A 57,671-nucleotide genomic window follows, 5' to 3' on the forward strand; every position below is an offset into this window, starting at 1 on the left:
AGCGCCTGAAATTTTGTGTCCTGGCTACCACAGAGGTAACCGAATGGAACCTGTAACTGATGCAATGCGTCAACCAGACAAGGCTGACGAGATAAGGATGTCGCCTCCAGCATATCGGCGACGGCAGGCCCGTGGTTGTTGCTGCGCAGTGCTATCAACGTTGCACGCTGCACCGGTGATAACCGGGCGAAAACCGGCTGTTGATACCAGTCCGCCAGCACGCTATCGAGCGGTTCAGCGCGAAAACGCCGCGCCCAGTTGGCATCATGCTGCTGTCGTGCCTCACGTTCGTCTGGCAATGCCAGTCCCGGATGCCCGCCTTCCACCAACAGCCCCTGCAACCCATCCGCAGACCCCTGACAGGCGTGGTACATGGCGATACGACCGCCCAGCGAATACCCTAACAACCAATACCCGGCAACACCCTGTTGCGCCAACAACGTGGTCAACTGCCGACTGACATCGGCGAAATCTATCGCCTTTAGCAACCGGGACTCACCGTGCCCCGGCAAATCCACCAGCAGCAACGGCCAGTCGGTTAAATACGGCAGCACCGGTTGCCAGTCCTCGCCGCTGCCGAGCAGTCCGTGCAGCACCACCAGCCAGGGTTTTCCCGGCTCTGGCTGCCCCAGACGACGGCAATGCATTACCACGCCGACACCTCGGCCAGCAGTTGTTGCAATGTTTCAGCTCCCGCTTTGGGTTCTACTACCACTTCAAGCAGTGTCGTGCCACCCAACCGCCACCCATTGCTGACAGCGTCCTGTACGTCTGACCATTGCTGCGCTCTGGCATAACGTAGCCCGAACAGCGCCGCCGCATGGCGGAAATCCACCTGCTGTGGCATGCAATAGAAGGTTTCGCGTTGAGCTTCTGGGGTCGGCAATAACGAGAAAATCTGCCCGCCATTATTGTTTACCACCACCAGCACCAGTGGCGCAGGTGGCTGGCGCAATAATGCCAGCCCATTAAGGTCATACAGCGCCGACAAGTCACCGACAATCGCCAGCATCGACCGGGCGTTAGCACGCTGTACGCCAGCCAGCGTCGACAGCAGTCCATCAATACCGCTGGCACCACGGTTGGCGTACACCGGATACCCAGCAGGTAAACGAGCAAACGCATCCACCAGTCTGACCGTCAGGCTGTTACCGACAAAAAATTGCCCTTCTGGCGGCAGCAGTTCCGTTACGCGATGGGCCAGTTGCGCCTCACCGAAACCACTGGATAAACGGACGGCAACCTGGCGAGCGACCCGTGCCGCGCAAGACTCCACATCAGGAGCCCAGGCAGGCTGCACTGCCACCGGATGCGCGGCCAGCCAGCCGGAAATATCGGCAACCAGACGACGCCCACGATGGTGGGCAGGGTCGAGCCGACCCGGCAGTGCATCGACCAACCAGTACTGTTCAGGCGCTATCGTCGCCTGCCACTGCAACAGCCGTTTACCGGTCAGGCTGGCGCCAAACTGCACCACAATCTCAGCCTGACGTAGCGCATCCGCTTGCGGGTGTTTTAGCCACACATCGGCGCAGGCCAGCGGTTGGCCCGTCTGCGATAAGACATCACCGATAAGCGGCCAGCCGAGCTGACGCGCCCAATCGGCTATCTGCACGCCAGCCTGTGGCGGCACACGCCCAACCAGCACGACGCCACGCCGTTGTCGCCATTGCGGCCAGTCTGGCTGCATCGATGCCATCGGCAATGCCTGCTCACGCTGCAACCACGGCTGGGGCTGATGCCACCAGTCGCCCAGCGCCCGTAACCAGTCCTGAAACGCGGCCGGATCGTCATCACCGTATAACGGCTCAGCGAAGGGACAGTTAATATGCAATGCACCGTGGCGCAACTCCCCCAACGCATTATCGAGCGCAGACACCAGCCAGCGAGCGGGAATGTCTGGGGTAGGACGCGGCAATTCCAGCGTCACCGTCGGGTGCGAAGCAAACATACCGGGTTGCCGAATCGCCTGATTCGCGCCGCAATCGATAAGCTCCGGTGGACGATCCGCCGTCAGTATAACCAGCCGTTCGCCGGTCAATCCCGCTTCAATGATCGCAGGATAAAGATTGGCGGCCGCCGTACCGGACGTCACCACCACCGCTACTGCTTCACCTGAGGCCTTAGCCAGCCCCAGAGCCAGATGACCAAGACCACGCTCGTCAAAATGGGTATGGCATACCAGCGCCGGATGCGAGGCCGCCGCCAGCGTTAAAGGGGTAGAACGTGATCCGGGCGCAATACAGACATGGCGCACGCCTTGATGACTCAGCGCCTCGAAAACCACCGTTGCCCAGCGACGGTTAAAAATATGTGTGGACATGATCGACTCAACAACTCCGGTTGCGGGTTGTGGCAATAATTATATTTTTTTTCATCCGGCCAACTTTGATATAAGCCAGTAACAGGCAATAAATCGCGCTATGAAATAGCCTCATCCAGCAACGATTTTAACCCGGCAGCCTTATTCTCCAGCTCCTGCCATTCTTGCTCAGGATCAGATCCCGCCACGATTCCCGCGCCAGCGTACAGCGTCAGTTGACTCTCAGCCACACTGGCCGAACGCAACGCCACGCTGAATTCAGACTGCTGGCGCGACAAATACCCTGCCGAACCGGCATACCAGCCTCGCTGAAACGGCTCATGTTGAGCCAGAAACGTTCGTGCTACAGCACGCGGTAACCCAGCCACAGCGGCGGTCGGTTGCAGTAAATACAAACACTCGCTATCCCTGCTACTGCGCAGCGTCGCCTGAATTGTCCGCCGTAAATGTTGCACCTTGCGTAAACGCACAATCTCTGGCGGCATCACATCCAGTGTCAATGCGACCTGATGCAACCGCTGGCAGATATCGTCCACCACCAACATATTTTCACACTGGTTTTTGACATCGTTCATCAGCCAGTCTGCCAATTCGGCGGCTTTTTCATCGTTCTGGTGGCTGGCTACCGTTCCAGCCAGCGCCTCGGTTTCCAGACGGGTATGCCGTCGGCGATAGAGACGCTCAGGGCTGGATCCAAGAAAGGCCTGATGCGGTGCAAATGCCAGCATAAAATGGTAGCAGTGGTGATTAACGGCACGACTGGCCGCCATTAATGTTGTTGCCCGCAAAGGCTTATCAAGCGATAAAACCGTCGCTCGTGCAGGCACGACTTTTTCCATTTTACCAGCAGCGATATCCGCCAGAGCCTGATGCAATAACGCAATCCACTGCTGGCGATCCGGACAATGCTGGGTGGCTTCGATGCGGGAATGCAGTTGCGGCAAGGGGTGATGAGCTTGTAGCTGACGCAGAAAGTCTTGTGCGTCACGAGCCTCGGCGCGCAGCGATAGATCGCTGAATAAATTCACCCGCAAACGAAGACGCCGTCCTTGCCGTAATAAGGCGATACGCGGCAGGAACAGAAATGAAGACGTGTTGGCTCCTGATGGGCGCTGTTCAAAGGCGTTCAACCCCCACAAGCGCACGCTGTCATCCACATCATCACGTTGCAGAAATGCCTCGGCGTGCGCGATATCCTCAAACACACGCACCTGACCACACACCGCCGCTTCTTCATCATCCTGCCGGTGCTGCCAGTAAAACTGCGGATAAATAGGTTGCGAGGCCAGCCACGCCAGCAATTGCGAACTGTCCTGCAATGACATGGTCAGCGTAATCGCATGAAAACCTGCCTGCTCCGGCAAGGGTTCGTTGAGTGCCTGATGCATCTGGCGCAGCAGGTCGGAGAATTGCAGCACATTCACCCCATAGCCTAACTGAAAGTAGGGAATTATACGGGCCTATCCCCACAAAAAAAAAGTCATTAGCTTGATATCTACCCCGTAATAACCCGCATATTCACCCATTATTTCTGCATTGAGCTCACGGTCTGGCAAGATGCGCTAAACACATCCGATGTGAAGGACGTATCTATAAGCTGCCTAAACGTATTGTATAACCAGCCTGCCTGCGATTTCCGTTTGCCTACCGACATATTAGCCACACAATCGCCTAAAATGTTTTCTCAATAATTCTGCGTCAATAACGCAAATTGCCACAAAATGAAATACCTCTATTACCCTTATAAAAAAAGGGATTATTGTGTTTTTCTTCATCCTGACTGTTTATACCCGTCATACTTCAAGTTGCAGGTGTGTTGGCTGCGTTCATTCACCCGAATCACTTACCTGAGTAAGCTCATCGGGATTCACTCACTTGCCGCCTTCCTGCAACTCGAATTATTTGGGGTATATGCCTTTTTTCTATTTATTCCTGCGATAAATCAATCGATAAAAGCGCTGATCGTTCGTCTGGCATATAAAAATGGGGAGTATTTATTTTACCTGTAGCGGCTCGCGTGAATACCGCAAGCAGCACTAAGCGCCTTATCGCTTAAAAACGTATGGTATAAATCACTACCGCACAAAATGAAAAACAATCCGGTGCAGTTAGCATTAAGTGACAAATTTCTTATTACTGACGGCTCTAGAATTTCGTTGCTATCATCAAATTCCACTCCGTTTTATCATAAATTACCTTCTCCTTGCCGGGTTTTTCCCGGCATTTTTTATCTGTACCCAAAATAATTCGAGTTGCGGGAAGGCGGCAATCGAGCGAATCCCCAGGAGCTTACACAAGTAAGTGACTGGGGTGAGTGAGGGCAGCCAACGCACCTGCAACTTGAAGTATGAAGGGTATATACATGCAGTGTAGAATTCGTGGCATATTTTCTGCTGAGCGACACATCCGTCGCCATACTCTCTCTGTGGTCGTAACACTTCCCCTTTCGATAAAACGCCACAATTGTGGTAAAAATACCCTTCTGTCAGGTTCAGCGACGATAGTTATTTAGCAATGGATACAATGTTAGGTTCCCTTTTAGGTGCTTTCGCGCGTACTCAGTTGCCGCGATTGGGTGATAACGCGGCACGCATCGCCATACCGGCAGCCAGTTTTATTACCGGTCGTTTTATCGCCAGAAAAGCATTCGCAGCGCAGAAGCTGCCAGCACCAGGCCTCGTCCTGCCACGACTGACAGATAGCGTCAGCCCTTCTCTTTTTGTCTGTTCATCAGGAGCCTGATGTCATGCCTGCGGTTATCGTGCGTTTTTTTCTGCTGTTTATCCTGTTGTTGCTGCTGATGACCGGCACCTATAGCTATAACTATGTTACTAGCTGGATGACGGAGAAAAAATCTACCCTGACAGACATTGCGGAAGGCATGCAAAAGCGTATTGACGCCTATCGCTTTTTTACCGACCAGATTTACAAAAACCTCATCAATGACGCCAGCGCGCCGACTCCTCCTAACGTCAATCTGATTACGCTGATGCCGAACGTGTTTTATGTCGAGAAAAGTGGTCATAAAACCGACGCATTGGTATTCGGCCCCTATGACAAGAGCACCCTCGGCACCATGCAACGGATGTCGCAATATCTGGATGTATTATGGGGCGCGAAGACGAATATCTACTCGATGTACTACCTCAACGGGCAGGACAATAGCCTGACGATGATATCCACCCAGCCGCTGAAAGATATCTCGTCACAATTCCGTGGTAGTTATTTGTCATCAATGGTGGAGTCACGCAAAGCCGAGATGCTACAGCAGGCGAATACGCTGGATGAACGTGAAAGCTTTTCCCCTTTGCGTAAGCTGCGTTTTTACAACGATTACTATTTTACGCTGCGTACTACCTTCAATCAGCCCGGACATCTGGCGACTGTCATTGCATTTGATTTATCAATCAATGATTTAATTCCGCACGCGCTATCTCAAGACAGCTTCATCCTTCGCCAGCAGACACCACCGGTCAACGCCGACGCCAGCGCTGATACCGACATTCCTACCGACATTCGTCGCCAGGGTTCTCTGCTGGAAATCTCCGCCCAGTTAATGAACGCGCCGATTAAGCTGGTGTATGCCATTCCGTTGAGCCGACTGGTGGCGGATATGCTACGCAATAATATCTGGCTGATTGCGATCAATCTGGCGTTACTGTTTATCTCACTGGCGTGGTTTTATGCGTTACGACGCTACTATGCCCGCCCCAAAGATGACCTGTCACATCACCTGCAAGAACAGCAGCGGATGTACAGTGAAATTGTCAGCCGTATCCCGATAGGCGTACTGTTTTACGATTTCAGCAACAATAAAGTGATGGTGGCAAACGCACTGGCCGAAAGGCTGTATCCTCACCTTAGCCTGAAGAAAATATCCACGCTGGCAGAAGAACATCAGGGGGTCATCCAGGCTACCGTGGATAATGAAATGTACGAAGTCCGCGTTTTTCACAGCCAGCACACGCCTTCACTGTGCCTGTTCCTGTTACGCGAACAGGATCAGGAAATACTGATTACCAAAAAGCTGCAGTTGGCACAGCGGGAGTTCGACAAGAATGTGTCGGTTCGAAAACGCCTGTTCCGCAACCTGAGTCAGGAGTTCCGACAACCGTTGTCCGCCGTACACCAATTGGCGCTGGCATTACGTCACATCGACACGCCGTCGGAACAGCAGAAAGCGCTCCAGACACTGATAGCCGAAACCAGCAGTGCTATCCGCCTGATGGAAAACATCGCCCTGCAGGCACGGCTGGAAACCGCAGAATGGCACATGGTGCATGGTTCGTTTTCACCGCTGACGTTATTCGACGATTTGATTCTGGAACTGCTGCCGCGTATCCAGCAAAAAGGTCTGAAGCTGTTCAATCACTACAAACTGGATCCACGCCAGACCTATCTGGGCGACAGCGAATTGCTGAAGAAAACCCTGTCGTTATTGTTGGATTACTCCATCACCAATACCGATTACGGCAAAATTACCCTATCGTGCGAGCTGTCAACCCATGCGGCTGATCAGTTGCTGATCCGAATCAGCGACACCGGCACGGATATCTCCGGCATGGAGCGAGATAATCTGGTGCATCCGTTCGCCACAACCCCACTTTCTGATCGCTTCCGCCACAATTCCGGATTAACCCTATTTTTATGCAATCAACTGTGCAACAAACTGGGCGGTCAACTGCAAATCAATAGTCGGCCAGGGCTTGGCACCCAGTATGTACTGACATTGAAAATGCAGCCGGAACCATTGCCTGCGCAGGAAGATGAGAAATTATTGGACGATATCACACTGCTTCTGAATATCACCTCGGACGAAGTGCGTACCATTGTGAGCCGTATGGCAGGCAATTGGGGCGCAGATGTCGTGGTTTATGACGAGCGGCTGGTGAATCAGGATGCAGATATCACGATTACCGATGACCCCAACCGGGTGAACAGCGATACGTTACTGGTCACCAGTGACGATACGCAGTTGATACCGCTGGGACACCGCCGTCTGCGTACCAACTACAACGTCAGCCAACTGCTGCAGGATGGTCTGCTGAAACTGATCGAACAGCAACTGGAGACAGGCAACGATGATGGCCTGTCTGAAGAACAGGATGATATCGGCTTCTATGTCCGTCAGTTACACAACAGTGACTACTATTCCTTGTTTGTTGATACAGTACCGGAGGACATAAAGAGACTATATACTGAAGCCCAAAATGGCGATTTTTTGTCACTCGCGCAAACCGCACACCGCCTGAAGGGTGTCTTTGCCATGTTGAATCTTCATCCCGGCAAGCAGTTATGTGAAGCGCTGGAAAAGCTTATTACCACCCAGGATCGTGCGCAGATAGAAGACCATCTTCAGCAGATAAACAGTTTTGTCACAGCACTGTTGCAGCCTGGTGGCCAACAATACGAGTAAAAAACAATGAGCAATCTAAACGTAATTATCGCAGACGACCATCCTATTGTTTTGTTCGGCATTAAAAAATCGCTGGAGCAAATCGAATGGATTAACGTCGTGGGTGAATTCGAAGACTCGACAGCCCTGATTAATAATCTTCCCAAACTGGACGCAAGCGTCCTGATCACCGATTTATCCATGCCTGGCGATAAGTACGGTGATGGCATTACCTTAATTAAATATATCAAGCGCCACTTTCCTCATCTGTCCATCATCGTACTGACCATGAACAACAACCCGGCTATTCTCAGTGCCGTTTTGGAATTAGACATTGAAGGGATAGTGTTGAAGCAAGGGGCACCGACTGACCTGCCCAAGGCACTGGCCGCGTTACAGAAAGGCAAAAAATTCACGCCGGAAAGCGTCAGCAAGGTGCTGGAAAAAATCAGCGCCAGCGGCTATGGCGATAAACGCCTGTCGCCGAAAGAAAGTGAAGTGTTGCGTCTGTTTGCCGAAGGCTTCCTGGTGACTGAAATCGCCAGAAAGCTCAACCGCAGCATTAAGACTATCAGCAGCCAGAAGAAATCGGCCATGACCAAACTGGGCGTGGACAACGATATTGCGTTGTTAAACTACCTCTCCTCCGTCGGCGTATCGCCGTCTGACAAAGAGTAATCATCTTGTCGGCAAACAGGCTTGTTTGCCGACCCCTTCTTTCCTTGTGACTTTGTGACGGGATCGTCAAAGACCGCGTGACAGTTATACCGTATTCCCCTGCCTGACCAGATTACTGTAATACGACAGTGACTGTTGCAATGTATCCAGCGTCACCGGTTTAGACAGGCAATTATCCATCCCGGCCTGCAGACAGCGTTGCCGCTCTTCGGCTAACGCGTTAGCCGTTACACCAATCACCGGCAGTGTCTGCCCCATTTCACGCAACCGCTGGGTGAAACGGTAGCCGTCCATATTCGGCATGTTGACATCAGTAAGAACGATGTCTACCGGGTTTTTCGCCAGCACATCCAACGCATCCAACCCGTCATTGGCCGTAATCACCTGATACCCGAGCGAACCGAGCTGGTCAGCCAGCAAACGACGGTTAATCGGATGATCATCCACCACCAGCAGGCGAATATCGCCATTTTCAGTACGACTGTAACTGACCGTCGACAGGGAAGTCGTTGCCGTCGACAGCGCTTCTTCGCCCCGATAAATACGCTGCAACAGCGTCGGCAGTTCATGTAATACGGCGGTACTGTAGAGCCAGTACCCAGACCGGATCTCCTGAGCAGAGCCAGCATGCGTTCCACTGATTTCGACACAGGCGTGCGCATTCGATTCAACCGCTGGTGGATTGTCTACTATCATGATGTCATCGTGGTTTACCGTGAGCCCCTCTTCGTAGCGCTGAACGTCCAGAGCGCAGGACTGGAGTAACTCCAGCAGATAGCGCTCCATCAACGCATTACGAATCTGTAGCCAGCAGGTTTTTCCCTGCACATCCGGTAATTCGACGGTCTGCGGATAGCTCGCACGGTAAAGCGGAATACGAATGCCGAATTCGCTGCCCAGCCCCGGTTCGGATTCAATCGTAATGTCGCCATCCATCAGGCTGACCAGTTTTTCACAAATCGCCAGCCCCAACCCGGTTCCCTGAAAATGGCGCTGCACACCGGTTCCAGCCTGGAAGAACGGGTCAAACAACTTCATCACCGCACGGGTATCGATTCCCATCCCGGTATCCCGTACTTTAAACACCAGATACCCTTCATCGCTGCACACCACCTGAAACACGATACAACCGGTATCGGTGAACTTGATGGCATTACTGAGCAGATTACTCAACACCTGTTGTAGCCGCACCGCATCCCCCATTAATCGTAACGGAACGTCAGGGGCGATATAGCAATACAATTCAAGGCGCTTTTTCACCACCAGCGGCAGATAGTTACTCACGATGTGATTGATCATCTCACGCGGTGCAAACTCGCTGGGCTCAATCTTCAACTGTTCCGATTCAATCTTTGAGAAATCAAGGATATCGCTGATGATCTTCAGCAGTAGCGATGAAGAGTTTTGCATTGCCTCCACCAGCCGGTTGGCATCCGAGGGCAGCGATTTAGTCTGCAGCAAGTCCAGGTTACCGATAATCCCATACAACGGCGTGCGTAGTTCATGGCTGACTGTCGCCAAAAACATGGATTTGGACTGGCTGGCCTGCTCGGCGGCATTCGCCATCTCCTGCAATGACTCTTCCATTCGCACCCGGGCGCTGACGTCAAGCAAGACACAAATGGCCACATTCTCGTTGCGATAGCGTGAGTGTACGAAACTGATTTGCAAATGGTGATTGCGCCCGGTCACCACATCCAGCGATTTGGACTGCTGCTCGCAAATGATACGAATAATGCGTACCCGGTCCTCATACGTCAGGAGACTGAGATAATTGTGCGCCAGCTCATTACTGAGGATATTGGTGCCGTCGCTAATCCTTAAAATACAAATCCCGACGGGTGCCGAGGCCACGATTTTACGGTTAAATTGCTCATTTTCTTCCAGTTGGGACGCGTTACGCTCTGCTGGCAAAAAGATCTTACGTTCAAAAAGACGCGTCAATAAAAACAAGCAAATAGCCGAGATCAGGTTCAACAACGCAATATTGATCATCAGCGTATTGAGCGACATCAGCAACACTTCCAACGGCAGTGAATACACCACCGCCATTGATGTCGGCGGTAACGCCTTTTTCATCAACAGTGCGCTATACCCTTCGCTATAGCCAAAGTAATTGTTCGAGTCGGGATAGTGGCCAGGAATATTACTGCCAGACTGGTTATTGGTCAGTTGCAATAAGACGCGGTCATTCTGGTCTAACAATCTGACGCTAAACGGCAGGTCGCCATTGAGCATGAAATCATCCAGCCTGATGGTCTGCTCGATCCCCATCATGGTGACCAGATGATTATCGACATACACTGGCGTCAGCGCGTACAGATACCCCACTTCCGGCGTCGGCCCTGGCGTCACCCAAAACAGGCTCTCTTCGCGGCGATTACCGGTCAGGTTGGACTTCTGGTTCTGTAACCGCTCCTGCACACTTTTCAACAGGCTATCGCTATCCAGCGATTGATTGCGGATACTAAAATCAACGAGACATTGCTGGCTGCCATCAACAAAAAAGATACGGTTAAGGTCATAAACCGACGAAAAGTCATCATGCCATTGATCAAAGAAACCGCTCAGTGACTGCAACTGAGCGGGATTCTTTGCATACTGCTCGGCGCAGTTAAACGTGGGTGATAACGGGTAAAGAGAAAACGGCGTCTTTTTGGCCGCTGACAGACGCTCACGGGATAACGTCGGGGTACTAAAGCGGTTGGCGGCGATATACCGCAATTCACGTGCCACATCCGTGGTATGGCGGATATACCCCAGCGACTGTTCAAAATTGAGTGAGAAAATCTGGCGCAGGTGCGATTCCCGTTGATTCAGTTCTTTGTTCACGTAAAAAACTGAAATCAGTGCGCCAAGAATCCACAGCGTGGTCGCCAGCACCCGGAACATATACCGGGAGACTTTGAGGGTAGTCTGAAAAGAAGCGATAACTTTCAAAGGGATACCGTAGAGGTTGTCAGCACGGGAAAACACGGTCAGAACCAGCCGATACAGTACCGATCCTGCATAAAAAAAGCCAGCGCATCAGGCGCTGGCTCTTGCGGGGTTACCGGCAGGACAATTTACCTGCAGGACTATTTACCTGCACGACAAAGCATTACTCATCGTCTGCGGGGATATCATCATCGCTGTCCGGCTCGTCGATATCCTCTTGCGGTAGTTCACCGTCAACCGGCACTACGCTATCGAGTTCATCGTCTTCCACCGGCTCAGCCACACGCTGCAGACCGACCACGCGTTCTTCCTCAGCGGTACGGATCAAGGTGACCCCCTGAGTATTACGGCCAACAATGCTGACCTCGGATACGCGGGTGCGCACCAGCGTACCAGCATCGGTGATCATCATGATCTGATCGGCGGTATCAACCTGCACCGCACCGACCACTTTACCGTTACGCTCGCTGACCTTGATGGAAATAACGCCCTTAGTAGCGCGCGATTTCACCGGGTACTCGGTCACGGCGGTACGCTTACCGAAGCCGTTCTGCGTCACGGTCAGAATATCGCCTTCACCGCGTGGAACAATCAGCGACACGACGCGATCGTCATCCTGCAGATTGATGCCTCGCACCCCGGTCGCGGTACGTCCCATCGTGCGCACTGCGGACTCAGAGAAACGTACCACCTTGCCTTCGGCGGAGAACAACATCACTTCGTTGCTGCCGTCGGTCAGATCGACGCCAATCAGCTCATCACCGTCATTCAGATTGACCGCGATAATACCCGCGCTACGCGGACGACTGAACTCAGTCAGTGCGGTCTTCTTGACCGTACCGCTGGCCGTCGCCATGAACACATTCATCCCTTCTTCGTACTCACGTACCGGCAGAATGGCGGTAATACGTTCATCCTGTTCCAACGGCAACAGGTTAATAATCGGACGACCACGCGCACCGCGGCTGGCTTCCGGCAACTGATAGACCTTCAGCCAATAGAGGCGACCACGGCTGGAGAAACACAGGATAGTATCGTGAGTATTCGCCACCAACAGACGGTCAATAAAGTCCTCTTCTTTGATGCGAGCGGCAGATTTACCCTTACCACCACGACGCTGGGCTTCATAATCCGTCAACGGCTGATACTTGACGTAACCCTGATGCGACAAGGTCACCACCACGTTCTCTTGGGAGATCAGGTCTTCAATGTTGATGTCAGCGCTGTTGTGGGTGATCTCGGTGCGGCGCGCATCATTATACTGCTCGCGAATCGCCACCAACTCCTCACGGATAACTTCCATCAGGCGCTCAGGGCTACGCAGGATAAACAGCAACTCGGCTATTTGCGTCAGCAGCTCTTTGTATTCATCCAGCAGTTTTTCATGTTCCAGACCGGTCAGTTTCTGCAAACGCAGATCCAGAATCGCCTGAGCCTGCTGTTCGGTCAGGTGATATTTGCCGTCATGGATACCGAATTCCGGCTCCAGCCATTCCGGACGCGCGGCGTCATCACCGGCACGTTCCAGCATCGCGGCCACGCTGCCCAGTTCCCACGCCTGAGCCACCAACGCAGTTTTTGCATCAGCCGGGGTCGAGGCATGACGAATCAGTTCGATAATGGGGTCGATATTAACCAGCGCAATCGCCAGACCTTCCAGGATGTGGGCGCGTTCACGCGCTTTGCGCAGCTCGAAAATGGTACGGCGCGTCACCACTTCACGGCGGTGACGAACAAACGCCGCCAGAATGTCCTTCAGGGTCATCAGCTTCGGCTGTCCCTGATGCAACGCCACCATGTTGATGCCGAACGACACCTGCATCTGGGTCTGGGAATACAGGTGGTTGAGCACCACCTCGCCCACGGCATCACGTTTGATCTCAATGACGATACGCATGCCGTCCTTGTCGGACTCATCACGCAACGCGCTGATACCGTCGATGCGCTTGTCTTTTACCAGTTCGGCTATCTTTTCAATCAAACGTGCTTTGTTCACCTGATAAGGGATTTCATGCACGATGATGGTTTCGCGACCGGTCTTGGCATCCGCTTCGACTTCGGCGCGCGCGCGGATATACACCTTGCCACGGCCAGTACGGTAGGCTTCTTCAATACCGCGTTTGCCGTTGATGATAGCGGCAGTCGGGAAGTCCGGCCCTGGGATGTGAGCCATCAGCCCTTCAACGCTAATGTTCTCATCATCGATATAGGCCAGGCAGCCGTTAATCACTTCAGACAGGTTATGGGGCGGAATGTTGGTCGCCATCCCCACCGCAATCCCGGAAGAGCCGTTAACCAGCAGGTTGGGGATACGAGTGGGCATCACGTCCGGGATCTGTTCTGTGCCGTCATAGTTGGGCACAAAATCCACGGTTTCTTTGTCCAGATCGGAAAGCAGTTCGTGGGCAATCTTCGACATGCGCACTTCGGTATAACGCATCGCCGCGGCGGAGTCGCCGTCGATGGAACCGAAGTTACCCTGCCCGTCTACCAGCATGTAGCGTAACGAGAACGGCTGGGCCATACGCACAATGGTGTCGTAAACCGCGCTATCACCATGTGGGTGATATTTACCGATAACGTCCCCGACCACACGGGCCGATTTTTTATAAGGCTTGTTCCAGTCGTTACCCAGCACACTCATCGCGTACAGCACGCGGCGGTGTACCGGCTTAAGACCATCGCGAACGTCCGGTAACGCACGCCCGACGATGACGGACATGGCGTAATCCAGATATGAACTTTTCAGCTCTTCCTCGATGTTGACCGGTGTAATTTCTCTGGCTAGGTCGCTCATGGAGCCGCTATCCCTCTATTCACATCTACCCGATTTTAAAAGGTGGAAAATGATATCATAAACCGGGGTTTCAGGGGAAACTTCGCGCCGGTTTGCTGGCGCTTCTTTACCAGATGCAACGCATTTCATTGCCGCGGTGTTACCCTCATCACAAGACGCCGCGAGTTATCAAACCTGTGCGAGCGACTACACCCCGCGCCTTTCGCTCGTTATACTCGGCCCCAGTCAATATTGATGAAAGGTGATCACGCACCATGAATACAGACACCACGAACCCCGCAGAAGCCGATGTTCTGAAATCCTCGGCCACAACACCGAATGTTGACCTTGATGAAATCGCCAAATTTGAGGCTGTCGCCTCGCGCTGGTGGGATCTGGAAGGGGAATTTAAACCGCTGCACCGTATTAACCCGCTGCGCCTGAACTACATCATCGAACGTGCCGACGGCATTTTCGGCAAACAGGTACTGGATGTGGGCTGTGGCGGCGGTATTCTGGCCGAAAGCATGGCACGAGAAGGTGCCCGTGTGACCGGCCTGGATATGGGGGCAGACCCCTTGCAGGTCGCCCGGCTGCACGCGCTGGAAAGCGGCATTGAGGTCAGTTACGTGCAAGAAACGGTGGAAGCGCACGCCGACGCCCATACCGGTGCTTATGACGTCGTCACCTGTATGGAGATGCTCGAACATGTGCCGGACCCACGATCCGTGGTGCTGGCTTGCGCCAGACTGGTGAAACCCGGCGGTCACGTCTTTTTTTCTACCATCAACCGCAACGCCAAAGCCTGGCTGATGCTGATTGTCGGCGCCGAATACCTGACCAACATGGTGCCGCGCGGCACACATGACATCAAAAAATTCATCCGTCCGGCAGAACTGCTGACCTGGGTAGACCAGACGCCGCTACAGGAACGTCACATGACCGGGTTGCACTATAACCCGTTACTAGACCGTTTCCGGCTTGGCGCGAATGTCGACGTCAATTATATGATTCATACCGCGCACGCAGACTGATCACACAGAGCAGTCAGGCGTAACCGTTAGCGGTATATGTCCTTGTTAATGGTATATGTTTTTATTAACGGTATATCGCTTTCATGACGCAAGCCGGTGGTCACTCCACCGGCTTTTTTATCAATGGAGAATAAGTTTCCCGACATAAATTGCGCCCTATCAACAATTGGGCAACAGATCAAACTCAGATTATTCCTAACAACTTGTCTGAAACACGGTTTTAGCCATAACGCGAGTGCGGCAACAGGACAAGAAACCGGCGGTTGATCAATTTTTTTATTTTTTATCCCCTGCGGTTGACAAAATAAGGAAGCCGCACAGTGGCTGGGATTTAGCGCGCTTGTAACATTTATTCCCTATGTTATCCACAAGAGAGCCCCATTTTGCTCACTTGCAATACGCCACTTTTCACATTATCTTGTTATCAAAAGCTGGCCCACCCCCTATATATAGTGTTTACTTCTGACAGAAAACACTATTTTTTTGTTTGCGTTTTTTGTAAATGAAGCTGCGGGGGGGGCCGATAAAAACAAAACTCGTGTCAAAAAACAGGTGCTACGCCACATGAACCAGAGTCTGCTTGTTACCAAACGCGATGGCAGTAAAGAACGCATCAATCTGGACAAAATCCACCGGGTAATCACCTGGGCAGCAGAAGGGTTACACAATGTCTCTGTTTCTCAGGTAGAACTGCGTTCCCACATCCAATTCTACGACGGCATCAAAACTGCCGATATCCACGAGACGATCATCAAGGCTGCGGCTGACCTGATCTCTCGCGAAAGCCCCGACTATCAGTATCTGGCTGCTCGTCTGGCTATCTTTCATCTTCGCAAAAAAGCCTACGGTCAGTTCGAGCCACCGAAGTTGTATGATCACGTGGTAAAAATGGTCGAGATGGGTAAGTACGATCGCCATTTGCTGGAAGATTACACGGAAGAAGAATTCGCTCACATGGACGCTTTCATCGATCACTGGCGTGACATGAATTTCTCCTATGCAGCTGTAAAACAGCTGGAAGGGAAATATCTGGTCCAAAACCGCGTGACCGGTGACATCTACGAAAGCGCCCAGTTCCTGTACATTCTGGTCGCCGCTTGCCTGTTTTCCAGCTACCCGCGTGAAACCCGGCTGGACTACGTCAAGCGTTTCTATGACGCCGTATCGACGTTCAAAATCTCGCTGCCAACGCCGATTATGTCCGGCGTGCGTACGCCAACCCGCCAGTTCAGCTCTTGCGTGCTGATCGAATGCGGTGACAGCCTGGATTCCATCAATGCGACATCCAGCGCTATCGTGAAATACGTGTCCCAGCGCGCCGGTATCGGCATCAACGCAGGCCGTATTCGTGCACTGGGCAGCCCGATCCGTGGTGGCGAAGCCTTCCACACTGGCTGTATCCCATTCTATAAGCACTTCCAGACCGCGGTGAAATCCTGCTCTCAGGGCGGGGTACGTGGCGGCGCTGCCACACTGTTCTACCCGCTGTGGCATCTGGAAGTGGAAAGCCTGCTGGTGTTGAAAAACAACCGTGGCGTGGAAGGCAACCGCGTGCGTCACCTTGATTACGGTGTACAGCTCAACAAGCTGATGTACCAGCGTCTGGTGAAAGGCGAAGACATTACGCTGTTTAGCCCGTCCGATGTCCCGGGACTGTACGACGCCTTCTTCAACAATCAGGATGAATTTGAACGCCTGTACGTGAAATACGAGCAGGACGACAGCATTCGCAAAAAACAGCTCAAAGCCGCCGAACTGTTCTCGCTGATGATGCAGGAGCGTGCCTCCACAGGTCGAATTTATATTCAGAACGTCGACCACTGCAACACGCACAGCCCGTTTGATCCGCAGGTTGCACCGGTACGCCAGTCCAACCTGTGTCTGGAAATCGCGTTGCCGACCAAACCGCTGGAAGACGTCAACGATGAAAACGGCGAAATCGCACTGTGCACCCTGTCGGCCTTTAACCTGGGCGCCATCAGTTCGCTGCATGAACTGGAAGAGCTGGCGATATTAGCAGTACGCGCGCTGGATGCCCTGCTCGACTATCAGGACTACCCGATTCCGGCTGCGAAACGCGGCGCGATGGGCCGCCGTACGCTGGGCATTGGTGTTATCAACTTCGCCTATTATCTGGCGAAGCACGGTGTGCGTTACTCCGACGGTAGCGCCAATAACCTGACGCACCGCACCTTCGAAGCTATTCAGTACTATCTGCTGAAAGCCTCGAATCAGCTGGCTCGCGAACAGGGTGCCTGCCCGTGGTTCAACGAAACCACCTATTCGCAGGGTATTTTGCCAATCGACAGCTACAAGCGTGATCTGGACAATATTTGCAGTGAACCACTGCACTATGACTGGGAAACACTGCGTAAGGATATCCAGACCTATGGTCTGCGTAACTCTACGTTGTCGGCACTGATGCCGTCGGAAACGTCGTCGCAGATATCCAATGCCACCAACGGTATCGAGCCTCCGCGCGGTCATATCAGCGTCAAGGCATCCAAAGACGGTATCCTGCGTCAGGTAGTGCCGGAATACGAAACGCTGAAAGACGCCTACGAGCTGCTGTGGGATATGCCGTCTAACGATGGTTACCTGCAATTGGTCGGTCTGATGCAGAAATTCGTCGATCAGGCGATTTCAGCCAACACCAACTATGACCCGGCGCGTTTCCCGTCAGGCAAAGTGCCGATGACGCAGTTACTCAAAGATCTGCTCACGGCGTATAAATTCGGGTTGAAAACCCTCTACTATCAAAACACCCGCGACGGTGCCGAAGATGCGCAGGACGACCTGCTGGACTCTGCACCGCAGGATGACGGCTGCGAAAGCGGCGCGTGTAAAATCTAAGCACGGCGCAGGGGGAGCTGCGCAGGCGGCTCCCCTGAAATGACGATGTCCTCATCTCGTCGCGGTTAGTCTGACAAGGTAGCGGCGACATAGCCCGCTCGGGTTACAGAGGTTTAACAGCGCCGCCCTCGGGCCGCGCTGTTGGCTTGTTTGGAGAGACCATGGCTTATACCACTTTTTCACAGAATAAAAACGATCAGTTGCTGGAGCCGATGTTTTTCGGCCAGCCGGTTAACGTGGCGCGCTACGATCAGCAGAAATATGACATTTTCGAAAAGCTGATCGAAAAACAGCTGTCCTTCTTCTGGCGTCCGGAAGAAGTGGACGTTTCCCGCGACCGTATCGACTATCAGGGCTTGCCGGAACACGAGAAACACATTTTCATCAGCAACCTGAAATACCAGACCTTGCTGGATTCCATTCAGGGTCGTAGCCCTAACGTCGCCCTGCTGCCGCTCATTTCCATCCCGGAACTGGAAACCTGGGTGGAAACCTGGGCTTTCTCGGAAACGATTCACTCCCGTTCCTATACCCACATTATTCGTAATATCGTCAACGATCCGTCGGTAGTGTTCGATGACATCGTCACCAATGAGGAAATCCTCAAACGGGCCAAAGACATCTCCGGTTTTTATGATGAGCTGATTGAACTGACCAGCTACTACCATCTGCTGGGGGAAGGTACCCATCAGGTCAACGGCAAGACTGTGACCATCAACCTCTACGAGTTGAAGAAAAAACTCTACCTGTGCCTGATGAGCGTTAACGCGCTGGAAGCCATTCGCTTCTACGTCAGTTTCGCCTGCTCTTTCGCTTTCGCCGAGCGCGAACTGATGGAAGGCAACGCCAAAATCATCAAACTGATCGCCCGTGATGAAGCGTTGCACCTCACTGGCACCCAGCACATGCTCAACCTGATGCGCGCAGGCCAGGACGACCCGGAAATGGCCAAGGTCGCGGAAGAGTGCCAGCAGCAATGCTACGATCTGTTCGTGCTGGCGGCACAACAGGAAAAAGAGTGGGCGGAATACCTGTTCCGCGACGGCTCGATGATCGGTCTGAACAAAGACATCCTGTGCCAGTATGTTGAATACATCACCAACATCCGCATGCAGGCGGTAGGGCTACCGTTGCCGTTTGAAACCCGTACCAACCCCATTCCATGGATCAATGCCTGGCTGGTATCGGATAACGTGCAGGTGGCACCGCAGGAAGTGGAAGTCAGCTCCTATTTGGTCGGCCAGATTGACTCAGAAATCAACACTGACGATCTTAGCGGCTTCCAACTGTAATCACGATGACAGCTCCCACCATTACACTGCGCCTGTCAGGGGCGCAGTTACTTTGCTCTGACGAACACACCACCTTGTTGGAAGCGCTTGAATCCCAACGGGTGCCGGTCGAGTATCAGTGCCGTTCCGGTTATTGCGGCTCCTGCCGCCTGCGCCTCATCAAAGGTAAGGTCGCCTACCGGGAAACACCGCTTGCCTGCCTGCAACGAGACGAAATTCTGCCCTGCTGTTGTATGCCAGTAGATGACATCGAACTGGATATGTAATCGGTGCTGTGCTCTTGCAGCCTGCTTTACAGGCAGGCTCGCATAATCCCTTGTTCACCCGTAACTTTACTACGCCAGTTAGGCTATCCTGCGTTACACTTTCCACAGGAGAAACCCACGGAGAACAGAGCACATGCTGACATTTATCCCGGTTCTGATCGTCGTTGCGCTGGTGATTGTCTGGTCTGGTATCAAAATCGTACCTCAAGGCTATCAGTGGACAGTGGAGCGCTTTGGCCGCTATACCCGCACGCTGATGCCCGGCCTGAACCTGATGGTGCCGTTTATGGACAGAATCGGCCGCAAAATTAATATGATGGAGCAGGTGCTGGACATCCCGTCGCAGGAAATTATCTCCAAGGATAACGCCAACGTTACCATCGACGCCGTCTGCTTTATTCAGGTGGTGGATGCTGCCCGTGCCGCGTATGAAGTCAGCAATCTGGAACTGGCCATCATCAACCTGACCATGACTAACATTCGTACTGTGCTCGGTTCGATGGAGCTCGATGAAATGCTATCGCAGCGCGACAGTATCAACACCCGGTTGTTGCACATCGTTGACGAAGCCACCAATCCCTGGGGTATCAAAGTCACCCGCATCGAAATTCGTGACGTGCGCCCGCCAGCCGAGTTGATTGCCTCGATGAATGCTCAGATGAAAGCGGAGCGAACCAAACGCGCCGAGATTCTGGAAGCGGAAGGGGTGCGACAGGCGGCGATACTGAAAGCCGAAGGGGAAAAACAGGCGCAAATTCTCAAAGCCGAGGGGGAGCGTCAATCCGCCTTCCTCGAAGCCGAAGCGCGCGAACGTGCAGCAGAAGCGGAAGCCCGCGCCACCCAAATGGTGTCTGAAGCCATTGCCGCAGGCAACATCCAGGCAATCAATTACTTTGTGGCGCAGAAATATACCGCTGCACTGCAAACCATCGGGTCGGCCAACAACAGCAAAGTCATTATGATGCCACTAGACGCCAGTAACCTGATGGGCGCCATTGGCGGCATCAGTGAACTTATCAAAGAGAGTCAGGCAGACCGGAGAAAATAGTCATGATGGCGCAGGTGTTGGAAAACGCCCACTGGTTCTGGTTATCGCTCGGCGGGTTGCTGCTGGCGGCTGAAATGCTGGGGGCTGCCGGTTATCTGCTGTGGAGCGGTGTCGCCGCCCTACTTACCGGCATTCTTGCCTGGCTATTGCCGCTGGATTGGGCCTGGCAATGTATCGCCTTTGCCGTACTGACAGTCATTGCCGCGTTATTGTGGTGGCAGTGGTTACGTCGCCGCCTTGAGAAACAGCCGTCTCCGATGCTCAATCAACGTGGCCAGCAGTTAATTGGCCTGCATACCACGTTGAGCGAACCGCTGGTTAACGGCTTTGGTCGCGTTAACATTGGCGACAGCAGTTGGCGCATCCAGGCAGAGCAAGACCTGCCTGCTGGCACCGTAGTGGAAATCACCGCCGTGGAAGGCATTACGCTACAGGTCAAGCCGCGTGCGTAATATCATGGGATAGGTTCTAAGGCTGTGGGTGCTTACCTTGCCCACCTGCGCCAGTATGGCAGCACCCTGCCAGTTGGGTAATGATCGGACATTCTGCGCTACTGTCGCCGGGACAGGACTCTGCCAACGTCAGTAAACGCTGACGCATCGACTTAAGCTCTTCTATCTGCTGCTCGATATCCTGCACTTTCTGTAATGTGCGGGCTTTCACATCGGCACTGTGCCGCATCGGATCATTGAACAAGGTCACCAATTCACGGCATTCCTCCAGCGTGAACCCCACCTGACGCGCCTGACGCAACAGCGTTAGCTCTTCGATATGGTGAAGATCGTAACTGCGGTAACCATTTTCGCATCGCAGCGGTGCCGTCATCAGCCCCTTTTCTTCATAGAAACGGATAGTCTTGCTGGTCAGTCCGGTTTTTTTCGCCACATCACTGATATTCATGATTCCCCCTTGACCCTTCCCTTGCTGGAAGGTTTACGCTTCAGGTAGTGCTTAGAACTAATCAAAATCACGACGGCGGTCAATGCCTTTGACAGTCTGCTGTGATCACCGAGGAATATTATTATGTCGCAAACCATACGCCTTTCATTGCAGGGTTTATCCTGTGAACACTGCGTCGGCAGGGTAAAGAAAGCCCTGGAGTCCCGACCGGATGTGGAACAGGTTGATGTATCACTGAAACACGCCAACGTTACCGGTGATGCGGATCCCCAAACACTGATAACCACCATTGAAGAAGCCGGTTATGAGGCAAGCCCTGCCATCCCGAATGTCACCTTGCAGCTCTCCGGCCTCAATTGCCAGCATTGCGTGGCATCAACCCGTAAAGCGCTGGAAGCCGTACCGGGTGTCAACGCAGCGGATATTACCCTGCAACAGGCGGCAGTTTATGGTGATGCAGACCCGCAAACGCTGGTCGCCGCCGTTGAGCAGGCCGGTTTTCATGCCACGCTGGCAGCGGAGATCCACCACCCAAAATCTGAGCCGCTGACAACACCCCACGCCTTCACGCCGGACAGGCTGTCAGCGGCGCTTACCTCTGTTCCGGCAAACACCAACGCTGTCGATACAAGCGCCGTTGTCGACATGAGCACGGCCCACTCGCTACCGGCTGGCGTCACGCCAGCCGATAATCTCGCCGCGAGTGATGACGATACGGTCCAGCTGTTATTAAGCGGCATGAGCTGTGCCAGTTGCGTTAGCCGGGTGCAGTCAGCGCTGCAACGTGTTCCCGGCGTAACACAGGCACACGTCAATCTGGCCGAACGTAGTGCGCTGGTCAGCGGCAGCGTAGCGCACCAGGCGCTGATCGATGCGGTAGAGAACGCCGGCTACGGTGCGGAAATCATCCTTGATGAAGCCGAACGACGCGCCCGACAAGAGCACACATCGCGTCAGGCGGTGCGGCGTTTTCGCTGGCAGGCTGCTCTCGGCCTGGCACTCGGTATTCCACTGATGGTTTGGGGCATGATCGGCGATAACATGATGCTCACCGACCACAATCGTACTGGGTGGTTACTGGTTGGCGTGTTGACGCTGGCGGTCATGATCGCTGCTGGCGGTCATTTCTATCGCAATGCCTGGCGTAGCCTGATGAACGGCGGCGCTACCATGGATACCCTGGTCGCACTCGGTACCGGCGCAGCCTGGCTTTACTCCATTACTGTCAACCTGTGGCCGACCGCCTTCCCAATGGAAGCGCGTCATCTTTACTACGAAGCCAGCGCCATGATCATCGGTTTGATCAATCTTGGTCACGCGCTGGAACAACGGGCCCGTCAACGCTCATCGCAGGCACTGGAGCGATTGCTGGATTTGACGCCGCCAACCGCCCGTTTGGTCACCGCACAAGGTGACAGCATTATTCCGCTTTCGCAGGTGCAAACCGGTATGACGCTGCGCCTGACCACCGGCGACCGTATTCCGGTAGATGGTGAACTGGAGCAAGGCGAGTTGTGGGTTGACGAAGCCATGCTCACCGGCGAACCATTGCCGCAACAGAAATCGGCGGGTGATAAAGTACACGCGGGAACACAGGTACAGGATGGAAGTGCAACGTTGCGCGCTGGCGCTATCGGCAACCAGACCACGCTGGCCCGTATTATTCATCTGGTGCGTCAGGCACAGAGCAGTAAACCCGCTATAGGCCAGTTGGCTGACCGGATTTCCGCCGTTTTCGTACCGGTTGTGGTGGTGATAGCCTTGTTGAGCGGCGCTATCTGGTATGTTGTCGGCCCGGCCCCCCACCTCGTGTACACGCTGGTGATCGTGACAACCGTGCTTATCATCGCCTGCCCTTGCGCATTGGGGTTGGCAACACCGATGTCGATAATCTCCGGCGTCGGGCGAGCCGCCGAGTTGGGCATACTGGTGCGAAACGCGCAGGCACTACAGCAGGCCAGCCAGCTTGATGTACTGGTATTCGATAAAACCGGCACCCTGACAGAAGGTAAGCCACGTGTGGTGGCCCTGCATACATTCGGTGATATCAGCGAATCTCAGGCACTGAGCTGGGCGGCATCGCTGGAGCAAGGCGCTCATCACCCACTGGCACAGGCAATAGTTCAGCGTGCTGATGGCATCCCGCTCAGTACCATGACGCAATTTCGCACCCTACCGGGGTTAGGCGTTAGCGGTCAGGCAGGCGACACGTCACTGTTGCTCGGCAACCCGGCGTTGCTGGAACAGCATCAGGTCGCACTGGCTGACGGTGAAAACTCGCCGCGTTACTGGCTGGAGAAACAGTCTGCAACCGGCATGACCCCGGTGTTGCTGGCGGCTAACGGCCAGATAGTGGCGCTATTTTCCGTGCAGGACACCCTGCGTCAGGATAGCGTGAGTGCGCTGCAACGGTTACATCGGCAGGGCTATCAGTTGGTGATGCTCACGGGCGATAATGCGGCGACAGCCCAGACCATTGCCCGTGAAGCGGGTATTGATCAGGTCATCGCCGGGGTATTACCGGACGGAAAAGTTGACGCCATTCGTCAGTTGCAATCGCAAGGCAAACGGGTCGCGATGATTGGTGATGGTATCAACGATGCACCAGCACTGGCACAGGCCGACGTCGGCATCGCCATGGGCAGTGGCAGCGATATCGCCGTAGAAACCGCTGCCATGACGCTGATGCGCCATAGTCTGCACGGTGTTGCCGATGCGCTGGCGCTTTCCCGGGCGACACTGGGCAACATGAAGCAGAACCTGCTGGGTGCGTTTATCTACAATACGCTTGGTATTCCCATTGCCGCCGGTGTGCTTTACCCCTTAACAGGCACCTTGCTAAGCCCGGTCGTCGCTGGTGCAGCGATGGCGCTCTCGTCGATTACCGTGGTGAGCAACGCCAACCGGCTGCTGCGCTTTACCCCACCGGACGCGCCCACCGGACATAGCTGAATCGGGGCACCTCTCTGGGTGCGATGTGCTATCGAACCGCGCTCGATATGCCGCATCGCACCGCTTTCATACCGCTTTTTCTTACCACGACCGTAGCTGACATGCCGAATTAGCGATACAACTTGCCGGGCGAACCGTTTAGCATAGGGAACCTGACGGCACCAAAGGTCTGCATTGCGACGGCATGATATCTGTTCGCAAGGTTACGCCCGAAACCGCCACTACCGGAGATGTCGATATGAAACGGCTGATACGCCAGATTGCGACGTTTCTCGGCCTTCTCGCGCCCGCGGGTTACCGTTACCCGGCGCTGGATGTCGAGATCGTTAACCAACGCCAGTTCCATCTGGTGGGCAGTATTCACATGGGTACGGTGGATATGTTCCCCTTACCTGCCGAATTATTGGCCCGCCTTGAACAGGCTACCGCGCTCATCGTGGAAGCGGATATCTCTGGCAGTGACTCACCGTTTGACCCGATTGGCGCAGAGCCCCCGTTAGCAGAACGTCTGGACGCCGCCACGCTTGAGCGCTTGCAACAGATATGCCGGGAACTGTCGTTCAGCTACGACAGTATTGATAGGGTTCCCGCCTGGCAGGCCGCACTGGTGCTACAGGCTCGCCAGGCGATGATGTTAGGCCTGCGACCGGATTATGGCATCGATTACCAGTTGATTAACGCCGCCCGCGACAGAGGGGTGAACATCATCGAGCTGGAAGGCCAACAGCAGCAGGTCGACTTGTTGCTGCAATTACCACAGGGTGGATTGCCTCTTTTGGAAGACACCCTTATCCACTGGCATACCAACGCGCGCCTGTTGCAAACGATGGTCAGTTGGTGGCTCAATCACAAACCAACCTGGGCGGACAATGTGCCGTCCACATTCAGCAACGAAATAACGGAATGCTTGATGAATCACCGCAATCAGCGCTGGCAACAGCAACTGGCCGCGCTGCCGCAGGGAAATTATGTTGTGTCTGTCGGCGCCCTGCATTTGTACGGTGAAAATAACCTGCCCGACTTGTTACAGGCCCATGCGGCCACCTTTTGAAGCAAGGACAGTACATTATGACACCCGCAGTCAAACTGCTTGAGAAGCAAAAAATCACCTTTACGCTTCATAGCTACCATCACGATGCTGATGAAACCAATTTTGGTGAAGAAGCCGCCCGCAAACTCGGGCTGGATAAACAGCAGGTTTACAAAACCCTGCTGGTGTCGCTCAACGGCGATGCCAAACAGCTGGCTGTCGCGGTGACTCCAGTCGCCAGTCAGTTGGATCTGAAAAAGGTGGCCAAAGCGCTGGCGGCCAAAAAGGCCGACATGGCAGACCCACAGATAGCCCAGCGGGTGACAGGTTATCTGGTCGGGGGTATCAGCCCGCTGGGGCAGAAAAAATTGTTGCCGACAGTAATCGACGAGGGTGCTCAGCAATTCGGCACCATTTTTGTCTCAGGTGGCAAACGAGGATTAGACCTCGAACTGGCTGCGGCTGATCTGGCCAGTGTACTGAAAGCGCAGTTTGCCGACATAGCCAAACACGACTGACCATAGCGATATTGATGTTCAGGAAGAAGACGGCGGCAGAGGGCTCCACGGCCAGTGTCGCCCTCTGCCACCGCTTCATAACGGTTATGATGGGATGAGTGATAACCCACAATTAAAACAGCGTTTCATTTAATGACAATATAACATCAGTTTCGTTTAAAAACGATGGTAGTGATCACGATTTGGTTTGTAAAACAAGTAATTGAGATTGCGCTATGACACGGCAAAAGAGGGCCGAAAAGACCGCAGGAAGACAAGAATGAGTGCCAATCAAACAAACCCGGTGAGTGCGAACACGCGGACAAAAAGGCGGCCGTCTACCGGCCGCCAGTGTTATGAGTAGATTGACGTTACCGTGATGGCACCCGGCCAATCGTCAGCGCCCCCCGGCCATGATCCACACCATCGGTATTAAAATAAGCGACCGAGGTTTTTAACCGCTGAGCCTGTATTTCCAGTTCATTCGCCGCCGCGACGGCCCGTTGAGCCAGAGCGGTATTCTGCTGAGTGATAGAGTCAATCTGGACGATCGATTCATTGATATAGCTGATCCCTTTGCCCTGCTCGCTGGTCGCCGTCGCGATTTCTGACACAATATCCGCGACATGCTGCACCGCGCTGATGACATCCTTGATGCTGCTGTCGGCCAGTTTTATCTTCGCCGAGCCACTATTCACGCGGGAAACCGACTCTTCTATCAGGCTTTTGATCTCTCCAGCCGCTTGCGCACTGCGTAACGCCAGGCTTCGTACTTCACCAGCCACAACAGCAAAACCACGCCCTTGCTCACCGGCTCGCGCCGCCTCTACCGCCGCATTCAGCGCAAGAATATTGGTCTGGAATGCGATGTTATTCACCACTTCGGTAATATTAGCGATTTTATCTGAGCTTTCAGAAATGCCGTCCATGGTGTCGTTCACTTCCCGCATCACTTCACCACCGCGAGAGGCAATGCCCAGTGCCGAATGCGCCAGGTGACGGGCCTGCTCCGTATTATCAGCATTCTGTTTAACGGTAGAGGTAATTTCCTCCATGCTCGCCGAGGTTTTCTCCAGTGCGGTAGCCTGCCGTTCCGTATAAGAGGACAAGTCGCTATTACCGGCGATCACCTCACCACTACTGGCATCAATCACCTCTGCACCGGCACGAATATCTTCGATAACAGTAATCAGCTGTTTGCGCATCATCTCCATTTCATGCAGCAGGCTGATATTATCACCTGGCAATGTCGTCACTGAATGCGATAAATCGCCAGCGGCAATACGCTCTACGACTTCAGCGGCATAAGAGGGTTCACCTCCCAGTACACGCAAGATACTGCGATTTATCCAGTAAACCAGCAGCGAAAGTAACACGCTGACTAAGATAAAAATCATGCCGTTGTTATATAAAGAATGGGTAAACGCCTCATTGATATCATCAATATACAGCCCGGTCGTGATTATCCAATCCCAAGGGGCGTAGCGTAAATTATAGGCTGCTTTCGGTTGTGCAACGGTGGAACCGGGACGGGGGAAAGCGTAAGCCGTATAACCCGCCTCGCTGTTTTTTGTCGCGGCCACCATATCCCGATAAATAAAGGTACCGTTAGCGTCTTTCACATCCGGCCCCTGACCAATCAGCTTTTCATTAATCGGGTGCATTAAGACGCGGGGTTCGGAGTTAAGTATGGTGAAATAACCTGAATCGCCATAACGCAAATCTTTTATGGACTTCATTGCACGCCGCTGTGCTTCTTCCAACGAAATCGTTCCGCTGCTGGCTAACTCGGCATTGGTTTTTACAATCCCCAACGCCAACTGAGTCACATGCATTAACTCCATTTCTCTCAGCGATAATTGATCTTGCTTAATTTTCATCGATCCATAAAGCAGCGTCCCTGCCAGACATAACAAACTAATGATAAGTGGAAGCCAAACTTTCCTGGCAAGAGATATTTTCATTTGTTTAACACCTTTTTATGAGGTTGTATTTTCAATTTTTATGCCATACCCACCCATTACTACCCTATATCTAATAAAATCAGCCTCCCCCCCTTTTTTAATAGCAGAAAACATAAAGATTACTTATATGCTTTTTAAGCATAAAAAAGAGTTTTCATCAGTAAATCCGGTTTACTCCCTACATGGCATAACCCCCTTCCACATTGCTCACTATACCCTTCATACTTCAAGTTGCAGGTGTGTTGACGGCGTTACTCGGCCCATCAATGGGCCTCGCCCTTCGGGCCGCTGCAAGCAGCGTTCAAATCGGCGTATGCCGATTTGTCGTTCACCCGAATCACTTACCTGAGTAAGCTCATCGGGATGAAATGAGAGACATCCTGTCTCTCACCAGAGGCCAGCCGTTGGCTGGTCAAATTCGTTCCCAACGAATTTGTCACTCTCTTGCCGCGTTACAAGGTTCTAACGAGCCTTGCCCTAAAGGGCCAACGCATGGCATTGTTCAACACGCGAGCGTGTTGTCCTGCAACTCGAATTATTTTGGGTATAAATAGCCTTACAGCAAAAAGAAAAACACCACGCCCTAATACGATGATGCAACAGTATCATAACGTTAAGCAGGCCTTCCCCCTGGACATGGCAAATTTGATGCTGACATCACTGATTTGAAAAAGAAAACAAAACGTATTTTCCACAAACTAAAAAATTCTCAGGCTAACATTTTCATTTTCTTTCATAATGAAATGCGATCACGATCACCTGAAACGATACAAGGACGGGAAGAGATAGAAAGGAATAACGCCAAAGGGTTCACTCCAACGAGGCGTTATTCTCAAGCGAGCGCTGTCAATAATCTGGAGTGCATTATTACATCATCAATACCACAACAGGTTTATATTCACGGTGGAAACTGACTTAATACCAGCAAGCGTCGGCCTGTATCCGACAGTGAATGCGGCTACAGGCCATCACTCAATTAGTTAGCTTTTTGTATCAACAATGTGGCCTGGCCAATATTATCAGAACAATTGTCATCGCTAACATAGGCGATAAACGCTGAGCCGGTTGAATCCACCACAACCGGATTACTGGTAACAGAAACACCCCAACGCGCGTTTTTAAACCCACCCTGTACCATGACCGCATCAATCACACAGCTGTTACTGGAAGAGTTGGTGCAATTCATCGTGTTAGACACAAGGGATAAAACATATCTCCCGGGCTCTAAGGTGAATTTAGCCGATGTACCCGATACCGTGTCTACCAATGGCGCTGTCTGACAATTCCGTAGAGCATCAATCGTAACGCTGGTCGCCGCTTCACTCACAAAAGGCAAAGCAGCCAGCATAAAAATGCCAATAGAGGTCATTCGCATTATTCAATCTCCTGAATAAATAGCATATAAAAAATAATTATGTGTAATTGATTACTCAAACCATACGATTCAAAGAATGATGGCCGCGCCATCCTAGCCGATAAAATTAAAAACTGTCAACGCGGTCACTTCATGCCCCGTTTAATCCTTTTTAAATGGCAGATAATTATTAGTGAGTTATATATACGAAACAATTCGAATTACAGCTTAATTTGCTTATGCGCGGCCCCACCAGAATGAGACTGGCAACGCGATGCATCGTGCTGCCAAAGGGGGGAGTAATTCAATCAACGCACTACCAACATGAAGCATGACGAATATATCAACACACTTCATATCTTCATTACTTTAAATAATGTAGTTATAAACAACATTCAAACTATCATCATTTATCAGAAAATAAAAATAACAACTGTTATTTTACGAAACACCTCAAATATCGGGTAACCGGGTCCAGGTATGACCCACGAGCCATGACGTGACAAGTAAAGTAGCGGTTGCCCCGTCGATATCGGGATAACAACCGCTCTATGCCTTATTGACTACACGCGAATCATTTACGCAGCAATGATCACGAATAAGCCATCATTACTCATAAACAATCTCACCTTTCGGCTCATAGTCTGCCGCCTGTAGAGGAGAATGATCCTCAACATATTGGCGCAACACTTCTGCATCCACGAAACCAGTATTGACGTAACCCGGCAGCTCACTCAGCTTCGGATAACCGTCCCCGCCGGTGGCGTTAAAACTCAGGGTGGCAATACGGTAGACTTTGTCGGCCTGCAGCGGCTCGCCCTTAATCTTCACGTTCTTAACGCCAGTGCCATCAGCTTGCAGGCTGACATTCAGGAACTGAGCATAACCGCCGGAATCGACTTTTTTATTGGCAACAACTGCCAGATATTTTTCCACCTCACTGCCTTTCAGATCAGCGTATACCAGCGTGTTGCCGAACGGTTGGACTTTGAGCAAGGTCTTGTAAGTCATGTCGCCGGATTCAATGGAGTCGCGTACACCACCACCACTCATGACGGCGAAATCCGCTTTGGCGCGTTCCAGTTGCGCAGACAGCAATACGCGCGCCAGGTTGGTTTGCACAAAACGCACCTTATTGCGATCACCCTCCAGTCGGCCATTCACACTCCCCACCTTGACATCCAACTGTGCTTTGCCTTTTTCCTGAAAGGGCGTCAGCAGTTTTACCATGTCCGGGTTCTGGCTGATTTCCTGGGTGTAATACACGCGTTCACTGGTACCGTCGGCCTTCTCGACTTTCTTCTTGAGATTGACGGGAATCAGTTGGTAATGCGTCAGCGCCAGCTCACCATTACGGAAAGTAAAATCAGCACGACCGACATATTTGCCCCACTCATGCGCCTGTACAATCCAGGTACCGTTTTGACGATCCGGTGCGCAAGGTGTACCGGGCACATAATTGACCTGCTTTTTATTCTCACTGGCCATACATACCGGGTCTTGCGAATGGCCACCGACAATCATATCGAGATACCCCGCAGGCAAGCTGCGCGCCATTTCCACGTCACCCGGTGCGTTAGAACCGTGCTCGCCATTATCGTAATGCCCCATGTGGGTCGCAGCGATAATCACATCCGGTTTTTCTTTTTTACGCAGCTGTTCCACGACTTTTTTCGCCTCATCGGCGGGTTTGCGAAACTCAATATCGTGGAAATACTCTGGATTACCAATTTTTGCCGTGTCGTCCGTTGTCAGGCCAATAACCGCGATCTTAACCCCCTGACGCTCGAAGAGCGCATAGGGTTTGAATAATCGCTTATCGGTGCTTTTCTGGTAGATATTGGCGGAAAGTAGCGGGAAATGTGCCCATTTTTCCTGCTGACGTAACACCGCGAGTGGGTTATCAAACTCATGATTACCGACTGCCATCGCGTCATAACCGACCAGATTCATGCCACGAAAATCCGGCTCAGCATCCTGCAAGTCAGACTCCGGCACCCCAGTGTTAATATCCCCGCCCGACAACAGTAATACGCTGCCGCCTTTACCTGAGACGTCCTGACGAATCTGGTCTACCAACGTTTTTTGCGCCGCCAGACCATATTCACCGTAATCGTTATGCCAGAAATGACCATGATGGTCATTCGTATGCAGGATAGTGATGTTGTAAGTTTTATCTTTTTCCCATGCCTGTGCAGCAGGTGACGACACCGCCAATGTTACCGCAATCAGGCACCCCAGACTTTTGACAGAAAAATGCATGACAACTCCCGTGATAAAAATCCCTTATCTACCTGTCATATCCAGGTTACGGCCACACGGCATCGTTCAACACGCGAGTATGCCGCCTGCAACCTGAATTACTTTTGGTATAGGATTGTTACATTAAACTGGTAAACATACGCACAAACTAACACAAGTCGGGACGAGATAGTTGACGTTATAGTGAACCTGGGCATTTTTTCGCTATGGCGCGGTGGTGGTGATGCAGTAGCACTATCCGACTGATAATTCATAAATTGAATCATAGCCTTGATATCACCGCTAACGCTCCACTGGGTTTATCCACAAACAGAAATTAAATTAGCTCTATATATCAACGATAAAAGCAATAATTTAACTATAAATATGTGTTACACTATTTAAACAGATGAAAAACATCATTTATGTCTCACTCTGTCGCCTTTCCGACGGTTTTAACCCCTCTGACGTTGCATAGCACCGGCGTTATACGGACGGGGAACGGGTTGGCGCGGCAGAGCACAGAAGCATTCAGGAACCACAGCCTGCTGTCGGTTCAGGAATATCCGCCCATTCTCGTTACGCATGGTAAAGGAGTCGGAATGCATGATAATACCACCCCCTTAATCTCCACGATGGCCGTCGGTCTGGTGCTGGCTTTCTTGCTGGGCATTCTGGCTAACCGACTGCGTATTTCGCCCCTGGTCGGGTATTTGGTGGCCGGTGTGATAGTCGGCCCTTTTACACCCGGTTTTGTCGCCGATACCCAACTGGCACCGGAAATTGCCGAACTGGGCGTGATTTTGTTGATGTTTGGCGTCGGGCTGCATTTTTCGCTACGGGATTTGATGGCGGTAAAGTCGATAGCTATCCCCGGCGCGGTGGCGCAAATAGTGATGGCGACACTGCTGGGGGTGGGACTGTCGTCAATTCTGGGCTGGAGTCTGCCTGAGGGATTGGTGTTTGGTTTATGTCTGTCCACCGCCAGTACCGTGGTACTGCTACGTGCGCTGGAAGAGCGCCAGTTGATTGACAGCCAACGCGGACAAATCGCCATTGGCTGGCTGATTGTTGAAGATCTGGCGATGGTACTGACGCTGGTCCTGCTGCCCGCTTTCGCCGACATGTTGAAAACCGATACCGCCAATACCAGCAAGCTCTTGCAGGATCTGGCAATTACGCTGGGGAAAGTGGTGGCGTTTATTACGCTGATGGTGGTGGTAGGCAGACGCGTGGTGCCGTGGGTGCTGGCAAAAAGCGCCAGCACCGGCTCGCGCGAACTGTTTACACTGTCGGTGCTGGCAATGGCGCTGGGCATCGCGTTCGGTGCAGTCAAGCTGTTCGATGTGTCGTTCGCGCTGGGGGCCTTTTTCGCCGGTGTGGTGCTAAACGAGTCAGAACTCAGCCAGCGTGCCGCCCACGATACGCTGCCGCTACGTGATGCATTCGCCGTACTGTTCTTCGTTTCCGTCGGTATGCTGTTCGACCCCATGATTCTGGTACACGAACCACTGGCCGTGTTGGCAACGTTGCTGATTATCGTAATAGGTAAGTCGATGGCTGCGTTCCTGCTGGTGCATATGTTTGGTCACTCAAGACGCACAGCACTGACCATTTCCGCCAGTCTGGCACAAATTGGTGAGTTCGCCTTTATTCTGGCAGGCCTTGGCATTTCACTCGGTATGCTGTCGGAGAATGGCCGCAACCTGGTACTGGCGGGCGCTATTTTGTCGATCATGCTTAATCCGATGCTCTTTGCACTGCTGGAGCGCTATCTGGCCAGACACGAAACCATTGAAGAACAAATCGTTGAGGAAGCGATCGAAGAAGAAAAGCAGATTCCTGTTGAGCTGTGTAACCATGCGTTATTGGTCGGCTACGGACGTGTGGGCAGCTTGATCGGCGCTCGGCTACATCAGGCCGACATCCCGATGGTGGTGGTTGAAACATCGCGTGCGCGCGTCGATGCTTTGAGGGAACAGGGTATTAAAACCGTACTGGGCAACGCAACCCGACCTGACATCATGGATATTGCCCGCCTCGATTGCGCCAGTTGGCTGCTGCTGACGATCCCTAACGGATACGAAGCCGGCGAGATTGTCGCGGCGGCGCGAGCCCGACGCCCGGACCTGAAAATCATCGCCCGCGCACACTACGACGATGAAGTCGCCTATATCACCGATCACGGAGCGGATCACGTTGTCATGGGTGAGCGCGAAATCGCCGAAACCATGATAACGATGCTAGACGTGGATGAGATTGTCGCCGCCAAAGCCTGTCCAATCTAATCAAAGCCTTGTCAGGCACCCCGGTGCCTGACTCCCTCACCAAGAGGTTTATCCCTGCTCATTGACCAGTTGTGCCAGCAATGCAATATGCAACGGCGCGTCGTTCAACGCTGGAATATACTCAAAAGACTCGCCGCCCGCGTGCAGGAAGAGCTCCCGATTCTGCTCTTTGATCTCTTCGAGCGTTTCAAGACAGTCAGCCGCGAAGCCGGGACAAATCACCTGGATTCGTTTCACACCCTGCTTCGGCAACGCCTGCATTGTTTCATCGGTATAAGGCGTCAACCAGGCCTCACGACCGAAACGAGACTGGAAGGTCATCATCACTTGCTCTGACGATAATCCTAGTGCCGCCGCTAACGCCTGTGCCGTAGCGGCACAACGTTTAGGATAATCATCACCTTCATCGGCGTAGCGCTGTGGAATGCCATGAAATGAAATCACCAGCTTATCCGGTACGCCATGCTGTAAAAATGACTGTTCAACGCTGTGCTTTAACGCTGCGATATAGGCCGGGTGCTCAGCATAATCACGAATAAAGCGAATGCCCGGAATTTGTCGCCGGTTACGCAACAGCGCGGACACGCCATCCCACACCGCCGCAGTAGTGGAGCAGGAATACTGTGGGTACATCGGCAATACTGTCACCTCGGTAACGCCCTGCGCCAGCAACGCGTCCAGTGCAGATTGCAGACTCGGCGAGCCATAGCTCATCCCCAACGCTACCGGGATATCCGGCAGGCTTGCTGCCAGCGCCTGCTGCTGTCGGCGGCTGTAAACCAGTAGCGGTGAACCTTCATCCATCCACACCGACTGATACAGTTTTGCCACTCGCGGCGAACGCGTCGGCAGAATAATACCGTGCAGCAGCGGACACCATAGCAGCCGGGTCAGGTCAACCACGCGCCGGTCATGCAGGAATTCGGCCAGATAACGTTTTACCGCTTGCGGCGTCGGGGCATCCGGCGTCCCCAGATTCACCATCAACACACCGCGTTTCTCTTTTTTCATCAACGTTTTCCTTTACTATCGCTTCGGCATCATGTGTAGACGAGGGTGAAACAACATTGTAGCGGAAACAGGACGATGAGGAACCGCAGGCTACGAGGTTAAAGCCGATACCAGCGATTGTCGGAAACGATATTCCCTCATCGGGGCAAACTGTTGGCTGAAAACGCCGTCGCTATCCCGTTGTCATCGTAGAGGTGGAATAACAGAGAGAGAAAATCGTCAGGGAATACGAAAAGAAGAAGCGCCACCAGTAATGGCAGCGCCTGCGAAAAACGGGATCAGCCCAGAATACGAGCCAGTTCTGCACTGACATCGTTAACCGGACGGGTACCATCAATCTTATGGTAATGGGTATGGTTAGCCGCCGCTTCCTGCTGATAGTAGTTCACCAGCGGTGCGGTCTGCTGGTGATATTCCACCAGACGTTTACGCACGGTGTCTTCCTGATCATCTTTACGGATAGTCAGCTCGTCACCGGTCACGTCATCTTTGCCTTCCACTTTGGGCGGATTGAATTTCACGTGATACACACGACCGGAAGCCGCATGTACGCGACGGCCGATAATACGCTCAACGATCAGCTCATCCGGCACATCAAACTCAATCACGTGATCGACGGCAATGCCAGCCTCTTTCATCGCGTCAGCCTGAGGAATGGTACGCGGGAAACCATCCAGCAGGAAACCATTGCGGCAGTCATCTTGTGCGATACGCTCTTTAACCAGGGCAATCACCAGTTCGTCTGTCACCAGTTTACCCGCATCCATGATCTCTTTTGCCTGCTTGCCCAGTTCGCTACCGGCCTTTACCGCCGCACGCAGCATATCGCCGGTGGAGATTTGCGGAATGCCATACTTCTCCATGATGAACTGAGCCTGAGTACCTTTGCCTGCGCCCGGAGCGCCCAGCAGAATAATACGCATTGCGTAATTCCCCTTGCTATGTAGTTTTTTTAAAAAAAATTTGAAAAACGCTAAACCATACCATTCCGGAGGCGCTTCCTCAAGGAACGGGCTCGCTTCAGCGGGCGCGGCAAAGCTGAAATTCGTGATGGCGCATGGCTTTTCAGCCGACTCTGAGAGTGTAGACGACAGGGAGTCAGGCGGGAAACCGATATGGTAACAAACCCTCATTACCCCCGAAGGCTTGGCTTTAGGCTGATAAAAAACGCCCCGGTAAACCGGGGCGCTTATCATGCGGAGCCAATCAGGCGGTCAGCAGTTGGTTCATACGGCGGATAAACTGGTTAGGGTCTTCCAGCGTACCACGCTCGGCAAACAGCGCCTGATCCAGCAACAGTTCGACCCACTCACCGAACTGCGCGTCATCCTGGGTGTCAGCGGCACGTTTCACCAGTGCATGTTCCGGATTCAATTCAAAAATGTACTTCACTTCCGGTGCCTGTTGCCCGGCGGCGGCAAACAGCTTCGCCATCTGGGTGCTCATGTCATTGGCATCCGTCGTTACGATAGCCGGTGTGTCGGTCAGGCGATGCGTCAGACGTACCTCTTTTACACGCTCTCCCAGCAGCGTCTTAACACGCTCGACAAATGGCTCCAGCGCTTTTTCTGCTTCTTTTTGCGACTCGTTGGCTTCATCTGCCAGCTTATCCAACGATTCGTCAGCTTTGCTAACCGACTGGAACGATTTACCGTCAAACTCGGTCAGGTAGCTCATCATCCATTCGTCGATACGATCGGAGAGCAGCAGTACCTCAATGCCTTTCTTGCGGAACAGTTCCAGATGCGGGCTGCTCTTGGCCGCAGCATAGCTGTCAGCAGTGATGTAATAGATCTTATCCTGACCTTCCACCATGCGGGTGATATAGTCATCCAGCGATACGGTCTGTGCATCACTATCATTGTGGGTGGTCGCAAAACGCAGCAGTTTAGCAATGGCTTCACGGTTGCCACCGTCTTCCGCCGGGCCTTCTTTCAATACCAGGCCGAACTGACTCCAGAACGTCTGGTATTTTTCGCTGTCGTCTTTAGCCAGTTTTTCCAGCATTTGCAGCACACGCTTAGTCAACGCGGTACGCAAACTCTGCGTGACACGGTTATCCTGCAGAATTTCACGGGATACGTTAAGCGGCAGGTCATTGGAGTCTATCAAACCGCGGACAAAGCGCAGGTAGTTCGGCATGAACTGTTCTGCATCGTCCATAATGAATACGCGCTGCACATACAGTTTCAGACCATGCTTGTGATCGCGATTCCACATGTCCCAGGGAGCCTGGGAAGGAATATATAACAGGCTGGTGTATTCCTGCTTCCCTTCTACCCGGTTGTGGCTCCAGCTCAGTGGGTTGGTAAAGTCATGGGCGATATGTTTGTAAAACTCGTTGTACTCATCATCGCTGATGTCGGACTTGTTGCGGGTCCACAGGGCCTGGGCCTTGTTGATTTTCTCCCAGGTGACGGTCTCTTCACCGCCCTCTTCCTCGCTTTCCGTGCGGGATTCAATTTCTACCGGCAGTGCGATATGGTCAGAATATTTGCTGATGACTGAGCGCACCCGCCAGTTATCGAGAAACTCATCTTCGCCTTCGCGCAGATGCAGGGTGATTTCGGTACCACGTTGCGCTTTAGCGATATCAGCGATGGTGTATTCGCCTTCACCGGCTGACTCCCAGAACACCCCCTGTTCGGCATCGGCACCTGCCACACGGGTTTTTACCGTGACCTTATCGGCGACGATAAACGCGGAGTAGAACCCAACGCCAAACTGGCCGATCAACTGGCTGTCTTTTGCCTGATCAGAACCGAGAGACTCCAGAAACGCCTTGGTACCGGATTTGGCAATCGTCCCCAGATTATCGATAACGTCATCGCGGCTCATACCGATACCGTTATCGCTGATGGTCAGAGTGCGCTTTTCTTTATCGATAGAGACCCGAACGCGCAGTTCTCCATCACCTTCATACAAGTCTGGAGTGGACAGTGCACGAAAACGCAGTTTATCCGCGGCATCGGACGCGTTGGAGATCAATTCGCGCAGAAACACTTCTTTGTTGGAGTACAACGAATGGATCATCAAGTGCAGCAGTTGCTTGACTTCTGACTGGAAGCCGCGGGTCTCTTGGCCTTTCATACTCATTATTACTTCCCTCAATACGTATTTATTCAGGCTGATTCAACGGAGGATGAGCAACAGATGGGGATTAACCGTCAGGGTTTCAAGGGGGGATATGCAATTGGCGATACAGAAGACGGCTGAGGCAGACAGGCCGTCGGGTGACGGCCATAGAGATTGACGGTGGTAAAAATCAGAACCGGATAGGATGACGCCCGGCCAGCGAGTGAGACAGCGTGGTGCCGTCCACCATTTCCAGCTCACCGCCGACGGGAACGCCATGAGCGATACGGCTGGCCATGACCCCGTGCTCGGCGCACAGCTCGGCGATATAATTCGCCGTTGCATCGCCTTCCACCGTCGGGTTGGTCGCCAGAATCACTTCACTGATGGTTTCCGTCGCCAGACGCTCTTCCAGCCGATCCAGCCCGATATCGCCAGGGCCTATACCATCAAGCGGCGACAGGTGCCCCATCAGCACAAAATAACGACCCGCGAACTGCCCGGTCTGTTCAATGGCGTGGATATCCGCCGGACTTTCCACCACACAAATCTGACCGTTCTGCTGACGGCGCGGGTTCGCACAAATGCTGCAAACGTCCTGCTCGGTAAAGGTCCGACAATCGGCACAATGGCCTATCTCCGACATGGCGCGGGTCAGTGCCTGCGCCAGACGCATCCCCCCGCTGCGATCACGCTGCAACAGGTGGAACGCCATGCGTTGTGCTGATTTTGGCCCCACGCCGGGTAAGCAGCGCAGCGCCTCCATCAATGCTTCAAGAAGCGGGCTGGTTTGCATCAGAACGGCATCTTGAAGCCGGGCGGCAACGGAATACCGCTGGAAACCGAGGCCATTTTTTCCTGCTGAACTTCAGCGATACGGCGCGCCGCATCATTGAATGCCGCCGCAATCAGGTCTTCCAGCATTTCTTTGTCGTCTTCCATCAAGCTCGGATCGATTTCAACACGACGGCAATTGTGAGCGCCATTAATCGTCACTTTTACCAGCCCTGCGCCCGATTCCCCGGTCACTTCCAGATTGGCAATCTCTTCCTGCGCTTTCTGCATTTTTTCCTGCATCTGCTGAGCTTGCTTCATCAGATTGCCTAAACCGCCTTTACCAAACATATCGCTCTCTCTACCACTTTCGGGCTGCCGATGGGCAGCGGGGTTAAACGGGGCGGATACTTTCTTCGTCCAGTTCCGCATCAAAGAAACGCCGTAGCGTTTGAATATTAGTATCAGACAGGATGGACTGACGCGCCTGCGCCAGCTTCTCTTCATAAATGGCCTGTCGCCACTCCAATGGTGTCAGCACCGTCGGCGTATCGTCTTCGGTAACCGTCAGGCTGATATCGCGTCCATAATGCGCCGCCAGTGCCTCCGACAGCGCTTTCTGCGCCGCCGCCGAATTCAGATGACGCTGTGAAGAACGCAGGTGCAGATGAATCACCCCGTCTTCCGGCATCTCTTTAAATGCATTAAGCGCCAGCTGTTGTACCAGTTTCGGCAGCGTCAGACGATCGATTTCCGCCGCCCAGGCATCACGTGCCATCGCTTCTACTGCCAGCTTTGCGGCCAGCTCCGGCGTTTTTTCGTATTCCAATGCCGAACGCAGCGCTTTAGGCGTCGTCACCGGCTCGATTTCCGTCACTGCGGCTTTCTTCTGCGCCTTCCAGCGATACGCTTCCTGCTTTTTCTGCTCGTCCTGTGCCACCGCTTTGGCTGCCATTTGCTGCTGACCACGCTCGGTCACTGACGCCAGACGCTCCAGTGCCGAGTTTACCGGCCGCGTTTTTCCTGACGCCGCCGGTTCAGCCTTTTTTGCGGGGGTATTTCCCTGCCGGTTCAGTAACTGACTACGCGCCTGTAACAGTTGTGCTGTCGCATCAGGCAAATTGTTCTCTGCCGTCGATGGCAAGGTTGGCGGCAACGACGCGACGCTCGCCCCCTGCGGCGCATCATTCACCATCGGTTCTGCGCCAGGGGCAACGGGTGCAACGCCAACCACCGGTGCTGATGCTGGCATACGGGCCGGTTCAGTCGCTAACGGAGCCGCAGGCACGAGCGATGAAGTACTGACAGGAACCGGTTCAGCAATCACCTGACTGGGGTGAAACGCCAATGCCCGCAACAGCGCCATTTCCACGCCCATACGACGATCGGGTGCAAACGGCAGCTCTTTGCGGCCGACCAACAACGTCTGATAATAGAGTTGCACATCCGAAGGCGGGACAACCCGCGCCAGTTCGCGCAAGCGAGGGGCAACCTGGTGGTATTCATCGCCCAGCGCGGATGGCAGCAACTGCAGCATGGCAATCCGATGCAGCAGCGTCAGGGTTTCTACCAGCAAGGCTTCCCAGTCAATGCCGCGTGCTGCTGCTTGCTCCATCAGCGCCATAACCCCGGCCCCATCGCCTTTTACCAGCGCTTCAATCAGCCCCAGCGGTTGCCCATCATCCAGAGTACCCAGCATTTCGCTGACAGCAGCGGCTGTCACCTGCCCTTGCCCCATGGCGATAGCCTGATCGGTCAGGCTCAATGCATCACGCAGACTGCCATCGGCCGCACGGGCCAGCAATTGTAATGCACGTGGCTCCGCCGCCAGTTGTTCCTGCTCCAGAACCTGTTGCAGATGTTGGCGAATTTGCTCGGCATCCAATGCTTTGAGATGAAACTGCAAACAGCGCGACAAAATCGTCACCGGCAGTTTTTGCGGGTCCGTGGTCGCCAGCAGGAATTTCACATGCGAAGGCGGCTCTTCCAGTGTTTTCAACAACGCGTTGAAACTGTGGCGGGAGAGCATGTGCACTTCGTCAATCAGGTAAACTTTGAAACGACCGCGAGCTGGCGCGTATTGCACGTTATCCAGTAAGTCTCGCGTGTCTTCAACTTTAGTGCGGGATGCTGCATCGATTTCAATCAGATCGACAAATCGGCCTTGCTCTATTTCCCGGCACGTATCGCACTGACCGCAAGGTGTCGCCGTCACCCCGGTTTCGCAATTCAGCCCCTTCGCCAGCAAACGGGCGATCGTCGTCTTGCCTACGCCCCGGGTACCGGAAAACAGGTAAGCATGATGGATGCGGCCTAACGAAAGACCATTAGCCAACGCGGTCAGGACATGTTCCTGGCCTACCACGTCGGCAAAGGTTTGGGGACGCCACTTACGGGCAAGAACCTGATAGCTCATCAATACCGCAGAAGTTGAGTTATTGAGGAGGTGATGCTAACACAGTCTCGCCGCCATCGGCGAGACTGCTGTCATCAATGGCCAGGGAAATCGACCAGGCTGTAGCAAGTGATGCCCATGTTTTCAAGGCGCTGCTGTCCACCCAGGTCGAAGAGATTGATAATAAATGCCGCGTCACAAACCTGGCCACCAAGACGGCGAATCAGTTTGACCGTCGCTTCAATCGTGCCACCCGTCGCCAGCAGGTCGTCTACCACCAGCACGTTATCGCCAGCGGTAATAGAGTCGGTGTGAATTTCCAGCGTATCGCTGCCGTATTCCAGCTCGTAGCTTTCGCTCAGCGTCGCTCGCGGCAGTTTACCCGGCTTACGCACCGGAACAAACCCGACGCCCAACGCCAGCGCTACCGGGGCACCGAAAAGGAAACCACGCGCTTCGGTACCAACAACCTTGGTAATGCCGGTGTTCTGATAACGTTTAACCAGCATGTCGATGCTCGCCGAATACGCCTGCGGATTTTCCAGCAAGCTGGTCACATCACGAAACAGTATGCCCGGCTTGGGATAATCCGGAATACTCTTGATACTGTTTTTAATTAATTCTGGCTGCTGAGTTGCGGTCATAATGTTGTGCCTGATAAAACCTGATATTCACTGAACACCGCCACAGTGCTTCGCCATGCTGCCTACAGGTGCTGACGATAAAAAATACGGTGGCGGCTCGCGCACGAAAACGCTCAAATCTAGTCAAACTGACGGGCAAATGCAACCGGCCCGCTCGGATCTGCACATTTTTATCGCAGGCTATTGCTTCGGATCAATAACCGGCAAACGCAGCATAAACGTCAACAGCACCGCCAGAATAACCAGCAGCAACCCTCTGACCCAACCGACTTCCACCAACCATAATGACAAGGCGAAGGTCGCGATAACCACGATGACCGCTTTGACTTTCACGCCCGGTGGCAGGGCACGGTGCTGCTGCCAGTGACGCAGGTAACTGCCAAACCAGGAACGATACAACAACCAGTCGTGAAACCGTGGTGAAGAGCGGGCGAAGCACCAGGCCGCCAGCAGTAAAAACGGCGTAGTCGGCAGCAACGGCAACACCACACCCAGCGCTGCCAGCACCACCGCCAGCCACCCTACGGTTATCAACACTATCCGATACATATCGTCTCCTTGTCCTCACCGCCTTTCTCGGCCCCCGGCAACCCAGCCCGGTTGACACGATCGCAATCCACAGGAAACGTTGTATCATACCGCCACGTTAACTCAACCCATCGTCGTACATGTTTGAACATTCCATCCTCGACCCGATTCACACCTTTCTTCACGCCACTACCCCCGATGAGTGGATTGACGAAGCCCGCAAACCGGAAAACCTGCCCACACTGTTACGCGACCACGTGCTGTGTGAGTTGAAGGCCGCCCAGAGCGCGCTGTTTCTGCTCCGGCGTTATGCTGTCGAGCAGGATATCAGGCATCAGTTGCAGGAGTGGATTGCCCCGTATGAGAAGTTTGCCTTCCGGGGAATGGGCGACATGCAGACGCTGAAAGCCAATGCGCTGATTTCACGGCAGATTACCGCACGCGCCAACTGCCACTACAGCCAGGACATGATCGATAAAATGGTGTTGTTGATCCGCGAAGAATTACACCATTTTTATCAGGTGCTGGAAGTCATGGAGCAACACGGTATTTCTTACCAGAATATCCCCGCCAGTCGTTACGCGCGTGGCATGACGCAGCACATGAAAACACATGAGCCGGATGCGCTGGTGGATAAGTTAATTATCGGTGCCTTTATCGAAGCTCGCTCCTGCGAACGCTTCGCCAGACTGGCTCCCCATCTGGAAGAGAGTCTGCGTAAGTTCTATATTTCACTACTGCGCTCCGAGGCACGGCACTATCAGGATTATCTTGTTTTGGCACAACAGATTGCCGGACAGGATATTAGCGCGCGTATCGCGTTTTTCGCGCAGACAGAAGCACAGTTGATTACCAGCCCGGACGACGACTTCAAATTCCACAGCGGCAAACCGGCTTTCAGCACACACTGAACCGGCCCGTTATTCCCCTGCCGCAACGTACGGATACAGCGGTAAAGCGACGGAGGAGACGACATGGACACACAGGCATTGCTGGCCGTGCTGACACGCCAGATTGATACGCTGGCACAAAATGTCGAACCGATTGCCGCACGACAAGCTCCCCGGTCACGTTTTGACCGTCAGCTTTTCAGCTGTTACGGTACCAGGCTCGGTGATTATCTCGACGAAATCCGTCTTAATTACCAGCATCTGCAACAGTATGTGCAAGAACAGCGTCAGGACAGGGTCGCGTTCATGGCCGAGAAATTGCTGACGCAAATGACGGCGCTCCAGCGAGAGCTGGCGACGCAGCCATTACGGGAACACGAACCCACAACGCCAGCACCACAGGACCGTTATCAAAAGCTGGCTGAATATCAGGGTTATGAGCGTCGACTACTGGCGATGATTCAGGACAGGGAGAGCCTGCTGGCAACCCAAAGTACGCTCAATGAACAGCAGCGCCTGCAACGCGAACTGGCGGCCCTGGAAGGCCGACTGACTCGTTGCCGTCAGGCGCTCTCAAAACTGGAACGGCAGATTGAACGTCAGGAACAGGGATATTGACCGTAGTTCACTATTTTCTGCTATGTTTTAGAAAAAACAAAACAGGATCGGAGTGAGGTAGAAAAATCATGTCGCTGGAAAACGAAACGCCAGACGTTAAACTGGCGGTCGATCTCATCATGCTGCTGGAAGACAATCACATTGAGCCAGAGGTAGTGCTGGCCGCGCTGGAAATCGTCCGCCGGGATTATCAGTTAAAAGCCGACGCCCCCCAGCAAACACCGGCCTGAGACCGGAGCAGGCCTGGTTACCTGCCCCGGCATCCGATATCGCTCCCCTTTGCCCGTTGCCACAATCGGCGGCTATCGGGTTTCACTCTCATTCTGTGGTGGCGTCAGCACGCGGGATATTTCCTGTACTTCTTTGCCCTGAGTATTGTGCAGATACACTTCAAGCTGGTTGAAAGCAATGTTGATATTATTTTCGCGACACAGCCTGTCGATAGTGCGGTTCAATTCATCAACGGTATAGCTGCGATCACGCAGTTCACGTACATATAAACGCAGCTCATGATCCAACGCACTCGCGCCAAACGACAGGAAGAACACCTGCGGTTCCGGATCCGCCATCACGCGTGGATTCTCACGCGCGGCCTGTAGCAGTATTTCTTTAACCTTATCCAGATCAGACCCATAGGCAACGCCAATACGGATCAACACACGCGTAATGGTGTCGGACAATGACCAGTTGATCAGCCGCTCGGTAACAAACGCTTTGTTAGGAATGATCACCTCCTTGCGGTCAAAATCGGTGATCGTGGTGGCTCGGATGCGAATCTTACTGACCGAGCCGGAGAACGAGCCAATAGTAATGGTGTCACCAATACGCACCGGTCGTTCGAACAGAATAATCAGACCCGAGACAAAGTTGGCGAAAATTTCCTGCAAGCCAAACCCTAACCCCACCGATAACGCCGCCACCAACCATTGCAATTTGTCCCAGGAGACCCCGAGGGAGCTGAGTGATGTGATAGCACCGACCGCCGTAATAAAATAGGTCAATATCGTCGTGATGGCATAAGACGTACCCTGCCGCAACTGCATGCGTGAGAGCACCAGCACTTCGAGTAAACCAGGCAGGTTACGCGTCATCACATAAGCCACACCACCAATCACCAGTGCCACCAGCAAGTTACCCAAGGTGACCGGTTGCAAGACCGTACCGCTGGCATTCGCCATGCTGTAATGCCATAGCGTAATGCTATCCAGATAAGAGAAAACGGTAACCAGATCAGCCCAAATCCAGTAAAACGCACCGGAGAACGCCAGAAACAGCACCATGGTCGTCAGGCGCAAAGACTGCTGGCTGATTTGTTCCAACGCCAGCGGCGCTTCTGGTACCGGTTCACTACCTTCCGCGCCTTCCTTGACCAGGTTCTGGCGTCGCGCCAGCGCGCGGCGATAAGCCAGACGACGTGCTGCCACACTTAACCCACGAATCGTCGTAAAATACACAATATTCCAGACGATCAACAGGTACAGGCTCTCAATCCAGCGGCTGGCCAGTCGCAATGTGGTATAGAAAAACCCATTCAGCATTAATCCGATCAGGAACAGCGGCATAGCGGCCATCATGGTGACGACAATTAATTGCACGGTATGACGTTCTTTCTCGCGCCAGCAGTCGCGGCATACCGGGAACACCAGAATAGTCAGCAACAACAGGTTGCAGACGATCACGCTCTGCCCGATAACATCATCCACCAGATACAGTGGCGCTTTCTCACCCACCACCGACCAGAACATCAACGGTAGTAGCGCGCCACCGAGCCGCACCGTCTGACGCCGGTAATGCGCACAGCGAGACGCCGGGATATTAAAATGACGTTCGCTCAGATTCCCCGGTTTAAGGCTGAGGCAAGCCGTGGCAAAGACCACCCAAAACAATGCCAGATGTTCACTCAGCAACCAGGCAAAACCGCTGATCTGGTTATCGCTTCGTTTGAGCCATAGCCCCAGCGACAGTATCACCAGCACACCCGGCAAAGTCCGCAAGATCAACAGCAAAATGGCTTTCGGTGTATGCAACTGGCTGTCGCGCTTGAGTTGCCCCACGTCGTCTGCCAGTTTCACCATATAGGCATCGATACTTTTACGCCGCCACCACAGCAAACCCACTATCACTATTGCCGGGATAATCAGCAGCAGCGAATCCATGAATCCCTGACGTAGTTGCCCATTCTTAAGGGTGAAATGCAGATTTTTGACCTGTTGTTTCAGTGCCGACGGCAAATCCTTCAGCCAGCTCCAGTCCATCGGCTTATTACTGCTCACCCAGAAAATTTGCTGGGTCAGGGTTCGTTGCAGCGAACTATTCACACTCATCAACTGCTGGCGGCTGATTTGCAGGTTAATCGCCAGCATTAATTGATTACCAAGTTGTTTATTGAGTTGATCGAGCAGCTCGCGGCGCATGTCCAGAATCTGCTCCAGCGCATCCGTCACTTCGCCGTCTACCGCCGTGTTACTGTGCGCGACCAGTTGCTGGATATATTCATCTCCCCGAAACAACACATCGCGTTGCTGGTTAATATCAAACTGTTCCAGACGCAGGTCAGCTATCTGAGCGCTGATATCGCTCATTGCATCGGCCGACGGCAGGTTTTGCTGTTGCTGGTAAAGAATACGTGACAGCAACAGACTGCCTTTTAGCACCGTAATCTGCTCTTTCAGGTTACGTTCCGATTGCGTAGCCCTATCCAGCCAGTTTTTAACCTGAATACTCTCCTGAACCAGCGTATTGCCTGCTTCCGTTGCTTTAATGAGACGCTGACTGAGTTGACGGTTCGTTTCCATTTCCGCTTTCACCAGCGGGTTTTCCTGAATACGTTGCAGCTCATCGGAATTCTGCGCCTCTTTGGCGGTTTTTTCCGACAGCGTCAGGCGCTTATTATTAATCACGCCCTGCAACGTCTGCACCATATGCTCCAGTTGGCCTATCTGTGCGGCGGTATAATCCCGCTGCTTTTGCAGCAGGTCTTGCAACGTGGTATTTACTTCCAAACTTTTACGCTGCTGCTCCATTTGCAGACTGACCAGCACCTGCTCTGCCTGTAGCAAAACCTGTTGACTCGGCCGTAGTGGTTCCTGTGACGGGTCCAGTCCACTGAGTTGGGTGCGTAACTGCTGACTGCGTTGCGAAGCGGCATACAATGCGCTTTGAACCCGCTCAGGTTGGGTTTGCAGCGAGATCAGTTGACTGTTGTAAGTAGAGAGGTTTTCCTGCGCTGACTGCAAATCGTCCAGCGTTTCATTCAAGCGCGCTTCCAGTTGCTTTAACGCCAGCGACTCCAACGATTGCTGGGGCACCGGTGCCGCGCTGCCCAACGACACCAGATCCTCATTCACCTGCTTAAGTTTGGCCGGTGCTTGTGCCGCCTGCTGTTTCAGTTGGTTGGTTTCCTGCCGGACACGATCGATAGAGTCCAGCACGTCCAGTGTCTGGGTCAGATCCTGTTGGCTCAGTTTGTCTACCGAGGTCAGGCTTTTTTGCTTATTCAGCATATCAAGACGGTTTTGGATCTCAGCCCGACTGGGCAAATCGTTACCCGCAGCTAATGCGGGTTGCAGCAGGAGAATGCCAAATAAGCCGACCCAGATACCCGGCAAACAGCGGCGACCACATCGTGCACTCATAGCACGAATAAAGGCGCAGATATCGGAAAAAGAGCGGAGCGAAATAGGAAATAAACCAGAAATGGCGACACAGCGCTTCATGATGCATCATCAGTTTTACAGAGATAACGCAGTTTATCACGTCTGCCGGAAGACAAGGTATGTCAGGTGGTGTTTATGAGGTTCTGTTCTGTCTCCATTTATACCGATTGCTTACGTTTACCACGTCACTTATACGGCACTCTTGCCTATCTGGCGCAAGGCGGGACTGCTACGCAGCATATCAATCAGCCCATCAACCAGATAAGGCGCTTCATTTTTCAAATCGAAACTTTCCGGCAGGAACAACCAGTTCTCCATAATGCCCGACAGATAAGCCCTTATGATCACCGCTGTACGCCGGGAATTGAGATCCGCTGGCAGCATGCCTTGCAAAATGCACTTTATTAGCGAGACCTCTATTTTGTTATAGCAATCGAAGTAGAGATCTTTACGGGCATTGGATGTCGGCAGTAACTCGTTGGCGAACTCACACTTATGAAAGATAATCTCCATCATCGATCGCCACTCGCTATCGGAATCAGTCAGTCTCAAGATATAAATTAGCAACTCTCTGAGCACATGCAGTGGATCGTCAGGAAATTTTGCCTGATACTCAGCTTCAAAGTCAGAAATCTTGGACTCGGACCGCGTCCATATCTCATCAAACAGTTCAGCTTTGTTTTTGAAGTGCCAGTAAATAGCACCACGTGTCACACCAGCAGCGGTCGCAATATCAGACAATGATGTTGAGGAAACACCATGCTCGGAAAACAGACGCATCGCCGCGTCCATAATCTGGAGTTTGGTTTCATGTGCCTGTTGTTTGGTTTTTCGTGCCATAGCGCTGACTTTAAAGAGAAGTGAGATTTACATACATTCACGGATGTATGTAACATAGCACGGACCTGAATTTATCGCAGCAATGGGTTTAATAGCATGTGATCCATTGGTCAATTAAAAATCGGATACTTGGGGTTTACCTATGAATAAAAACAGAAGGCTTACGCCTCTGGCAACAATGCTGATGCTTTCTGGCGGCCTCGTACTCACAGGATGTGACAATCAGGCCTCTAAAGGGGGTGCCCATCAGGGGGGCGCACCGGAAGTCGGCATCGTTACGATAAAATCACAAACTCTGAATATCACCACGGAACTGCCGGGACGCACCAGCGCCTATCGTATTGCCGAAGTACGCCCTCAGGTAAATGGTATTATTCTCAAGCGTAACTTCGTTGAAGGCAGCGATGTCAAAGCGGGTACATCGCTGTACCAGATTGATCCGGCGACCTACCAGGCCCAGTACAACAATGCTAAGGCTGCTCTGTCTCAGGCTCAGGCGAATGCTGAAATTGCAGAGTTAACGGTTAAGCGCTACAAACCGCTGCTCGGCACCAATTACGTCAGTAAACAGGATTACGATCAGGCTGTCGCAACGGCGCGCCAGAATGAAGCCGCCGTCGCCGCCGCCAAAGCGACGCTCGACAGCGCCCAGATCAACCTGAACTATACGCGCGTAACCGCCCCGATTAGTGGCCGCGTAGGAAAATCCACCGTCACGGAAGGCGCACTGGTTTCCAATGCCCAGACGACGGCGCTGACAACCATTCAGCAATTGGATCCGATTTATGTGGACGTAACCCAATCCACTAACGATTTCCTGCATCTGAAAAAAGAGCTGGAAAGCGGTACGTTACAACAGACCAATGGCAAAGCTGACGTTCATCTGACCCTGGATAACGGCATGCGTTACAGCCAGGCCGGTACGCTGGAATTCTCTGACGTCACTGTCGACGAGACGACAGGCTCCATCACGCTGCGTGCAGTGTTCCCCAACCCGGATCACAACCTGTTACCAGGCATGTTCGTTCGCGCACAAATGGATGCAGGCGTGAATCCGAATGCCATTCTGGTACCGCAGCAGGGTGTTAGCCGTACACCACGTGGCGAAGCGACGGTGATGGTAGTAGGCGAAGGCGATAAAGTGGAAGTCCACCCTGTAACTACTGGTCAGGCGTTCGGCGATAAATGGCTCATCACCTCGGGCGTCAAACCGGGTGATCGCATCATCGTGACTGGCCTGCAAAAAATCAGACCGGGTATGCAGGTGAAAGCGCAGGAAGTGACCGCTGGTAATGCGCAGCAGCAACCGCAGTCTCAACCCGCTAAGTCTTAACAGGAGCCGGTAATCCATGGCCAAGTTTTTCATAGATCGCCCGATTTTTGCCTGGGTCATCGCCATTATGGTGATGTTGACCGGGACACTGGCAATCCTGAAGTTGCCTATCGCGCAGTACCCGACCATCGCACCACCGGCGGTTCAGATTACAGCGACCTATCCGGGGGCTGATGCGAAGACCCTGCAGGATACGGTTACGCAGGTAATCGAGCAGAACATGAACGGCATCGACAAATTACTGTATATGTCTTCCAACAGTGATTCCTCTGGTACCGTTCAGATCACACTGACATTTGATGCCGATGCCGACCCGGATATCGCGCAGGTTCAGGTACAAAACAAACTGCAACTGGCCACGCCTCTGCTGCCACAGGAAGTACAGCAACAAGGTGTGAGCGTGCAGAAATCCAGCAGCAGTTTTCTGATGGTGTTAGGTTTTGTCAGCGATGACAATAGCGTCACCCAGCAGGATATCGCTGACTTTGTCGGTTCCAGCATCAAAGATCCGATTAGCCGAGTGCGCGGCGTGGGCGATACACAGCTGTTCGGTGCACAGTACGCCATGCGTATCTGGCTTGATCCAGACAAGCTGAACAATTACCAGCTAACCACCAGTGATGTCGTTACGGCGATTCAGGTACAAAATAACCAGATAGCCGCAGGCCAGTTAGGCGGTACCCCACCGGTGCCCGGTCAAAAGCTGAATGCTTCAATTATTGCGCAAACCCGGCTTAATTCACCGGAGCAGTTCGGCAACATTCTGCTTACAGTCAATAAGGATGGTTCACAGGTTCGCCTGAAGGACGTTGCCCGCATCGAACTTGGCGGAGAAAACTACACTACTATCGCTCGTTACAATGGCCGCCCAGCTTCAGGTTTGGGGATTAAGCTCGCCACTGGCGCTAACGCGCTGGATACCGCCACAGCGGTAAAAGCAGAAATTGCCAAATTGCAGCCGACGTTCCCTGCCGGTCTGAAAGTGGTTTACCCGTATGACACCACACCGTTCGTAAAAATCTCTATTTACGAAGTGGTGAAAACGCTGGTTGAAGCCATCGTGTTGGTGTTCGTGGTGATGTATCTGTTCTTGCAGAATTTCCGCGCCACACTGATTCCGACTATTGCCGTGCCGGTGGTATTGCTGGGAACGTTCGCCATCCTGTCAGCTTTCGGCTACTCGATTAACACGCTAACCATGTTCGCCATGGTGCTCGCCATCGGTCTGTTGGTGGATGACGCCATCGTCGTGGTCGAGAACGTAGAGCGTGTGATGTCGGAAGAAGGGTTATCGCCCAAGGAAGCGACCCGCAAATCCATGGGGCAAATTCAGGGCGCACTGGTAGGTATTGCGCTAGTGCTATCCGCTGTATTTATCCCAATGGCATTCTCGGGCGGCTCGACCGGTGCTATCTACCGTCAGTTCTCCATCACCATCGTGTCCGCCATGGTGCTGTCGGTACTGGTAGCATTGATGCTGACACCGGCGTTGTGTGCGACTATCCTGAAGCCCGTGCCCAACCACGGTGAGAAAAAAGGTTTCTTCGGTTGGTTTAACCGTCTTTTCGATAAGAGTACCCATCATTACACCAGCAGTGTCGCCAATATTCTGCGCAGCACGGGCCGTTATGTGGTGGTGTACCTGCTCGTGGTCGCGAGCCTGGGCTTTGCCTTTACTCAAATCCCCAGCTCCTTCCTGCCGCAAGAAGACCAAGGCGTATTGCTGACAATGGTGCAGTTGCCGGTAGGCGCCACTCAGGAAAGTACTCAGAAGGTGCTCGACCAGGTGAGTGACTACTACCTGCATAACGAAAAAGACAATGTGAAATCGGTCTTTACCGTTAATGGCTTCGGCTTCGCTGGTCGTGGTCAGAACATGGGGATATCCTTCGCCAGCCTCAAAGACTGGGATGAACGTAAAGGGGCAGCCAACAAAGTCGATGCCATTATCGGTCGTGCTTTTGGTGCCTTCTCGCAAATCAAAGAAGCGATTGTTATCCCGTTCAACATACCGGCTATTGTCGAGTTGGGTACCGCCAGTGGTTTTGACTTTGAGCTGATTGATCAGAATAACCTTGGTCACGATAAGCTCATGGCCGCCCGTAACCAGTTGCTGGGTATGATCGCCCAACATCCAGATACGCTGGTGCGAGTTCGTCCTAACGGGATGGAAGACACACCGCAATACCGTCTGGAAATTGATCAGGAAAAAGCACAATCACTCGGCGTATCGATTGCCACCATCAACGCCACACTGTCCACCGCACTCGGGGGGACATACGTCAACGACTTTATTGACCGTGGCAGGGTGAAAAAGGTGTACGTTCAGGCTGACGCCAAATACCGTATGCTGCCCAGCGATATCCAGAAATGGTATGTCCGTGGTACGTCCAATCAGATGGTACCGTTCTCAGCGTTTGCTTCGGCACACTGGGAATACGGTTCACCACGTCTGGAGCGTTATAACGGTCTGCCGTCTGTAGAACTAGTGGGTGAAGCGGCTCCTGGTAAGAGTACAGGGGAAGCGATGGCACTGATGGAAGAGCTGGCTTCGCAATTACCGCCGGGTATTGGTTTCGACTGGACGGGTATGTCCTATCAGGAACGACTGGCGGGTAACCAGGCACCGGCACTGCTCGTCATCTCCGCCATCGTGGTCTTCCTGTGCCTGGCAGCGTTGTATGAAAGCTGGTCAATTCCCTTCTCGGTTATGTTGGTTGTTCCGTTGGGCGTGTTCGGTGCTGTCATGGCGGCGGGCTTGCGTGGAATGGAAAACGACGTCTACTTCAAGGTGGGTCTGTTGACCACCATCGGTTTGTCCGCCAAGAACGCCATCCTGATCGTCGAGTTTGCCAAAGACCTGATGGAGAAAGAAGGAAAAGGCCTGGTAGAAGCCACGCTGGAAGCGGTGCGTATGCGTCTTCGCCCCATTCTGATGACATCGCTGGCGTTCATTTTGGGTGTGGTCCCGCTGGTCATCAGTACCGGTGCGGGTTCCGGCGCACAGAACGCGGTCGGTACCGGCGTAATGGGTGGGATGATCACCGCCACCGTATTGGCTATCTATTTCGTACCCGTGTTCTTTGTGGTTGTTCGCCGACGCTTCGGTAAGAAGAAAGACGACAACGAGCCTCACCATGAGCACTCACAAACCAGTCACTAAACCGTGATATCTCTTCTCAAAAGGCCGCTATGCGGCCTTTTTTAATGCGTGACAAACACAGCGAACATCACCCTACATTCCCCCACCTCACCAATCCCTACAAACCATAGCGTTGATCATTGTTCCTGAAAGGCGCAAAATAGTGGTATGTTATAACGTATCACTTGAGGTCATTATGAAAGCGGGTATCCACCCTAACTACCGTACTGTGCTGTTCCACGACACCAGTGAGAATGTGTTCTATAAAATCGGCTCCACCATCAAAACTGACCGGACTTACGAATACGATGGGGAAACCTACCCATACGTTACTATCGACGTCTCCTCCGCGTCTCACCCGTATTACACCGGTAAACAGAAAGAATACGCCAAAGAAGGAAGTGCTGCGCGCTTTCAACAGCGTTTCGGCCGCTTTCTCAAATCGTAATAGGGGGAATTATCCATGCAGGTATTAAGTTCTCTTCGCAGTGCCAAAACTCGCCACAAAGACTGTATCGTGGTCAAACGGCGCTGACGCGTCTATGTCATCTGTAAAACAAACCCACGCTTCAACGCAGTACAAGGTAGGAAAAAGAAAAAACGCTAATTATTATTAGCTAAAAACTTATCGGAAGGTGCGCATCGTCGCACCGACCATCACATCAGACCACTTTTCCAATTTCTTTTAAAAACAAAAGGATAAAATAAGAGTGTTTTCACACCTTCAAAATCTTTACAAATAAAGACAAGCCAGAAAGAATAATTAACACAGTGATTCTTGCTAACGCCGAAAAAAATTAAATATACTTGCTTCAGTGGCCGATAAATATATCACGGCACACCGGAAGCAGCCTACACCGATGACAGCCATCGTCATAAAGATGGTTCGACCACATCATAACTGTTAGCTTTTTTGCTATAATGAATTCAGAATGATTGTTGACAGTGACGTTGCATCATTCTCCGGCATTCACCGTGTTACCCCTGTTCGTCTTAAGATTAAGGGACATTGAGGCATACTGAGGGGCATTCTATCTTCTGCACTTCATCACACCACCTGTCTGGCCAAGTGGTAGCCCTAAGTGACATTGAATCGTAGCTTACGGAGGGATAGAAATGGATGAGTACACACCTCAACATTATGATATTGCCCAACTCAGATTCTTGTGTGAAAATCTGCACGACGAAAGTATCGCAACATTAGGTGACAGCAGTCGTGGCTGGGTGAATGATCCGACCTCTGCGGTCAATCTTCAACTAAACGAACTTATCGAACACATTGCGGCATTTGTTGTTACCTACAAAATAAAATATCCGCATGAGGCGGCGCTGTGTGAGCGGGTTGAAAAATACCTGGACGATACTTATATCCTTTTCAGCAACTACGGTATAAATGATTCAGAGTTGCAGAAATGGAAAAAATCCAAGTCGCAATTATTCAGAATGTTCTCAGAAAAGAGCGTCTGTACGGTAGTAAAAACTTAAGCAATAATTTGTTTCATACTTAATTTAAATCCAGGAAAATTAACAAGGTCACTATGAAAAAAATCGACTATTTAATGCGTTTGCGTAAATGTACAACCATCGACACGCTTGAGCGTGTTATAGAAAAAAACAAGTACGAGCTTTCTAACGACGAACTTGAAATGTTCTATTCAGCTGCCGACCATCGTCTGGCTGAGCTAACGATGAATAAACTTTACGACAAAGTGCCAACCGCCGTATGGAAATACGTTCGATAAGCACTAAAAACAGCAGCTTAATACATAAATACACTGTGCCGATATGTTATCGGCCTTTGTTTTTTAGCGCCAGAAAACCACAGCTTTTGTAACAAAAAGTGTGCTTTTTTACTTAAAACTTTCTTTATTATTCATTATTCGCCTCCACCCTCGAAATTAATTTAACTATCGCCTTATCAGTTTTTATTGTTTTACCATGCAGGTTAAACATTCAATTTTTTTACTATCAATTTTTTTACTAATAGTTAAACCGGCGTAGAAAAGAGAACGGTGATGATATCGGGGAAAGTATAAAATGGTGGAGGCCCCGCCAGCTACATCCCGGCACACACGTCGCCTGCTGCGGCTGCTTCCTTCCGGACCTGACCGGGTCCACAGGTTAGTGTTGCGGGAGAACCAACGGGGCCTCCATTGACTGCTCCGCAGTTGCGAAGCGGAGGGCATTATCGGTGATGGACTAAGCAATTGCAAGGAAACAGCGCTTAACCGCTGTTTTCTTACTCATCACCAGCTTTTATACTCAATATTATGTGTCCCCTTGCCTGTTCTAACACCGTCTGAGCCTGTCCATGACTATTGAATCGGATAATTTCCGCCAGCGTGTCATCCACGTAATCGCCGCCATTCCTTACGGGTGTGTTGCTACTTATGGTGATGTCGCGCATCTTGCCGGTTCAGCCCGCGCAGCCCGCCAGGTTGGCGGCATATTACGTGGCCTGCCCGCAGGCAGCCAATTACCCTGGTATCGAGTGATTAATCGAAAAGGTGAGATCTCACTGACTGGAGCGGATTTTCAGCGCCAAAAATCTGCTCTTCAGGCTGAAGGCGTTATGCTGAATTCAGAAGGGAAAATAGACCTGGATAGATTTCGCTGGCGGTACCTGCAAGGCATTTAGCAGACCACGCACCGCCAGCGAAAAATAACGGTAATTGAGATTAATACAACTGCGGTGACGAGCCTGAAGTGTCATCAGGCGTTGTCGTTTCTGTGTTCGGTGTCAGAAACCCGGCGGGTTTCGCAGGAACAGGCACCGCCGGAACCGGTATCAGGTTCAGATCGGCATTATTCACACCATTCGTGACCACAGGCATGACATGCTCAGTAATCAGTGTGACCCGGTTATTTATCGCGACAGCAGCGCTAAGCAGGATACGCGCATCCGGCCGAATTTCTGATGGGTTATAGGGTAATACAAATCGGAACGGTGCCTGCTGACCTTCTGTACGGATTACGCGCTGGGAAATCACTTTCGAAGGCGCATCCGGGACCGTTGCATCAGAAACTGTCACCGTCAGTACCGAATCAGGTGGCAACGCGATTTTTTGGCGAATGTTCACTGTGCCGGTAACAGCAGGCATGCCGCTGACAGGTTGAGAAAGCATCTGGGCCTGCCGCATTGCCGGTGCAGTTGTTTCAGGAGCAATACTATGATTTTCAGGAGCAACACCATGGTTGTTAACACACCCACTGAGCGCGATCGATACCGTAATACCGCTAAAGATATGCCATAATCTCATAGGCTAAGCCTCCTTAATTATTCTATTCAGGATGGCGGTCTGTTGACTGCATCCGTTAAGAAGTATGAACCAACCTGCATGACAATTATGGTGGATAATTCCGATAGTTATGGCAAAGCCTACCGCTATCCCAAATTCTGCCTACGTGTTTTGATGGAACCTGGTTCTTTAGACGATGAATTGACGTGCGTAATCACATTACTCCAAAGGCAGAACTATGAGTCAGGCATTACAACAACTTCTCGACCTGCTAAATCTGGAAAAGCTCGAAGAAGGCCTATTTCGTGGCCAAAGCCAGGATCTGGGATTACGCCAGGTATTTGGCGGTCAGGTAGTCGGCCAGGCGTTGTCCGCTGCCAAACAGACTGTGCCGCCAGAGCGTTTCGTCCATTCGTTTCACAGCTACTTTTTGCTCCCCGGCGACAGCCAGAAACCGATCATTTACGACGTAGAAACCCTACGAGATGGCAATAGCTTTAGCGCCAGACGCGTCAGCGCGATTCAGAATGGCCGTTCGATTTTTTACATGACGGCGTCTTTTCAGACTCGGGAAAGCGGTTTTGAACATCAAAGCGACATGCCACTCGTCACACCGCCAGATGAGCTCCCATCAGAGCAGGACATTGCCCGCAGCATCGAGTCGTTAATTCCCCCTGCTATGCGGCAGGTGTTCACTAGCGATCGGCCTATCGAAATTCGTCCGGTAAAATTCCACAACCCATTAAAAGGCGAAGCAGCCCCCCCGGTCAGGCAAGTGTGGTGTCGAGCCAACGGCACCATGCCGGATGACGAACGGACCCACCAATATCTGCTGGGTTATACCTCTGACTGCCACTTCCTACTCACGGCACTACAACCACATGGTGTCGGGTTCCTGGAACGGGGTATGCAAGTCGCAACGATTGACCACGCGATGTGGTTCCATCGACCGTTCCGGCTTGACGACTGGCTGCTTTACTCTGTCGAAAGCCCTTCAGCATCCGGTGCTCGCGGATTTGTACGCGGCCAGTTCTACACCCGCGAAGGCGTGTTGGTCGCCTCCAGCGTACAGGAAGGTGTCATCCGTCGGCATGGACAGTAATCCAGGCGATGTTGAAACATAGAAATGTTGAACGATAAAAAAACCACCTTTTTCAAGGTGGTTTTTGTTTACTTCATAACGGTAACCGATATTTACCCGTTATCGATACTGAACATGACAGATTACTGGTTGTATGCGTTTTCGCCGTGGCTGTTGACGTCCAAACCTTCGCGCTCTTGTTCTTCCGGTACACGCAGACCAACAGCAATATCCGCAACCTTGAAGGAGATGAACGCGGCAACGCCAGACCATACGATAGCAACAATCACGCTAAACAGCTGAACCCATACCTGATGCGCCATTGTCACGCCCTGCGCATAACCGACACCACCCAGTGATGACGCGGTAAACACCCCCGTCAGCAAGCACCCTACGATACCGCAAACGCCATGCACACCGAACACGTCACAAGGGTCGTCAACACGCAGCCATTTTTTCAGCACGGTCACGCCCCACAGGCCAGCAAAACCACCGGCAAAACCAATCACCATGGAACCACCGACACCTACCGTACCAGCGGCTGGCGTAATGGCAACCAGACCAGCGATACAACCGGAGCACGCGCCCAATAGCGATGGTTTACCACGAGTAATCCA

General features: G+C 52.6%; 44 protein-coding genes, 1 other RNA gene, 1 pseudogene and 1 other annotated feature (2 of these 47 only partly in view). Of the genes and pseudogenes, 24 read left to right on the forward strand and 22 right to left on the reverse strand.

The features are described 5' to 3' along the window. The 3 genes from menH to menF all read right to left on the reverse strand — a co-directional run. On the reverse strand, positions 1 to 647 hold the 5' portion of the coding sequence (menH, locus tag LF929_RS14845; protein WP_226092608.1) for a 2-succinyl-6-hydroxy-2,4-cyclohexadiene-1-carboxylate synthase. It extends 145 nt beyond the left edge of the window; only the first 647 of its 792 coding nucleotides appear in the window; it begins with the start codon at positions 645 to 647; its stop codon lies off the left edge, out of view. Next, on the reverse strand, positions 647 to 2,323 hold the full coding sequence (gene menD / locus LF929_RS14850; RefSeq protein ID WP_226092609.1) for a 2-succinyl-5-enolpyruvyl-6-hydroxy-3-cyclohexene-1-carboxylic-acid synthase: 1,677 nt from the start codon (positions 2,321 to 2,323) through the stop codon (positions 647 to 649). The genes menH and menD overlap by 1 nt, the downstream gene beginning before the upstream one ends. 98 nt (positions 2,324 to 2,421) lie before the next feature. Next, positions 2,422 to 3,747: an isochorismate synthase MenF gene (menF, locus tag LF929_RS14855; protein WP_226092610.1), complete on the reverse strand. Its 1,326-nt coding sequence runs from the start codon at positions 3,745 to 3,747 to the stop codon at positions 2,422 to 2,424. A 1,099-nt stretch (positions 3,748 to 4,846) separates the two neighbouring features. On the opposite strand from menF, the gene LF929_RS14860 reads away from it, so the two are divergent. Genes LF929_RS14860 through rcsB form a run of 3 tightly spaced genes read left to right on the forward strand, consistent with a single transcriptional unit; the run spans position 4,847 to position 8,396 of the window. Continuing rightward, the gene (locus LF929_RS14860; RefSeq protein ID WP_152494847.1) at positions 4,847 to 5,065 is read left to right on the forward strand and encodes a hypothetical protein; all 219 of its coding nucleotides are present in this window, start codon (positions 4,847 to 4,849) and stop codon (positions 5,063 to 5,065) included. Positions 5,066 to 5,069: 4 nt separating this feature from the next. Continuing rightward, positions 5,070 to 7,739 (forward strand): phosphotransferase RcsD, encoded by a 2,670-nt coding sequence (rcsD, locus tag LF929_RS14865; protein WP_226092611.1) that lies wholly within the window; start codon positions 5,070 to 5,072, stop codon positions 7,737 to 7,739. 6 nt (positions 7,740 to 7,745) lie between these two features. Then, the gene (gene rcsB / locus LF929_RS14870; protein WP_038903709.1) at positions 7,746 to 8,396 is read left to right on the forward strand and encodes a response regulator transcription factor RcsB; all 651 of its coding nucleotides are present in this window, start codon (positions 7,746 to 7,748) and stop codon (positions 8,394 to 8,396) included. A gap of 84 nt (positions 8,397 to 8,480) precedes the next feature. On the opposite strand, the gene rcsC is transcribed toward rcsB, so the two are convergent. Together rcsC and gyrA are read right to left on the reverse strand one after the other, a co-directional pair. Beyond that, positions 8,481 to 11,372, reverse strand: coding sequence for a two-component system sensor histidine kinase RcsC (gene rcsC, locus LF929_RS14875; RefSeq protein ID WP_226092612.1), 2,892 nt, complete (start codon positions 11,370 to 11,372; stop codon positions 8,481 to 8,483). 124 nt (positions 11,373 to 11,496) lie between these two features. Then, positions 11,497 to 14,130 carry a DNA topoisomerase (ATP-hydrolyzing) subunit A gene (gyrA, locus tag LF929_RS14880; protein WP_038903708.1) on the reverse strand — a complete coding sequence of 878 codons (2,634 nt, stop codon included), beginning with the start codon at positions 14,128 to 14,130 and terminating at the stop codon, positions 11,497 to 11,499. Positions 14,131 to 14,384: 254 nt separating this feature from the next. On the opposite strand from gyrA, the gene ubiG reads away from it, so the two are divergent. From ubiG to LF929_RS14910, 6 genes are all read left to right on the forward strand, one after another. Continuing rightward, positions 14,385 to 15,143 carry a bifunctional 2-polyprenyl-6-hydroxyphenol methylase/3-demethylubiquinol 3-O-methyltransferase UbiG gene (ubiG, locus tag LF929_RS14885; RefSeq protein WP_226092613.1) on the forward strand — a complete coding sequence of 253 codons (759 nt, stop codon included), beginning with the start codon at positions 14,385 to 14,387 and terminating at the stop codon, positions 15,141 to 15,143. A gap of 564 nt (positions 15,144 to 15,707) precedes the next feature. Further along, positions 15,708 to 17,996 (forward strand): class 1a ribonucleoside-diphosphate reductase subunit alpha, encoded by a 2,289-nt coding sequence (nrdA, locus tag LF929_RS14890; protein ID WP_210174729.1) that lies wholly within the window; start codon positions 15,708 to 15,710, stop codon positions 17,994 to 17,996. A 161-nt stretch (positions 17,997 to 18,157) separates the two neighbouring features. After that, positions 18,158 to 19,288, forward strand: coding sequence for a class Ia ribonucleoside-diphosphate reductase subunit beta (nrdB, locus tag LF929_RS14895; RefSeq protein WP_226092614.1), 1,131 nt, complete (start codon positions 18,158 to 18,160; stop codon positions 19,286 to 19,288). A 5-nt stretch (positions 19,289 to 19,293) separates the two neighbouring features. Continuing rightward, positions 19,294 to 19,554 (forward strand): class I ribonucleotide reductase maintenance protein YfaE, encoded by a 261-nt coding sequence (gene yfaE, locus LF929_RS14900; RefSeq protein WP_038907321.1) that lies wholly within the window; start codon positions 19,294 to 19,296, stop codon positions 19,552 to 19,554. Positions 19,555 to 19,687: 133 nt separating this feature from the next. Beyond that, the gene (locus LF929_RS14905; protein ID WP_210174731.1) at positions 19,688 to 20,602 is read left to right on the forward strand and encodes an SPFH domain-containing protein; all 915 of its coding nucleotides are present in this window, start codon (positions 19,688 to 19,690) and stop codon (positions 20,600 to 20,602) included. Positions 20,603 to 20,604: 2 nt separating this feature from the next. Then, positions 20,605 to 21,054 (forward strand): NfeD family protein, encoded by a 450-nt coding sequence (locus LF929_RS14910; protein ID WP_210174732.1) that lies wholly within the window; start codon positions 20,605 to 20,607, stop codon positions 21,052 to 21,054. A 16-nt stretch (positions 21,055 to 21,070) separates the two neighbouring features. Here the strand turns inward: LF929_RS14910 and cueR are convergent, their stop codons facing one another. Continuing rightward, a complete protein-coding gene (cueR, locus tag LF929_RS14915; RefSeq protein WP_012883798.1) occupies positions 21,071 to 21,502 on the reverse strand; it encodes a Cu(I)-responsive transcriptional regulator in 432 nt (143 codons plus the stop codon). A 123-nt stretch (positions 21,503 to 21,625) separates the two neighbouring features. Here cueR and copA point away from each other — a divergent pair, with 123 nt between their 5' ends. The 3 genes from copA (at position 21,626) to ybaK (ending at position 26,002) form a co-directional block, all read left to right on the forward strand. Next, entirely contained in the window at positions 21,626 to 24,454 is a 2,829-nt protein-coding gene (gene copA / locus LF929_RS14920; protein WP_210174733.1) for a copper-exporting P-type ATPase CopA, read from the forward strand. A gap of 238 nt (positions 24,455 to 24,692) precedes the next feature. Beyond that, on the forward strand, positions 24,693 to 25,505 hold the full coding sequence (locus LF929_RS14925; protein WP_210174734.1) for a TraB/GumN family protein: 813 nt from the start codon (positions 24,693 to 24,695) through the stop codon (positions 25,503 to 25,505). 17 nt (positions 25,506 to 25,522) lie between these two features. Continuing rightward, positions 25,523 to 26,002 carry a Cys-tRNA(Pro)/Cys-tRNA(Cys) deacylase YbaK gene (gene ybaK / locus LF929_RS14930; protein ID WP_016942042.1) on the forward strand — a complete coding sequence of 160 codons (480 nt, stop codon included), beginning with the start codon at positions 25,523 to 25,525 and terminating at the stop codon, positions 26,000 to 26,002. Between the two features lie 350 nt (positions 26,003 to 26,352). Here the strand turns inward: ybaK and LF929_RS14935 are convergent, their stop codons facing one another. The 3 genes from LF929_RS14935 to ushA all read right to left on the reverse strand — a co-directional run bounded on the left by LF929_RS14935 (position 26,353) and on the right by ushA (position 31,561). After that, positions 26,353 to 27,945 (reverse strand): methyl-accepting chemotaxis protein, encoded by a 1,593-nt coding sequence (locus LF929_RS14935; protein ID WP_038907314.1) that lies wholly within the window; start codon positions 27,943 to 27,945, stop codon positions 26,353 to 26,355. A 976-nt stretch (positions 27,946 to 28,921) separates the two neighbouring features. After that, positions 28,922 to 29,320, reverse strand: coding sequence for a hypothetical protein (locus LF929_RS14940; RefSeq protein ID WP_038907313.1), 399 nt, complete (start codon positions 29,318 to 29,320; stop codon positions 28,922 to 28,924). Between the two features lie 588 nt (positions 29,321 to 29,908). Then, complete coding sequence (gene ushA / locus LF929_RS14945) at positions 29,909 to 31,561, reverse strand: bifunctional UDP-sugar hydrolase/5'-nucleotidase UshA (RefSeq protein ID WP_038903699.1); 1,653 nt, start codon at positions 31,559 to 31,561, stop codon at positions 29,909 to 29,911. Positions 31,562 to 32,142: 581 nt separating this feature from the next. Here ushA and ybaL point away from each other — a divergent pair. After that, positions 32,143 to 33,828 (forward strand): YbaL family putative K(+) efflux transporter, encoded by a 1,686-nt coding sequence (gene ybaL, locus LF929_RS14950; protein WP_210174737.1) that lies wholly within the window; start codon positions 32,143 to 32,145, stop codon positions 33,826 to 33,828. 48 nt (positions 33,829 to 33,876) lie between these two features. Here the strand turns inward: ybaL and hemH are convergent, their stop codons facing one another. From hemH to LF929_RS14990, 8 genes are all read right to left on the reverse strand, one after another. Next, entirely contained in the window at positions 33,877 to 34,839 is a 963-nt protein-coding gene (hemH, locus tag LF929_RS14955) for a ferrochelatase (RefSeq protein ID WP_210174738.1), read from the reverse strand. A gap of 278 nt (positions 34,840 to 35,117) precedes the next feature. Beyond that, positions 35,118 to 35,762, reverse strand: coding sequence for an adenylate kinase (gene adk / locus LF929_RS14960; RefSeq protein WP_016942047.1), 645 nt, complete (start codon positions 35,760 to 35,762; stop codon positions 35,118 to 35,120). Positions 35,763 to 36,045: 283 nt separating this feature from the next. Then, positions 36,046 to 37,929: a molecular chaperone HtpG gene (gene htpG, locus LF929_RS14965; RefSeq protein ID WP_193744512.1), complete on the reverse strand. Its 1,884-nt coding sequence runs from the start codon at positions 37,927 to 37,929 to the stop codon at positions 36,046 to 36,048. Positions 37,930 to 38,104: 175 nt separating this feature from the next. Beyond that, entirely contained in the window at positions 38,105 to 38,710 is a 606-nt protein-coding gene (recR, locus tag LF929_RS14970; protein ID WP_016942049.1) for a recombination mediator RecR, read from the reverse strand. Beyond that, complete coding sequence (locus tag LF929_RS14975) at positions 38,710 to 39,039, reverse strand: YbaB/EbfC family nucleoid-associated protein (RefSeq protein WP_016942050.1); 330 nt, start codon at positions 39,037 to 39,039, stop codon at positions 38,710 to 38,712. Before LF929_RS14975 ends, recR begins: the two co-directional genes overlap by 1 nt. 43 nt (positions 39,040 to 39,082) lie before the next feature. Further along, complete coding sequence (gene dnaX, locus LF929_RS14980; protein WP_210174740.1) at positions 39,083 to 41,104, reverse strand: DNA polymerase III subunit gamma/tau; 2,022 nt, start codon at positions 41,102 to 41,104, stop codon at positions 39,083 to 39,085. Then, positions 39,692 to 39,756, reverse strand: a sequence feature (DnaX frameshifting element). It overlaps the preceding gene by 65 nt. A 74-nt stretch (positions 41,105 to 41,178) precedes the next feature. Then, positions 41,179 to 41,727, reverse strand: coding sequence for an adenine phosphoribosyltransferase (apt, locus tag LF929_RS14985; RefSeq protein WP_210174741.1), 549 nt, complete (start codon positions 41,725 to 41,727; stop codon positions 41,179 to 41,181). A gap of 180 nt (positions 41,728 to 41,907) precedes the next feature. Further along, positions 41,908 to 42,276, reverse strand: coding sequence for a DUF454 family protein (locus LF929_RS14990; protein ID WP_038903694.1), 369 nt, complete (start codon positions 42,274 to 42,276; stop codon positions 41,908 to 41,910). A 119-nt stretch (positions 42,277 to 42,395) separates the two neighbouring features. Between LF929_RS14990 and miaE the strand changes: the two genes are divergently transcribed. The 3 genes from miaE (at position 42,396) to rsmS (ending at position 43,993) form a co-directional block, all read left to right on the forward strand. Beyond that, the gene (miaE, locus tag LF929_RS14995; RefSeq protein ID WP_210174742.1) at positions 42,396 to 43,166 is read left to right on the forward strand and encodes a tRNA isopentenyl-2-thiomethyl-A-37 hydroxylase MiaE; all 771 of its coding nucleotides are present in this window, start codon (positions 42,396 to 42,398) and stop codon (positions 43,164 to 43,166) included. A 63-nt stretch (positions 43,167 to 43,229) separates the two neighbouring features. Then, positions 43,230 to 43,763 (forward strand): primosomal replication protein PriC, encoded by a 534-nt coding sequence (gene priC / locus LF929_RS15000; protein WP_038907302.1) that lies wholly within the window; start codon positions 43,230 to 43,232, stop codon positions 43,761 to 43,763. A gap of 68 nt (positions 43,764 to 43,831) precedes the next feature. Then, a complete protein-coding gene (rsmS, locus tag LF929_RS15005; protein ID WP_071603253.1) occupies positions 43,832 to 43,993 on the forward strand; it encodes a pleiotropic regulatory protein RsmS in 162 nt (53 codons plus the stop codon). A gap of 72 nt (positions 43,994 to 44,065) precedes the next feature. On the opposite strand, the gene mscK is transcribed toward rsmS, so the two are convergent. Then, the gene (mscK, locus tag LF929_RS15010) at positions 44,066 to 47,479 is read right to left on the reverse strand and encodes a mechanosensitive channel MscK (protein WP_038907301.1); all 3,414 of its coding nucleotides are present in this window, start codon (positions 47,477 to 47,479) and stop codon (positions 44,066 to 44,068) included. Between the two features lie 129 nt (positions 47,480 to 47,608). Next, the gene (gene acrR, locus LF929_RS15015) at positions 47,609 to 48,259 is read right to left on the reverse strand and encodes a multidrug efflux transporter transcriptional repressor AcrR (protein ID WP_210174743.1); all 651 of its coding nucleotides are present in this window, start codon (positions 48,257 to 48,259) and stop codon (positions 47,609 to 47,611) included. Between the two features lie 142 nt (positions 48,260 to 48,401). Between acrR and LF929_RS15020 the strand changes: the two genes are divergently transcribed. The 6 genes and pseudogenes from LF929_RS15020 to LF929_RS15045 all read left to right on the forward strand — a co-directional run bounded on the left by LF929_RS15020 (position 48,402) and on the right by LF929_RS15045 (position 54,476). Next, positions 48,402 to 49,592: an efflux RND transporter periplasmic adaptor subunit gene (locus tag LF929_RS15020; protein ID WP_038907299.1), complete on the forward strand. Its 1,191-nt coding sequence runs from the start codon at positions 48,402 to 48,404 to the stop codon at positions 49,590 to 49,592. 16 nt (positions 49,593 to 49,608) lie between these two features. Next, positions 49,609 to 52,755: an efflux RND transporter permease subunit gene (locus LF929_RS15025; RefSeq protein ID WP_210174744.1), complete on the forward strand. Its 3,147-nt coding sequence runs from the start codon at positions 49,609 to 49,611 to the stop codon at positions 52,753 to 52,755. 175 nt (positions 52,756 to 52,930) lie between these two features. Next, positions 52,931 to 53,182, forward strand: a complete 252-nt coding sequence (locus tag LF929_RS15030; protein ID WP_029456417.1) for a type B 50S ribosomal protein L31 — start codon at positions 52,931 to 52,933, stop codon at positions 53,180 to 53,182. 15 nt (positions 53,183 to 53,197) lie between these two features. Beyond that, positions 53,198 to 53,341: pseudogene (gene ykgO / locus LF929_RS15035) on the forward strand (type B 50S ribosomal protein L36). A 509-nt stretch (positions 53,342 to 53,850) separates the two neighbouring features. Continuing rightward, entirely contained in the window at positions 53,851 to 54,219 is a 369-nt protein-coding gene (tomB, locus tag LF929_RS15040) for an Hha toxicity modulator TomB (RefSeq protein WP_012883774.1), read from the forward strand. Between the two features lie 53 nt (positions 54,220 to 54,272). Then, on the forward strand, positions 54,273 to 54,476 hold the full coding sequence (locus LF929_RS15045) for an HHA domain-containing protein (RefSeq protein ID WP_009114000.1): 204 nt from the start codon (positions 54,273 to 54,275) through the stop codon (positions 54,474 to 54,476). Positions 54,477 to 54,781: 305 nt separating this feature from the next. Here LF929_RS15045 and ffs read toward each other — a convergent pair. Next, positions 54,782 to 54,878: signal recognition particle sRNA small type (ffs, locus tag LF929_RS15050), an RNA gene on the reverse strand. 167 nt (positions 54,879 to 55,045) lie between these two features. Here ffs and LF929_RS15055 point away from each other — a divergent pair. Next, complete coding sequence (locus LF929_RS15055) at positions 55,046 to 55,372, forward strand: MGMT family protein (protein WP_019844636.1); 327 nt, start codon at positions 55,046 to 55,048, stop codon at positions 55,370 to 55,372. A gap of 40 nt (positions 55,373 to 55,412) precedes the next feature. Here LF929_RS15055 and LF929_RS15060 read toward each other — a convergent pair whose 3' ends face one another. Then, positions 55,413 to 55,994 carry a YbaY family lipoprotein gene (locus LF929_RS15060; protein WP_226092615.1) on the reverse strand — a complete coding sequence of 194 codons (582 nt, stop codon included), beginning with the start codon at positions 55,992 to 55,994 and terminating at the stop codon, positions 55,413 to 55,415. 217 nt (positions 55,995 to 56,211) lie between these two features. On the opposite strand from LF929_RS15060, the gene tesB reads away from it, so the two are divergent. After that, the gene (tesB, locus tag LF929_RS15065; RefSeq protein ID WP_210193644.1) at positions 56,212 to 57,075 is read left to right on the forward strand and encodes an acyl-CoA thioesterase II; all 864 of its coding nucleotides are present in this window, start codon (positions 56,212 to 56,214) and stop codon (positions 57,073 to 57,075) included. Positions 57,076 to 57,197: 122 nt separating this feature from the next. Here tesB and amtB read toward each other — a convergent pair whose 3' ends face one another. Beyond that, positions 57,198 to 57,671 carry the end of an ammonium transporter AmtB gene (gene amtB, locus LF929_RS15070; protein WP_038903684.1) on the reverse strand. Its footprint extends 819 nt past the window's final position, so the window shows 474 of its 1,293 coding nt (coding positions 820-1,293); its start codon lies beyond the right edge, outside the window; its stop codon occupies positions 57,198 to 57,200.

The sequence above is a fragment of the Dickeya oryzae genome, from assembly GCF_020406815.2.
GTDB classification, from domain to species: Bacteria; Pseudomonadota; Gammaproteobacteria; order Enterobacterales; family Enterobacteriaceae; genus Dickeya; species Dickeya oryzae.

Coding starts and splice junctions, on each gene's coding strand:
- htpG (WP_193744512.1), bottom strand. CDS start 37,929: ATGAAAGGCCAAGAGACCCGCGGCTTCCAGTCAGAAGTCAAGCAACTG.
- tesB (WP_210193644.1), top strand. CDS start 56,212: ATGAGTCAGGCATTACAACAACTTCTCGACCTGCTAAATCTGGAAAAG.
- LF929_RS14935 (WP_038907314.1), bottom strand. CDS start 27,945: ATGAAAATATCTCTTGCCAGGAAAGTTTGGCTTCCACTTATCATTAGT.
- ybaL (WP_210174737.1), top strand. CDS start 32,143: ATGCATGATAATACCACCCCCTTAATCTCCACGATGGCCGTCGGTCTG.
- LF929_RS15060 (WP_226092615.1), bottom strand. CDS start 55,994: ATGAGATTATGGCATATCTTTAGCGGTATTACGGTATCGATCGCGCTC.
- ybaK (WP_016942042.1), top strand. CDS start 25,523: ATGACACCCGCAGTCAAACTGCTTGAGAAGCAAAAAATCACCTTTACG.
- LF929_RS14940 (WP_038907313.1), bottom strand. CDS start 29,320: ATGCGAATGACCTCTATTGGCATTTTTATGCTGGCTGCTTTGCCTTTT.
- tomB (WP_012883774.1), top strand. CDS start 53,851: ATGGATGAGTACACACCTCAACATTATGATATTGCCCAACTCAGATTC.
- copA (WP_210174733.1), top strand. CDS start 21,626: ATGTCGCAAACCATACGCCTTTCATTGCAGGGTTTATCCTGTGAACAC.
- ushA (WP_038903699.1), bottom strand. CDS start 31,561: ATGCATTTTTCTGTCAAAAGTCTGGGGTGCCTGATTGCGGTAACATTG.
- ubiG (WP_226092613.1), top strand. CDS start 14,385: ATGAATACAGACACCACGAACCCCGCAGAAGCCGATGTTCTGAAATCC.
- yfaE (WP_038907321.1), top strand. CDS start 19,294: ATGACAGCTCCCACCATTACACTGCGCCTGTCAGGGGCGCAGTTACTT.
- adk (WP_016942047.1), bottom strand. CDS start 35,762: ATGCGTATTATTCTGCTGGGCGCTCCGGGCGCAGGCAAAGGTACTCAG.
- LF929_RS14990 (WP_038903694.1), bottom strand. CDS start 42,276: ATGTATCGGATAGTGTTGATAACCGTAGGGTGGCTGGCGGTGGTGCTG.
- nrdA (WP_210174729.1), top strand. CDS start 15,708: ATGAACCAGAGTCTGCTTGTTACCAAACGCGATGGCAGTAAAGAACGC.
- LF929_RS15045 (WP_009114000.1), top strand. CDS start 54,273: ATGAAAAAAATCGACTATTTAATGCGTTTGCGTAAATGTACAACCATC.
- LF929_RS14860 (WP_152494847.1), top strand. CDS start 4,847: ATGTTAGGTTCCCTTTTAGGTGCTTTCGCGCGTACTCAGTTGCCGCGA.
- recR (WP_016942049.1), bottom strand. CDS start 38,710: ATGCAAACCAGCCCGCTTCTTGAAGCATTGATGGAGGCGCTGCGCTGC.
- priC (WP_038907302.1), top strand. CDS start 43,230: ATGGACACACAGGCATTGCTGGCCGTGCTGACACGCCAGATTGATACG.
- rsmS (WP_071603253.1), top strand. CDS start 43,832: ATGTCGCTGGAAAACGAAACGCCAGACGTTAAACTGGCGGTCGATCTC.
- menD (WP_226092609.1), bottom strand. CDS start 2,323: ATGTCCACACATATTTTTAACCGTCGCTGGGCAACGGTGGTTTTCGAG.
- gyrA (WP_038903708.1), bottom strand. CDS start 14,130: ATGAGCGACCTAGCCAGAGAAATTACACCGGTCAACATCGAGGAAGAG.
- nrdB (WP_226092614.1), top strand. CDS start 18,158: ATGGCTTATACCACTTTTTCACAGAATAAAAACGATCAGTTGCTGGAG.
- miaE (WP_210174742.1), top strand. CDS start 42,396: ATGTTTGAACATTCCATCCTCGACCCGATTCACACCTTTCTTCACGCC.
- dnaX (WP_210174740.1), bottom strand. CDS start 41,104: ATGAGCTATCAGGTTCTTGCCCGTAAGTGGCGTCCCCAAACCTTTGCC.
- apt (WP_210174741.1), bottom strand. CDS start 41,727: ATGACCGCAACTCAGCAGCCAGAATTAATTAAAAACAGTATCAAGAGT.
- hemH (WP_210174738.1), bottom strand. CDS start 34,839: ATGAAAAAAGAGAAACGCGGTGTGTTGATGGTGAATCTGGGGACGCCG.
- LF929_RS15020 (WP_038907299.1), top strand. CDS start 48,402: ATGAATAAAAACAGAAGGCTTACGCCTCTGGCAACAATGCTGATGCTT.
- LF929_RS14910 (WP_210174732.1), top strand. CDS start 20,605: ATGATGGCGCAGGTGTTGGAAAACGCCCACTGGTTCTGGTTATCGCTC.
- LF929_RS14975 (WP_016942050.1), bottom strand. CDS start 39,039: ATGTTTGGTAAAGGCGGTTTAGGCAATCTGATGAAGCAAGCTCAGCAG.
- acrR (WP_210174743.1), bottom strand. CDS start 48,259: ATGGCACGAAAAACCAAACAACAGGCACATGAAACCAAACTCCAGATT.
- rcsD (WP_226092611.1), top strand. CDS start 5,070: ATGCCTGCGGTTATCGTGCGTTTTTTTCTGCTGTTTATCCTGTTGTTG.
- cueR (WP_012883798.1), bottom strand. CDS start 21,502: ATGAATATCAGTGATGTGGCGAAAAAAACCGGACTGACCAGCAAGACT.
- LF929_RS14905 (WP_210174731.1), top strand. CDS start 19,688: ATGCTGACATTTATCCCGGTTCTGATCGTCGTTGCGCTGGTGATTGTC.
- rcsB (WP_038903709.1), top strand. CDS start 7,746: ATGAGCAATCTAAACGTAATTATCGCAGACGACCATCCTATTGTTTTG.
- LF929_RS15055 (WP_019844636.1), top strand. CDS start 55,046: ATGACTATTGAATCGGATAATTTCCGCCAGCGTGTCATCCACGTAATC.
- LF929_RS15030 (WP_029456417.1), top strand. CDS start 52,931: ATGAAAGCGGGTATCCACCCTAACTACCGTACTGTGCTGTTCCACGAC.
- LF929_RS15025 (WP_210174744.1), top strand. CDS start 49,609: ATGGCCAAGTTTTTCATAGATCGCCCGATTTTTGCCTGGGTCATCGCC.
- LF929_RS14925 (WP_210174734.1), top strand. CDS start 24,693: ATGAAACGGCTGATACGCCAGATTGCGACGTTTCTCGGCCTTCTCGCG.
- mscK (WP_038907301.1), bottom strand. CDS start 47,479: ATGAAGCGCTGTGTCGCCATTTCTGGTTTATTTCCTATTTCGCTCCGC.